The sequence below is a fragment of the Spirillospora sp. NPDC048823 genome (assembly GCF_043198445.1).
GTDB lineage: Bacteria > Actinomycetota > Actinomycetes > Streptosporangiales > Streptosporangiaceae > Spirillospora.
Genome location: NZ_JBICUT010000024.1, coordinates 1 through 56,764, shown reverse-complemented (window position 1 = coordinate 56,764; position 56,764 = coordinate 1). Strand labels below are relative to the sequence as shown.

General features: G+C 71.9%; 55 protein-coding genes and 1 tRNA gene. 43 read left to right on the top strand and 13 right to left on the bottom strand.

Annotation, left to right across the window (positions count from 1 at the left end; genetic code table 11):
* Window positions 1–122: 122 nt before the first annotated feature.
* The 11 genes from ACGFK0_RS35715 (at window position 123) to ACGFK0_RS35665 (ending at window position 11,293) form a co-directional block, all read left to right on the top strand.
* Window positions 123–1,160: a DUF3048 domain-containing protein gene (locus ACGFK0_RS35715; RefSeq protein WP_392912946.1), complete on the top strand. Its 1,038-nt coding sequence runs from the start codon at window positions 123–125 to the stop codon at window positions 1,158–1,160.
* Between the two features lie 134 nt (window positions 1,161–1,294).
* Entirely contained in the window at window positions 1,295–2,218 is a 924-nt protein-coding gene (pdxS, locus tag ACGFK0_RS35710) for a pyridoxal 5'-phosphate synthase lyase subunit PdxS (protein ID WP_392912945.1), read from the top strand.
* A 142-nt stretch (window positions 2,219–2,360) separates the two neighbouring features.
* The gene (locus ACGFK0_RS35705) at window positions 2,361–2,975 is read left to right on the top strand and encodes a DUF6928 family protein (RefSeq protein WP_392912943.1); all 615 of its coding nucleotides are present in this window, start codon (window positions 2,361–2,363) and stop codon (window positions 2,973–2,975) included.
* A 91-nt stretch (window positions 2,976–3,066) separates the two neighbouring features.
* Window positions 3,067–3,684, top strand: a complete 618-nt coding sequence (gene pdxT / locus ACGFK0_RS35700; protein ID WP_392912942.1) for a pyridoxal 5'-phosphate synthase glutaminase subunit PdxT — start codon at window positions 3,067–3,069, stop codon at window positions 3,682–3,684.
* 3 nt (window positions 3,685–3,687) lie between these two features.
* The gene (locus ACGFK0_RS35695) at window positions 3,688–4,440 is read left to right on the top strand and encodes a YebC/PmpR family DNA-binding transcriptional regulator (protein WP_392912941.1); all 753 of its coding nucleotides are present in this window, start codon (window positions 3,688–3,690) and stop codon (window positions 4,438–4,440) included.
* Window positions 4,441–4,609: 169 nt separating this feature from the next.
* Window positions 4,610–5,230, top strand: coding sequence for a crossover junction endodeoxyribonuclease RuvC (ruvC, locus tag ACGFK0_RS35690; RefSeq protein ID WP_392912983.1), 621 nt, complete (start codon window positions 4,610–4,612; stop codon window positions 5,228–5,230).
* Entirely contained in the window at window positions 5,227–5,832 is a 606-nt protein-coding gene (gene ruvA / locus ACGFK0_RS35685; RefSeq protein WP_392912940.1) for a Holliday junction branch migration protein RuvA, read from the top strand. Before ruvC ends, ruvA begins: the two co-directional genes overlap by 4 nt.
* 53 nt (window positions 5,833–5,885) lie before the next feature.
* The gene (gene ruvB / locus ACGFK0_RS35680; protein WP_392912938.1) at window positions 5,886–6,956 is read left to right on the top strand and encodes a Holliday junction branch migration DNA helicase RuvB; all 1,071 of its coding nucleotides are present in this window, start codon (window positions 5,886–5,888) and stop codon (window positions 6,954–6,956) included.
* 178 nt (window positions 6,957–7,134) lie between these two features.
* On the top strand, window positions 7,135–7,659 hold the full coding sequence (gene yajC / locus ACGFK0_RS35675; RefSeq protein ID WP_392912937.1) for a preprotein translocase subunit YajC: 525 nt from the start codon (window positions 7,135–7,137) through the stop codon (window positions 7,657–7,659).
* A gap of 310 nt (window positions 7,660–7,969) precedes the next feature.
* Window positions 7,970–8,494: an adenine phosphoribosyltransferase gene (locus ACGFK0_RS35670; RefSeq protein ID WP_392912936.1), complete on the top strand. Its 525-nt coding sequence runs from the start codon at window positions 7,970–7,972 to the stop codon at window positions 8,492–8,494.
* A gap of 624 nt (window positions 8,495–9,118) precedes the next feature.
* Window positions 9,119–11,293 (top strand): RelA/SpoT family protein, encoded by a 2,175-nt coding sequence (locus ACGFK0_RS35665; protein ID WP_392912935.1) that lies wholly within the window; start codon window positions 9,119–9,121, stop codon window positions 11,291–11,293.
* Between the two features lie 21 nt (window positions 11,294–11,314).
* On the opposite strand, the gene aspS is transcribed toward ACGFK0_RS35665, so the two are convergent.
* The 3 genes from aspS to ACGFK0_RS35650 are packed head-to-tail and all read right to left on the bottom strand — an operon-like array spanning window position 11,315 to window position 15,078.
* The gene (gene aspS, locus ACGFK0_RS35660) at window positions 11,315–13,093 is read right to left on the bottom strand and encodes an aspartate--tRNA ligase (protein ID WP_392912934.1); all 1,779 of its coding nucleotides are present in this window, start codon (window positions 13,091–13,093) and stop codon (window positions 11,315–11,317) included.
* Complete coding sequence (gene hisS / locus ACGFK0_RS35655) at window positions 13,090–14,370, bottom strand: histidine--tRNA ligase (protein ID WP_392912933.1); 1,281 nt, start codon at window positions 14,368–14,370, stop codon at window positions 13,090–13,092. Before hisS ends, aspS begins: the two co-directional genes overlap by 4 nt.
* A gap of 12 nt (window positions 14,371–14,382) precedes the next feature.
* Entirely contained in the window at window positions 14,383–15,078 is a 696-nt protein-coding gene (locus ACGFK0_RS35650) for an MBL fold metallo-hydrolase (RefSeq protein WP_392912932.1), read from the bottom strand.
* 211 nt (window positions 15,079–15,289) lie between these two features.
* Between ACGFK0_RS35650 and ACGFK0_RS35645 the strand changes: the two genes are divergently transcribed.
* The gene (locus ACGFK0_RS35645) at window positions 15,290–16,072 is read left to right on the top strand and encodes a peptidylprolyl isomerase (protein WP_392912931.1); all 783 of its coding nucleotides are present in this window, start codon (window positions 15,290–15,292) and stop codon (window positions 16,070–16,072) included.
* A gap of 73 nt (window positions 16,073–16,145) precedes the next feature.
* A complete protein-coding gene (locus tag ACGFK0_RS35640) occupies window positions 16,146–17,381 on the top strand; it encodes a DUF349 domain-containing protein (protein ID WP_392912930.1) in 1,236 nt (411 codons plus the stop codon).
* A 51-nt stretch (window positions 17,382–17,432) separates the two neighbouring features.
* On the opposite strand, the gene ACGFK0_RS35635 is transcribed toward ACGFK0_RS35640, so the two are convergent.
* The 4 genes from ACGFK0_RS35635 to ACGFK0_RS35620 form a co-directional block, all read right to left on the bottom strand.
* Window positions 17,433–17,993, bottom strand: coding sequence for a TIGR03086 family metal-binding protein (locus ACGFK0_RS35635; RefSeq protein ID WP_392912929.1), 561 nt, complete (start codon window positions 17,991–17,993; stop codon window positions 17,433–17,435).
* Between the two features lie 66 nt (window positions 17,994–18,059).
* Window positions 18,060–18,671, bottom strand: coding sequence for a DUF305 domain-containing protein (locus tag ACGFK0_RS35630; protein ID WP_392912928.1), 612 nt, complete (start codon window positions 18,669–18,671; stop codon window positions 18,060–18,062).
* Window positions 18,668–19,282, bottom strand: a complete 615-nt coding sequence (locus ACGFK0_RS35625; RefSeq protein ID WP_392912927.1) for a DUF3105 domain-containing protein — start codon at window positions 19,280–19,282, stop codon at window positions 18,668–18,670. Before ACGFK0_RS35625 ends, ACGFK0_RS35630 begins: the two co-directional genes overlap by 4 nt.
* Window positions 19,283–19,381: 99 nt before the next feature.
* Window positions 19,382–19,819, bottom strand: coding sequence for a hypothetical protein (locus ACGFK0_RS35620; protein ID WP_392912926.1), 438 nt, complete (start codon window positions 19,817–19,819; stop codon window positions 19,382–19,384).
* 273 nt (window positions 19,820–20,092) lie between these two features.
* Between ACGFK0_RS35620 and ACGFK0_RS35615 the strand changes: the two genes are divergently transcribed.
* From ACGFK0_RS35615 to ACGFK0_RS35585, 7 genes are all read left to right on the top strand, one after another.
* A complete protein-coding gene (locus tag ACGFK0_RS35615; RefSeq protein ID WP_392912982.1) occupies window positions 20,093–21,355 on the top strand; it encodes a replication-associated recombination protein A in 1,263 nt (420 codons plus the stop codon).
* 124 nt (window positions 21,356–21,479) lie between these two features.
* The gene (locus ACGFK0_RS35610; protein WP_392912925.1) at window positions 21,480–21,878 is read left to right on the top strand and encodes a DUF948 domain-containing protein; all 399 of its coding nucleotides are present in this window, start codon (window positions 21,480–21,482) and stop codon (window positions 21,876–21,878) included.
* The gene (locus tag ACGFK0_RS35605) at window positions 21,875–22,255 is read left to right on the top strand and encodes a hypothetical protein (RefSeq protein WP_392912924.1); all 381 of its coding nucleotides are present in this window, start codon (window positions 21,875–21,877) and stop codon (window positions 22,253–22,255) included. The genes ACGFK0_RS35610 and ACGFK0_RS35605 overlap by 4 nt, the downstream gene beginning before the upstream one ends.
* A 1-nt stretch (window position 22,256) precedes the next feature.
* Window positions 22,257–24,926, top strand: coding sequence for an alanine--tRNA ligase (gene alaS, locus ACGFK0_RS35600; RefSeq protein WP_392912923.1), 2,670 nt, complete (start codon window positions 22,257–22,259; stop codon window positions 24,924–24,926).
* A 37-nt stretch (window positions 24,927–24,963) separates the two neighbouring features.
* Window positions 24,964–25,422 (top strand): Holliday junction resolvase RuvX, encoded by a 459-nt coding sequence (gene ruvX / locus ACGFK0_RS35595; protein WP_392912922.1) that lies wholly within the window; start codon window positions 24,964–24,966, stop codon window positions 25,420–25,422.
* Window positions 25,419–26,579, top strand: a complete 1,161-nt coding sequence (mltG, locus tag ACGFK0_RS35590) for an endolytic transglycosylase MltG (protein WP_392912921.1) — start codon at window positions 25,419–25,421, stop codon at window positions 26,577–26,579. Before ruvX ends, mltG begins: the two co-directional genes overlap by 4 nt.
* Window positions 26,580–26,637: 58 nt before the next feature.
* On the top strand, window positions 26,638–27,486 hold the full coding sequence (locus tag ACGFK0_RS35585) for a shikimate dehydrogenase (RefSeq protein WP_392912920.1): 849 nt from the start codon (window positions 26,638–26,640) through the stop codon (window positions 27,484–27,486).
* Window positions 27,487–27,499: 13 nt separating this feature from the next.
* Here ACGFK0_RS35585 and ACGFK0_RS35580 read toward each other — a convergent pair whose 3' ends face one another.
* Complete coding sequence (locus tag ACGFK0_RS35580) at window positions 27,500–28,891, bottom strand: prenyltransferase/squalene oxidase repeat-containing protein (protein ID WP_392912918.1); 1,392 nt, start codon at window positions 28,889–28,891, stop codon at window positions 27,500–27,502.
* Window positions 28,892–29,034: 143 nt separating this feature from the next.
* Between ACGFK0_RS35580 and ACGFK0_RS35575 the strand changes: the two genes are divergently transcribed.
* Window positions 29,035–29,751: an HIT family protein gene (locus tag ACGFK0_RS35575; RefSeq protein WP_392912917.1), complete on the top strand. Its 717-nt coding sequence runs from the start codon at window positions 29,035–29,037 to the stop codon at window positions 29,749–29,751.
* On the opposite strand, the gene ACGFK0_RS35570 is transcribed toward ACGFK0_RS35575, so the two are convergent.
* Entirely contained in the window at window positions 29,727–30,665 is a 939-nt protein-coding gene (locus tag ACGFK0_RS35570) for a PfkB family carbohydrate kinase (protein ID WP_392912916.1), read from the bottom strand. The genes ACGFK0_RS35575 and ACGFK0_RS35570 overlap by 25 nt on opposite strands.
* Window positions 30,666–30,678: 13 nt before the next feature.
* Window positions 30,679–31,176: an NUDIX domain-containing protein gene (locus tag ACGFK0_RS35565; RefSeq protein WP_392912915.1), complete on the bottom strand. Its 498-nt coding sequence runs from the start codon at window positions 31,174–31,176 to the stop codon at window positions 30,679–30,681.
* Window positions 31,177–31,752: 576 nt separating this feature from the next.
* On the opposite strand from ACGFK0_RS35565, the gene infC reads away from it, so the two are divergent.
* The 11 genes from infC to ACGFK0_RS35510 all read left to right on the top strand — a co-directional run bounded on the left by infC (window position 31,753) and on the right by ACGFK0_RS35510 (window position 42,894).
* Window positions 31,753–32,301, top strand: coding sequence for a translation initiation factor IF-3 (gene infC / locus ACGFK0_RS35560; protein ID WP_371954612.1), 549 nt, complete (start codon window positions 31,753–31,755; stop codon window positions 32,299–32,301).
* Between the two features lie 192 nt (window positions 32,302–32,493).
* Window positions 32,494–32,688 carry a 50S ribosomal protein L35 gene (gene rpmI, locus ACGFK0_RS35555; RefSeq protein WP_358462586.1) on the top strand — a complete coding sequence of 65 codons (195 nt, stop codon included), beginning with the start codon at window positions 32,494–32,496 and terminating at the stop codon, window positions 32,686–32,688.
* A 70-nt stretch (window positions 32,689–32,758) separates the two neighbouring features.
* Window positions 32,759–33,136 carry a 50S ribosomal protein L20 gene (gene rplT, locus ACGFK0_RS35550; protein WP_358462584.1) on the top strand — a complete coding sequence of 126 codons (378 nt, stop codon included), beginning with the start codon at window positions 32,759–32,761 and terminating at the stop codon, window positions 33,134–33,136.
* 34 nt (window positions 33,137–33,170) lie between these two features.
* Entirely contained in the window at window positions 33,171–33,986 is an 816-nt protein-coding gene (locus ACGFK0_RS35545; RefSeq protein WP_392912914.1) for a TrmH family RNA methyltransferase, read from the top strand.
* Between the two features lie 278 nt (window positions 33,987–34,264).
* Window positions 34,265–34,777, top strand: a complete 513-nt coding sequence (locus ACGFK0_RS35540) for an STAS domain-containing protein (RefSeq protein ID WP_392912913.1) — start codon at window positions 34,265–34,267, stop codon at window positions 34,775–34,777.
* Window positions 34,778–34,966: 189 nt separating this feature from the next.
* The gene (locus ACGFK0_RS35535) at window positions 34,967–36,055 is read left to right on the top strand and encodes an ATP-binding protein (RefSeq protein ID WP_392912912.1); all 1,089 of its coding nucleotides are present in this window, start codon (window positions 34,967–34,969) and stop codon (window positions 36,053–36,055) included.
* Between the two features lie 155 nt (window positions 36,056–36,210).
* Window positions 36,211–37,320, top strand: coding sequence for a phenylalanine--tRNA ligase subunit alpha (pheS, locus tag ACGFK0_RS35530; protein WP_392912911.1), 1,110 nt, complete (start codon window positions 36,211–36,213; stop codon window positions 37,318–37,320).
* Window positions 37,320–39,803, top strand: coding sequence for a phenylalanine--tRNA ligase subunit beta (gene pheT / locus ACGFK0_RS35525; protein WP_392912910.1), 2,484 nt, complete (start codon window positions 37,320–37,322; stop codon window positions 39,801–39,803). The genes pheS and pheT overlap by 1 nt, the downstream gene beginning before the upstream one ends.
* Window positions 39,804–40,190: 387 nt before the next feature.
* Entirely contained in the window at window positions 40,191–41,807 is a 1,617-nt protein-coding gene (locus ACGFK0_RS35520) for an ABC-F family ATP-binding cassette domain-containing protein (RefSeq protein WP_392912909.1), read from the top strand.
* Between the two features lie 68 nt (window positions 41,808–41,875).
* Entirely contained in the window at window positions 41,876–42,610 is a 735-nt protein-coding gene (locus ACGFK0_RS35515; protein ID WP_392912908.1) for a hypothetical protein, read from the top strand.
* A gap of 145 nt (window positions 42,611–42,755) precedes the next feature.
* A tRNA-OTHER gene (locus ACGFK0_RS35510) sits at window positions 42,756–42,894 on the top strand.
* Between the two features lie 178 nt (window positions 42,895–43,072).
* Here ACGFK0_RS35510 and ACGFK0_RS35505 read toward each other — a convergent pair.
* Genes ACGFK0_RS35505 through ACGFK0_RS35495 form a run of 3 tightly spaced genes read right to left on the bottom strand, consistent with a single transcriptional unit; the run spans window position 43,073 to window position 44,204 of the window.
* Window positions 43,073–43,546, bottom strand: a complete 474-nt coding sequence (locus tag ACGFK0_RS35505) for a hypothetical protein (RefSeq protein ID WP_392912907.1) — start codon at window positions 43,544–43,546, stop codon at window positions 43,073–43,075.
* A 32-nt stretch (window positions 43,547–43,578) separates the two neighbouring features.
* Window positions 43,579–43,710 (bottom strand): hypothetical protein, encoded by a 132-nt coding sequence (locus tag ACGFK0_RS35500; RefSeq protein ID WP_392912906.1) that lies wholly within the window; start codon window positions 43,708–43,710, stop codon window positions 43,579–43,581.
* Window positions 43,707–44,204 (bottom strand): MarR family winged helix-turn-helix transcriptional regulator, encoded by a 498-nt coding sequence (locus ACGFK0_RS35495; protein ID WP_392912905.1) that lies wholly within the window; start codon window positions 44,202–44,204, stop codon window positions 43,707–43,709. Before ACGFK0_RS35495 ends, ACGFK0_RS35500 begins: the two co-directional genes overlap by 4 nt.
* A gap of 180 nt (window positions 44,205–44,384) precedes the next feature.
* On the opposite strand from ACGFK0_RS35495, the gene ACGFK0_RS35490 reads away from it, so the two are divergent.
* From ACGFK0_RS35490 to tyrS, 11 genes are all read left to right on the top strand, one after another.
* Complete coding sequence (locus ACGFK0_RS35490) at window positions 44,385–45,284, top strand: lytic murein transglycosylase (protein ID WP_392912904.1); 900 nt, start codon at window positions 44,385–44,387, stop codon at window positions 45,282–45,284.
* 117 nt (window positions 45,285–45,401) lie between these two features.
* A complete protein-coding gene (gene argC, locus ACGFK0_RS35485; protein ID WP_392912981.1) occupies window positions 45,402–46,430 on the top strand; it encodes an N-acetyl-gamma-glutamyl-phosphate reductase in 1,029 nt (342 codons plus the stop codon).
* Window positions 46,427–47,584 carry a bifunctional glutamate N-acetyltransferase/amino-acid acetyltransferase ArgJ gene (gene argJ / locus ACGFK0_RS35480; protein ID WP_392912903.1) on the top strand — a complete coding sequence of 386 codons (1,158 nt, stop codon included), beginning with the start codon at window positions 46,427–46,429 and terminating at the stop codon, window positions 47,582–47,584. Before argC ends, argJ begins: the two co-directional genes overlap by 4 nt.
* A gap of 23 nt (window positions 47,585–47,607) precedes the next feature.
* Window positions 47,608–48,519, top strand: a complete 912-nt coding sequence (gene argB, locus ACGFK0_RS35475) for an acetylglutamate kinase (RefSeq protein WP_392912980.1) — start codon at window positions 47,608–47,610, stop codon at window positions 48,517–48,519.
* Window positions 48,516–49,721, top strand: a complete 1,206-nt coding sequence (locus tag ACGFK0_RS35470; protein WP_392912901.1) for an acetylornithine transaminase — start codon at window positions 48,516–48,518, stop codon at window positions 49,719–49,721. The genes argB and ACGFK0_RS35470 overlap by 4 nt, the downstream gene beginning before the upstream one ends.
* Before the next feature lie 11 nt (window positions 49,722–49,732).
* The gene (argF, locus tag ACGFK0_RS35465) at window positions 49,733–50,650 is read left to right on the top strand and encodes an ornithine carbamoyltransferase (RefSeq protein WP_392912900.1); all 918 of its coding nucleotides are present in this window, start codon (window positions 49,733–49,735) and stop codon (window positions 50,648–50,650) included.
* 8 nt (window positions 50,651–50,658) lie between these two features.
* Complete coding sequence (locus ACGFK0_RS35460) at window positions 50,659–51,162, top strand: arginine repressor (protein WP_392912979.1); 504 nt, start codon at window positions 50,659–50,661, stop codon at window positions 51,160–51,162.
* Window positions 51,163–51,233: 71 nt separating this feature from the next.
* Complete coding sequence (locus ACGFK0_RS35455) at window positions 51,234–52,430, top strand: argininosuccinate synthase (protein WP_392912899.1); 1,197 nt, start codon at window positions 51,234–51,236, stop codon at window positions 52,428–52,430.
* A 160-nt stretch (window positions 52,431–52,590) separates the two neighbouring features.
* Window positions 52,591–54,009 (top strand): argininosuccinate lyase, encoded by a 1,419-nt coding sequence (argH, locus tag ACGFK0_RS35450; protein WP_392912897.1) that lies wholly within the window; start codon window positions 52,591–52,593, stop codon window positions 54,007–54,009.
* 70 nt (window positions 54,010–54,079) lie between these two features.
* Window positions 54,080–54,715, top strand: a complete 636-nt coding sequence (locus ACGFK0_RS35445) for a DNA-3-methyladenine glycosylase (RefSeq protein WP_392912896.1) — start codon at window positions 54,080–54,082, stop codon at window positions 54,713–54,715.
* A gap of 129 nt (window positions 54,716–54,844) precedes the next feature.
* Complete coding sequence (tyrS, locus tag ACGFK0_RS35440; RefSeq protein ID WP_392912895.1) at window positions 54,845–56,122, top strand: tyrosine--tRNA ligase; 1,278 nt, start codon at window positions 54,845–54,847, stop codon at window positions 56,120–56,122.
* The last annotated feature ends 642 nt before the right edge of the window (window positions 56,123–56,764 follow it).

The following is a 56,764-nucleotide window of genomic DNA, read 5'->3' as shown; positions in this document are numbered from 1 at the left end:
AGCATGCGGATCCGAGCACGCGGGATTGATCACTTTCGGCCCCCGCGGCCGTACCGCCGAGCGGGCGGGCGCACACGGTCGCGTTCGCTACCCTCTGGCAGAAGGTAAAGGGAGGGTTCATCGTGCGATCCGCCTGGGGCACCACCGGCAGGGGCCGAGCGGCCGCGGGTCTCGGGGCCCTCGTCCTCGGCGTCGGCCTTTCGGCCTGCTCGGACTCGGGCGGCCCGGAGACGGCGCCGCCGCCGCGCAGCACGGGCGGGCCCCAGCAGACCGGGCCGCCGCCCCCGCCGCCGACGCATCCGTTCACCGGTGAGCGCAAGGGCCTGGACAACCCCGTCCTCGCCGTCAAGATCGAGAACACCAGGCCCGCGCTCCCGCAGAGCGGGGTGAAGGCGGCCGACATCGTCTACGTCGAGCAGGTCGAGGGCGGCGAGACCCGGCTGATGGCGGTGTACTCGTCCGAGCTGCCGAAGCGGGTCGGGCCCGTCCGCAGCGCCCGCATCTCCGACCTGCACATCCTGCCGCAGTTCGGCCGGCCCGCCTTCGCGTTCTCCGGCGTCCAGAGCAAGATGAAGAAGTACGTCCGCGAAGCGCCGGTGTACGACATCTCACAGGAGAACGCCGGAGGCGCCTACTTCCGGTCCGGGGGCAAGCCCATCCCGTACAACCTCTACGCCGACCCGAAGGTCCTGCTCAAGAAGGCGCCCAAGGCCGCCAAGCCCCGCGACATCGGCTTCCGCTTCGGGGACGCCCCGCCCGGCGGCGAGCCCACCAAGTCCTTCACCGCGCGGTGGCCGTCAGCGAGCATGGGGTTCACCTGGTCGAAGAAGCATGAGCGGTGGCTCGCCAGCTTCGGCGGGCGGCCCGACCGCGCCGCCGAGGGCGGGCGTCTCGGCGGCCAGACGGTCGTCGTCCAGTACGCCAAGACGACCCGGTCGAAGTTCCACGACTTCCTCGGCAGCTACACGCCGCTGATCGACACGACCGGCACCGGGCGGGCCCTCGTCCTGCGCGACGGGAAGTCCTACAAGGCCAAGTGGTCGCGGCCGTCCGAGAAGAAGGGGACGACCTTCACCACGGCCGGCGGCGAGCCGATGAACTTCGCCCCGGGACAGGTCTGGGTGGTCCTCGTCAACGACGGCAAGCCCTTCATTCCCTAGGCGCCGCCCCGTGGGCGCCGCGTCAACCGCCACTGTGTAAGGCTCGCCCGCCGCGCGTTGACACTGTGGCGGGTCCAGAGGTCCCACGAGCAGGCAATACCATGGAAAGGACTTATCGTCCGTCCACGTGAGGAATGCCCGTGTCCACTTCCAGTCCCGCCCCTGAGAACGCCGCGCCCGAGACCGGGACCGCCCGCGTCAAGCGCGGCATGGCGGAGATGCTCAAGGGCGGCGTGATCATGGACGTCGTCACGCCCGACCAGGCGAAGATCGCCGAAGACGCGGGCGCGGTGGCCGTCATGGCCCTGGAGCGGGTGCCCGCCGACATCCGCGTCGAGGGCGGCATTTCCCGGATGAGCGACCCCGACATGATCGACGGGATCATCTCCGCGGTCTCCATCCCGGTGATGGCCAAGGCCCGCATCGGCCACTTCGTCGAGGCCCAGGTGCTGCAGGCCCTCGGCGTCGACTACGTCGACGAGTCGGAGGTGCTCACCCCGGCCGACTACGACAACCACATCGACAAGTGGGCGTTCACCGTCCCGTTCGTCTGCGGCGCCACCAGCCTCGGCGAGGCGCTGCGCCGCATCACCGAGGGCGCGGCCATGATCCGCTCCAAGGGCGAGGCCGGCACCGGCGACGTGTCCAACGCCACCACGCACATGCGCCAGATCCGGCAGCAGATCCGCAGGCTGCAGTCCCTGCCCGAGGACGAGCTGTACGTCGCCGCCAAGGAGCTCCAGGCCCCCTACGAGCTGGTCAAGGAGGTCGCGTCCGCCGGCAAGCTGCCCGTCGTGCTGTTCACCGCCGGCGGCATCGCCACCCCGGCCGACGCCGCCATGATGATGCAGCTCGGCGCCGAGGGCGTCTTCGTCGGCTCCGGGATCTTCAAGGCCGGCAACCCGGCGCAGCGCGCCGAGGCCATCGTCAAGGCCACCACCTTCCACGACGACCCCGGCGTCATCGCCAAGGTGTCCCGCGGCCTCGGCGAGGCCATGGTCGGCATCAACGCCGCCACCCTCGGCGACGACCAGAAGTTCGCGGGCCGCGGCTGGTGAGGCGGGCGTGCCGTGCGGACGGCGCCGCGATGAACGGGCCGTCCCCACTGCACACGGCGCCCTTACAGGGTTTACGCTGGCGGCGCGGCCGGTAAGGGTAACGCGGGCCCCGGGGCGGTGCCCGGCCGCGGGAGGGGAGAGCATGGCTTGGTCGGTCGCGCTGGCGTGCGCGAGCTCGGGTGAACCCACCGAGGTGTTCCGGCCGGGCCTGGTGCCCGATCCGGACGCCGCCGCGGCGATCGCGCGCGGCCTGTATCCGGCGGACACCCTGACCGAGACCGGTGACACGGTCCTGGACTTCGCGCTCTGGCCGTACGAGGACGAGCTGTTCGTCGGGGCGTTCGAGCGGGCGCTGCTCCTGTGCGACCGCCGGCTGTTCTGCCTCGACGACGACGCCCGCCGCATCGCCGACACCGCGGCGGCGGCGCTGCCCGGCGCGCACTGCGGCGTCCTCGTCCTGCACACCGTCATCCGCGGCTGCTGGTTCCGCTGGTACGAGTCCGGGGAACTGCTCCGCGACGTGTTCGTCACCGCCGAGGACGGCGTCGTCGTCGACCAGGGCGAGCGGCTCCCCGCCGAGCGGCCGTTCTGGCGGGCCATCGACGCCGGCGCGCCCGACGTCCCGCTGCCGTTCGACCCGGAGGAGTTCGGGCTCGCGCTCGCCGAGGCGCACATGTTCGGCCGCGGCATCGCCGACCGCGGCAAGGACGGCTTCCTCCCGCTGGAGCTCCCGCTGCGCCGCTTCAAGCACGTGTGACGCGCCCGGACCCGGAAGATCCGCGAGGTCGGGGGGCGTTGTCGTGAACGTCTAGGCTTGCACGACCCCGCGAAACCCCGGAAGGTTGCACGTGACCGCTGTGCCGACGATCGGTGTCCTCGCCCTGCAAGGCGACGTGCGTGAGCACGCGACGGCCTTGGAGGCCGCCGGGGCGCACACCCTGAACGTACGCCGCCCCGAAGAACTGGAGCGGGTCGACGGGCTCGTCCTGCCCGGCGGGGAGTCCACCACCATGTGGCGGCTGGCGCGCTCGTTCGAACTGCTGGAGCCGCTGCGCAAGCGGATCGAGGCCGGACTGCCCGTCTACGGATCCTGCGCCGGGATGATCATGCTGGCGGACCGGATCCGGGACGGCGCCGCGGGCCAGGAGACGCTCGGCGGCATCGACATGACCGTGCGGCGCAACGCCTTCGGCAGGCAGGTCGATTCGTTCGAGTCCGCCGTCCCGCTGACCGGTATGGGAGACACGCCGTACCACGCCGTTTTCATCCGCGCACCCTGGGTGGAGTCCGTCGGTGACGCCGTCGAGATCCTCGGACGCGCCGAGAGCGGCCCGAACGCCGGTAGGATCGTCGCCGTCCGCCAGGGGCGCCTCATGGCGACCGCGTTCCATCCGGAGTTGACAGGCGATTTCCGCGTGCACCACTACTTCGCCGATCTGGTGCGCCGGACGACAGAGGAGGAGTGACAGATGTCCGGCCATTCCAAGTGGGCGACGACCAAGCACAAGAAGGCGGCACTCGACGCCAAGCGGGGCAAGCTCTTCGCCAAGCTGATCAAGAACATCGAGGTCGCGGCCCGCACCGGCGGCGGCGACCCGGACGCCAACCCGACCCTCTACGACGCCATTTACAAGGCGAAGAAGAACTCCGTCCCCAACGACAACATCGAGCGCGCGCGCAAGCGCGGCGCCGGTGAGGAGGCCGGGGGCGCCGACTGGCAGAACATCACCTACGAGGGCTACGCCCCGGGCGGTGTCGCCGTCCTCATCGAGTGCCTGACCGACAACCGCAACCGCGCCGCCTCCGAGGTGCGCGTCGCCCTCACCCGCAACGGCGGCTCCCTCGCCGACCCGGGCTCGGTCTCCTACATGTTCAACCGCAAGGGCGTCGTGATCGTCCCCAAGGACGGCACCAGCGAGGACGACGTGATGATGGCCGTCCTGGACGCCGGCGCCGAAGAGGTCAACGAGCTCGACGAGGAGAACTTCGAGGTCGTCAGCGAGGCGGGCGACCTGGTCGCCGTCCGCAGCGCGCTGGTGGACGCCGGGATCGACTACGAGTCGGCCGAGAGCAAGTTCCTGCCGACCGTCACCGTCCCCCTGGAAGAGGACAACGCCAAGAAGGTCTTCCGGCTCCTGGACGCCCTCGAAGACTCCGACGACGTCCAGGACGTCTACGCGAACTTCGACGTCTCCGACGACATCCTGGCCACCCTGGACTGACGCCGCGGCCCCCACGGCCCCCCGGCCCCGGCCGGGATCGCGACGCGCCCCCGACACCCGCCGCCCCGCCCTTCTCTCCGGATTTTCCGCCGACACGCCGCCGCCCCCTCCACGATGCGGGGCCGGATTGGTAGCGTTGGCGGCCGAACAGGTGATCGAAGGAGCGGCCTTGCGGGTGATGGGGGTGGACCCCGGGCTCACCCGGTGCGGGGTGGGGGTCGTCGAGGGCACCCCGGGCAAACGGCTCCACCTGGTGCACGTGACCGTCGTGCGGACCGCGCCCGAAGACGACATCCACCTGCGCCTGCTGGGCATCGAATCGGGCATCGAGGCGCTGATGGACGAGTTCCGTCCCGACGCCGTCGCGGTCGAGCGCGTGTTCTCCCAGCACAACGTCCGCACCGTGATGGGCACCGCGCAGGCGGCCGGGGTCGCGATGCTGGTGGCGGCCCGCCGCGGCCTGCCCGTCGCGCTGCACACCCCGAGCGAGGCCAAGGCCGCCGTCACCGGGAACGGGCGCGCCGACAAGGCGCAGGTGACCAGGATGGTGACCCGGCTGCTGTCCCTGGAGTCGGCCCCGAAACCGGCGGACGCGGCCGACGCGCTCGCGCTGGCCATCTGCCACGTGTGGCGCGGGGGAGCGCAGCAGCGGCTCGCCACGGCCCAGCGGTCGCGGATCGAGGAGGCTGCCAGGGCCGAGCGCGAGCGCCTCGCCGCCCGGAACAGCACCGCCAGGAACAGCGCCGCCCAGAACAGCACCGCCCAGAACAGGGGAGGAACCGTACAGTGATCGCCTTCGTCAGCGGCCGGGTGGCCGCCGCCGGGCCCGACGGCGCGGTGATCGACGTGCACGGCGTCGGCCTGGCGGTGCAGTGCACCCCCGCCACCCTGGCCGGGCTGCGGGTCGGCGACGAGGCGAAGGTGCCGACCTCCCTCGTCGTCCGCGAGGACTCCCTCACCCTGTTCGGCTTCGCCGACGACGACGAGCGGACGGTGTTCGAGATGCTGCAGACGGCCAGCGGTGTGGGGCCCAAGCTCGCGCTGGCGATGCTCGCGGTCCACCCGCCCAACGCGCTGCGCCAAGCGGTGGCGAGCGAGGACCTCACCGCTCTCACCAAGGTCCCCGGCATCGGCAAGAAGGGCGCCCAGCGCATCGTGCTGGAGCTCAGGGACCGCCTCGGCGGCCCGGTCGGGGACGGCGCCGGCGGCGTGCGCGCGCCCGCCCGCGCCGAGCCGTGGCGCGAGCAGGTCCAGATGGGCCTGATCAACCTGGGCTGGTCCGCCAAGGACGCCGACGCCGCCGTGGACGCCGTCGCCGCCGACCTCGACGGGGGCGAGACGCCGCCGGTCGCGGCCCTCCTGAAGTCGGCGCTGAAGAAACTGAGCAAATAATGAGCGGGAGCGAACCGGGGGGTGTGGGGGGTCGTCCCCCCACAGGGAGCAGGATGAGCGGGAGTGAGCCCGAACGGCTGGTGTCGCCGGATGCGGACGGGGCCGAGGAACAGCGGATCGAGGCCGCGCTGCGGCCCCGGAAGCTGGACGACTTCGTCGGGCAGGAGCGGGTGCGCGAGCAGCTCTCGCTGGTGCTGCAGAGCGCGCTGCGGCGCGGCCGGACGCCCGATCACGTGCTGCTGTCGGGCGGGCCCGGCCTCGGCAAGACCACCCTCGCCATGATCATCGCCGCGGAGCTGGGGCAGCCGCTGCGGATCTCCTCCGGCCCGGCCATCGAACGGGCCGGAGACCTGGCGGCGGTGCTGTCCACGCTCGCCGAGGGCGAGGTGCTGTTCCTGGACGAGATCCACCGGCTGGCGCGGCCCGCCGAGGAGATGCTCTACATGGCGATGGAGGACTTCCGCGTCGACGTCGTCGTCGGCAAGGGCCCGGGCGCGACGGCGATCCCCCTGGACATCGCGCCGTTCACGCTGGTCGGCGCCACCACCCGGGCAGGGATGCTGCCCGGGCCGCTGCGCGACAGGTTCGGGTTCGTCGCGCACATGGACTTCTACGAGCCCGCCGAGCTGGAGATCATCGTCCGGCGTTCGGCGGCGCTGCTGGACGTGGAGATCGGCGACGACGCCGCGGCCGAGATCGCCGGCCGGTCCCGGGGCACCCCCCGCATCGCCAACCGGCTGCTGCGCCGCGTCCGCGACTACGCCGAGGTGCGCACCGACGGGACCGTCACGCTGGAATCAGCGCGGGCCGCTCTGGCGTTGTACGAAGTGGACGAACGGGGGCTGGACCGGCTCGACCGTGCCGTCCTGGAGTCGCTGATGCGCAAGTTCGGCGGCGGCCCCGTGGGGTTGTCGACGCTGGCCGTATCGGTGGGGGAGGAACCCGAGACCGTGGAGGTCGTCGCCGAGCCGTTCCTCGTCCGGCAGGGCCTGCTGGCGAGGACGCCGCGCGGGCGCATCGCCACCGCGGCCGCGTGGGCGCATCTGGGTCTCACGCAGCCGCCGACGGCGCCGATGGCGGGAACGCTGTTCGACGTCGACGGAGACGCCGGCCGTCCCGAATAGTGATCATCCGATAACGGGTTGGGAACTTCCCGGTGTCGCCGGTCGTCACGTCGTTGCCGGGGTCTCGCGTACTCTCTAGACTCCGGGACTTGGTTCACCGTCTCCAGCCGGCGGTCCCGTTGCACATGACCGGTCCGGTCACAGGCTGGGCTAACGACATCGGAAGGATGCCCCAGTAATGGGCGGCGACATGATTATCGCGGCGGATTCGGGCGGCAGCGGGGCCTTCAACCTGCTTCTGCTCCTCGCCATTCCCCTGGTCTTCTACTTCCTGCTCATCCGGCCGCAGAGCAAGCGCCGCAAAGAGCAGATGCAGATGCAGAACGCCATCGAGCCCGGTGTGCGGGTGCTGACGACCAGCGGCATGCGCGCGACCGTCGTGGAAGCCGACGACGACGGCATCGTCCTGGAGATCGCCGACGGCGTCGAGGTCCGCTTCGTCAAGCAGGCCGTCATGCAGGTCCTCAAGGACGACGAGCCCGAGGACCTCGACGACGAGCACGATGACGACGACGAGGACGGCGAGGACGGCGACCGCGTCGACCTGTCCAAGGACGGCGACTCCGGCGACGAGGCCGACGAGGACTCGGCCGGCGACGACTCGGACGAGGACGGCCCGGACGAGACCGCCGAGGCGGAGGAGCCCGACTCCAAGTCCGGCAAAGGGCTGAAGGTGAAGACGGCGAACAAGTCCGCCGGCTGACCCCTTCTCCCGCCACGATCCGGAATCAGGGCCATGCCGGCCGGGCACCGGGCCAGGGCGGCGGCGACATCGCCGGACCGGGCTGCAAGTACGGACTGGGCTGCAAGTACGGATTGAACGAGAACGGCGTCGGCGTGAAGCCGTCGCCGTTCTCGTCTGCCGTCCCGTCCGGTGCCGGCGGCGGGCCCGCCGCCGGCACCGGAGGTCCCGGCGGTACAGTCGCCGTCCGTAGGTCGTGCGGACCGGGACGCGGCGGCGGCCCGGACGCGGGACCCGGCAGCGACGGCGCGGCGGCAAGTAGGAGCGAACTGTGGACCTCGGCAAGCTGATCCAGGAGCGGATCCGCGACGTGGACGACTACCCCAAGCCCGGGGTGGTCTTCAAGGACATCACGCCCCTGCTGTCCGACCATGTCGCGTTCGCCGGTGTGGTGGACGCGATCGTCAACCACCACGGCCGCGGCACCATCGACAAGATCGTCGGGATCGAGGCGCGCGGTTTCATCCTCGCCGCGCCCGTGGCCTACCACTTCGGCGCGGGGTTCGTCCCGGTGCGCAAAAAGGGGAAGCTGCCGTCGCGGACGCGCGAGGAGACCTATGATCTCGAGTACGGGACCGAGACGATCGAGATCCACGTCGACGCGCTCGAACCCGGTGACCGTGTGCTGATCGTCGACGATGTCCTGGCGACCGGAGGGACGGCCAGGGCCGCCGCCGAACTCGTCCGCCGGAGCGGAGCCGAGGTCGCCGGCCTGACCGTCCTCCTTGAGCTGTCGTTCCTGGACGGACGCGACAAGCTGGGGAATCTGGACGTCCATTCGCTGGTTACGGTCTAGTAGGAAATGGGCGCCGGATAGACTGGCGCCATCAGGGTCCGGTGGGGAACGGGCGCATCTCGCGGAAGCGGGCGGTGCGCCCGGATGGACTAAGGAGGCTGGGTGCCCGGTGAGGTGGTATCGACCGACGCGGTGAACGACGCCGCCCCCGAGGCTCACCCGGTGCCGGAGACCACGGGGGAGAACGGTGTGCGACCCGCGTCCGCCGCGCCGCCGCGCCGCACGGCACGGAGTGCGCCACCGCCCGGCCGGCCCGCCGCCGAACCCCCGGAGCCGCCCCCCGAACGGTCCGCGCCGTCCGCGGAGAAACCGGGGACGCCCCTGGGCCCACCGGCGAAGGACTCTGCCGGACCGGCCCACACCGCCCAGGCTCCCGAAGGGCAGGCCCCCAAAGGGCAGGCCCCCAAAGAGCAGGTACTCGAAGAGCAAGGCCTCCACGATCAGGAACCTCAGGGGCATGGCCGTCAAGAGCAGGCCCCGCCCCCCGAGGACCCCGGCCCGGCCGGGGACGCCGACACCCCCGAGCCCGCCGTTCCGTCCAGGCCCACGCCGGCCACGATTCCACCGTCTGCCGCCCGGGTGCGCCGAAGGCTCGCCAGGTTGGGCGCCCAGCGCGGCCCCGCTATGAACCCGGTACTAGAACCACTGATCAAGACGGTCCGCAACACTCATCCGAAGGCGGACCTCCGGCTCATCGAGCGCGCCTACGACGTCGCCGCTCACCACCACCGCCACCAGAAGCGCAAGAGCGGCGACCCGTACATCACGCATCCCCTCGCCGTCGCCACGATCCTCGCCGAGCTCGGCATGAACACCGAGACGCTCTGCGCGGCGCTGCTGCACGACACCGTCGAGAACACCCCCTACACCCTTGAGCGGCTCGGCGCCGACTTCGGCGACGAGATCGCCGCCCTGGTCGACGGCGTCACCAAGCTCGACAAGGTCAAATACGGGGAGGGCGCCGAGGCCGAGACCGTCCGCAAGATGGTCGTGGCGATGTCCCGCGACATCCGCGTCCTGGTGATCAAGCTGGGCGACCGGCTGCACAACATGCGCACGCTGCGCTACATGCCGCGGCCCAGGCAGGAGAGGAAGGCCCGCGAGACCCTGGAGGTGTTCGCGCCGCTCGCGCACCGCCTCGGGATGAACACGCTGAAGTGGGAGCTGGAGGACCTCTCGTTCGCCACGCTGTACCCCAAGCGGTTCGACGAGATCGCCCGGCTGGTGTCCGAGCGCGCCCCGCGCCGTGACGTCTACCTGCAGGAAGTGATCGAGTACGTCTCCACCGACCTGCGTGAGGCCCGGATCAAGGCCTCCGTGACCGGACGGCCGAAGCACTACTACTCGGTCTACCAGAAGATGATCGCGCGGGACGTCAGCTTCGACGACATCTACGACCTGGTCGGCATCCGGGTCCTCGTCGACAGCGTCCGCGACTGCTACGCCGCCCTCGGTTCGATCCACGCGCGATGGAGCCCGGTCCCCGGCCGGTTCAAGGACTACATCGCGATGCCGAAGTTCAACATGTACCAGTCGCTGCACACCACGGTGATCGGCCCCGAGGGCAAGCCCGTCGAGCTGCAGATCCGCACCTGGGGCATGCACCGCCGCGCCGAGTACGGCGTCGCCGCGCACTGGAAGTACAAGGAGGAGACGGTCGGCGGCCGCAAGGCCGGTGACATGCAGTGGCTCCGCCAGCTTCTCGACTGGCAGAAGGAGACCGCCGACCCGGCGGAGTTCCTGGAGTCGCTGCGCTTCGACCTGTCGGTCTCCGAGGTGTTCGTGTTCACCCCGAAGGGCGACGTGATCGCGCTGCCGCAGGGCGCGACCCCCGTCGACTTCGCGTACGCCATCCACACCGAGGTCGGGCATCGATGTATCGGCGCCCGTGTCAACGGGCGTCTGGTCCCCCTCGAATCGACCCTCGACAACGGCGACACCCTCGAGGTCTTCACCTCCAAGTCGCAGGACGCCGGCCCGAGCCGCGACTGGCTCGGCTTCGTCAAGAGCGCCCGCGCCCGCAACAAGATCAAGCACTGGTTCTCCAAGGAGCGCCGCGACACCGCGATCGAGTCCGGCAAGGACGCCATCGCCCGCGCGATGCGCAAGCAGAACATGCCGCTACAGCGGATGATGTCCGGGGAGGCGCTGCTCGCCCTCGCCCGCGACATGCGCTACCCGGACGTGTCGTCGCTGTACGCGGCGGTCGGCGAGAGCCAGGTCTCCGCGCAGCACGTCGTCCAGCGGCTCGTGGACGCCCTGGGCGGCGTGGAGAGCGCCGAGGAGGACCTTGCCGAGATCGCGCTGCCGACCCGCCGCAAGCGGAGCCGCCCGGCGGGCGACCCGGGCGTCGTCGTCGCGGACGACCCCGACGTGTGGGTGCGGCTGTCGCGCTGCTGCACCCCGGTGCCGGGCGACGACATCGTCGGGTTCGTGACGCGCGGCCACGGCGTGTCCGTCCACCGGGCCGACTGCGCCAACGTCGAGAGCCTGAAGTCGCAGCCCGACCGGCTGATCGACGTGAAGTGGTCCCCGGGCGAGGACTCGGTCTTCCTGGTCGCCATCCAGGTGGAGGCGCTCGACCGTCCCCGGCTGCTGTCGGACGTGACCCGCGTGCTGTCCGACCAGCACGTCAACATTCTGTCGGCGTCGGTCACCACGACCCGCGACCGCGTCGCCGTCAGCCGCTTCACGTTCGAGATGGGCGACCCGAAGCACCTCGGCCACGTCCTGAAGGCCGTCCGCTCCATCGACGGCGTGTACGACGTCTACCGGGTGACCAGCGGCGCCACCCGGTAGGGGCGGCGCCGCTTTCGCCGGTCAGCTTTCGCCGGGCCCGTCCCCGTCCTCGGCCTGGTCCTCGGGGTCGACGTCGATTCCGGCCTCCGCGCGCTGCTGCGGCGTGATCGGCGTCGGCGCCGCGGTCAGCGGGTCGTACCCGGACGCGGCCTTCGGGAAGGCGATCACGTCGCGGATCGAGTCCTGCCGGGCCAGCAGCATCACCATCCGGTCCCAGCCGAACGCGATGCCGCCGTGCGGCGGCGGGCCGAACTTGAACGCCTCCAGCAGGAACCCGAACTTCGACTCGGCCTCCTCCTTCGACAGGCCCAGCACGTCGAAGACCCGCTGCTGCATCTCCGCGCGGTGGACGCGGATGGACCCGCCGCCGATCTCCGTGCCGTTCAGGACGAGGTCGTAGGCGTTCGCGAGCGCACCGCCGGGGTCGTCCTGGAAGGTGCCCGCGAACTCCGGCTTCGGCGCGGTGAACGGGTGGTGGACGGCCGTCCAGCCGATCTGCTCGCCCTTGTCGTCTTCGACGGGCTCGAAGACCGGTGCGTCGACGACCCACACGAACTTCCACGCCGACGCGTCGATCAGTTCTCGGCGGCGGCCGATCTCCAGGCGGGCGGCGCCGAGCAGCTCCTGCGTGGCATGCCGCTTCCCGGCGCCGAAGAAGATCGCGTCGCCGGCGCCGGCGCCGGCCGCGGCGGCCAGCCCCTCCTTCTCGGTGTTGGACAGGTTCTTGGCGACCGGGCCGCCGAGCGTCCCGTCGTCCTGGACGAGCACGTACGCGAGGCCGCGGGCGCCGCGCGCCTTCGCCCAGTCCTGCCAGCCGTCCAGTTCCCTGCGGGTCTGGGACGCGCCGCCCGGCATGACGACCGCGCCGACGTAGGGGGCCTGGAAGACGCGGAACGGCGTGCCGGCGAAGTACTCGGTCATGTCGGTCAGCTCAAGACCGAACCGCAGGTCGGGCTTGTCGGATCCGTACCGGGCCATCGCGTCGGCGTAGGTGATGTGGGGGATCGGCCGCGGGATCTCGTATCCGGCGATGTCCTTCCACAGCCGGGCGACGAGGTCCTCGCCGACCCGCAGGACGTCCTCCTGGTCGGCGAACGACATCTCGATGTCGATCTGGGTGAACTCCGGCTGCCGGTCGGCGCGGAAGTCCTCGTCGCGGTAGCAGCGGGCGATCTGGTAGTAGCGCTCCAGCCCGCCGACCATGAGCAGCTGCTTGAACAGCTGCGGCGACTGCGGCAGCGCGTACCAGTGGCCCGGCTGGAGCCGGACGGGGACCAGGAAGTCGCGGGCGCCCTCGGGCGTCGACCGGGTCAGCGTCGGCGTCTCGACGTTGACGAAGCCGTGCTCGCGCATCACCTCGTGCGTCAGGAACGACGCCTCGGAGCGGATCCTCATGGCCCGCGCGACGGCGTCGCGGCGCAGGTCGAGGTACCGGTACCGGAGCCGGATCTCCTCGTTGACGTTGACGTCGCCCTCGATGGGGAACGGCAGCGGTGCCGCGTCCGACAGCACCTCGATGTCGGTGGCGGCGACCTCGATGTCCCCGGTGGGCAGCTCCGGGTTCTCGTTGCCCTCCGGCCGGACGCGGACCTCCCCGACGATCTTGACGCAGAACTCCGAGCGCAGGTCGTGCGCGGTGTCCTCTTCTCTGAACACGACCTGCGCCGTGCCGGACGCGTCGCGCAGGTCGATGAACGTGACGCCGCCGTGGTCGCGGCGGCGGCCGACCCAGCCGGCCAGCGTGACCTGCTGACCGGCGTGCTCCTTCCGGAGCGTCCCCGCCTCGTGCGTGCGGATCATTTCGAAAGCCTTTCCTTCAACGTCGTGACGATGCCGGTGAGCGGGACGGCTGTCTGCTCGCCCTCGGCCAGATCCTTGACCTGGGCGACGCCGTCCGCGATATCTCGCTCCCCGAGGATCACGGCGTAGCGGGCACCCGAGCGGTCCGCGTCCTTCATCGCGCCCTTCAGCCGCTTGCCGCCGAACGCCATGTCGGCGGCGATCCCGGCCCGGCGCAGGTCGTCGACCAGCGCGAACATCCGGCGCTCGGCGGCGTCGCCGAGCGCGACGCCGAACGCCTCGCAGCGCGGCCCGGTGGTGAACGCGGCGGCGCCGTCCTCCTGCGACTCGGCCTCCAGCGCGAGGACGGTGCGGTCCAGCCCGAGCCCGAACCCGATGCCGGGCAGCGGCGGGCCGCCGATGTCCTCCGACAGCCCGTCGTAGCGGCCGCCGCCGCCGATGCCGGACTGGGCGCCGAGCAGCGGGTGGTCGAACTCGTAGGTCGTCCGGGTGTAGTAGTCCAGGCCGCGGACGAGGGCCGGGGTGTCCTCCCACGGGATGCCGAGGTCGCCCAGCAGCTCGCGGACCCGGTCGTGGTGGGCCTTGCAGGCCGGGCACAGGTGGTCGGCCATCAGCGGGGCGTCGGCGATCTGGGCCTTCACCTGCGGGCGCTTGTCGTCCAGGACCCGCAGCGGGTTGATCTCGACGCGGGCGCGGGTGTCGTCGTCCAGGTCCAGGCCGCGCAGGAAGTCCTGCAGCAGGGCGCGGTAGGCCGGGCGGCACTCCTTGCAGCCGAGCGAGTTCAGCAGCAGCCGCACCCGGGTCAGCCCGAGCGAGCGGTACCAGTTCCACGCGATCGCGATCGTCTCCGCGTCGACCTGCGGGTCCTCGCTGCCGATCGCCTCCAGGTCGAGCTGGTAGAACTGCCGGTAGCGGCCCTGCTGGGGGCGTTCGGCGCGGAACGCGGGCCCGGTCGTCCACACCTTCACCGGCAGCGGGCCCTTGTGGAGGTTGTTCTCCAGTACCGACCGCAGCACCGACGCGGTGAACTCGGGACGCAGCGTCAGCGACCGGCCGCCCCGGTCCTCGAACGTGTACATCTCCTTGGACACCACGTCGGTGGACTCGCCGACGCCCCGCCTGAACAGGTTGGTGTCCTCGAAGACGGCCAGCTCCAGGTAGCCGTAGCCGGCCAGCCTCGCCTGCTCGGCGAACGCCTCCCGGATGGCGTAGAAGAGGTCCGCGCGCGGCGGTACGTATTCACTGACCCCTTTGGGGGCCCGGAAGCTCGAACTCATGATTTTTTTGGCTCAGAATCCCTTGCTGGGGCCGTCCGCCGGCGTCAACTCCGAAAGGAACGGGTTGGTGGCGCGCTCGCGGCCGATTGTGGTCTGCGTCCCGTGGCCGGGCAGGACGGCCGTCTCGTCGGGCATGGCGAGGCACACCCTGGACAGGCTCGCGAGGATCTCCTCGTACGATCCGCCCGGCAGGTCGGTGCGTCCGATGGACCCGGCGAACAGCAGGTCACCGGTGAACATCACGTCCGGGAGCTGCTGCGTCTTCGGCGTCCGGAACGTCACCGACCCCGGTGTATGGCCCGGCGCGTGGTCGACGGTGAAGCTCAGCCCGGCCAGCTCCAGTGCCGCCCCGTCGGCCAGTTCCCGCACGTCGTCCGGCTCCGACAGCTCCAGCCCCCCGAACAGCTGCTGACCGGCGCCCAGCGACAGTCCCTTGGCCGGATCGGTGAGCAGATCGCGATCGTCCGGATGGATGTAGGCGGGCACGTCCCTGGCGCCGCAGACGGGGGCCACCGACCAGACATGATCGATATGGCCGTGCGTCAGAAGCACCGCGACCGGCTTCAGCCGGTGCTCGCGCAGGATCTCCTCGATCCCGGCCTCGGCGTCCTGGCCGGGGTCGATGATGACGCATTCCTCACCCGCGGAGGGCGCCACGACATAGCAGTTCGCGGCGAAGGATCCAGCGGGGAACCCGGCGACGAGCACGGTCGTCCTTCCTTAGAACCAACTCGGGTGGGCTTACCCGAGGGTACCGGCGCGGCCGCGGCCACCGCGAACGAGATGGCGCGGTCGCCGTGTCGTCGCGCAGGGCATGCGGCGCACCGGTAAGCGCACCCTGAAAGCGGAGACGCGTTCACTCTCCTGGACCGCTACTATGCGCTGCACGTTCACCTGATCACACCGGAGGAGCAGCCACGTGGCGGGGAAGGACCGCAAGAAGCAGCTCGCGCGGCAACGCTACGAGCGCCAGCAGCAGCGGCGGGCCCAGGAGGCGGCGAAGACGCGCCGCCTCAAGATCATGGGCTCGGCCGCCGCGGTGGCCGCCATCGTCGTGGGCGGCGCCGCGATCGTCGCGTTCACCGGCAAGGACGACGAGCCCGAGGCGGGCGCGAAGGCGTCCGCGACGCCCCAGGCCAAGCCGGGGGAGTGCGCCTACAAGCCGGCGTCGGTGCCGGGGGCCCCCAAGGACCTCGGGACACCGCCCGTCAAGCCGGTCCGCACGGGCACGGTGAAGGCGACCGTCGAGACCGACCACGGCGACGTCGTGTTCGAGCTGGACGGGCAGAAGGCGCCCTGCACCGTCAACTCCTTCGCGTTCCTGGCCGAGAAGAACTACTACGACAAGACCGAGTGCCACCGGCTGACCAGCGGCGGGCTCAACGTCCTGCAGTGCGGCGACCCCACGGGCAAGGGGACCGGCGGTCCCGGCTACCAGTTCGCCAACGAGAACACGGAGGGCGCCAAGTACACCGCGGGCACGCTCGCCATGGCGCACAGCAGTCAGCCCGACTCCAACGGCAGCCAGTTCTTCATCGTGTACGAGGACTCGGAGCTCCGGCCCGACTACACCGTGTTCGGAAAGATCACCAAGGGGCTGGACGTCGTGCAGAAGATCGCCAAGGGGGGGTCGGACCCCAAGGGTGACGGCGCACCCAAGAAGAAGGTCACGATCCAGGACGTCTCGATCGCCGGGAAATAGGCGAACGGGATACTAAGGTGTGGAGGGTCCGGTGGCTTTGAGCACATTCGGACCCGCGATTCAGGAGGCAAGGGTGTCCAGCGCGACCGATCCCTGGGGCCGGGTGGACGAGGACGGCACCGTGTATGTCACGACGTCCGAGGGCGAGCGGGTCGTCGGATCCTGGCAGGCCGGCGCACCCGAAGAGGCCCTGGCCTACTTCAAGCGCAAGTACGACGCGCTCGTCACCGAGATCGGCCTGCTCGAACAGCGGGTCCGCACCACCGACCTGCAGCCCGCACAGGCCCAGCAGAGCATCGACAGGCTCCGCGAAGCCGTCGCCGAGGCGCACGCCGTCGGCGACCTCGACGCCCTCGGGCGGCGCCTGGACTCGCTCACCGAACGGGTCGGGCAGCGCCGCGAGGAGGTCAAGGCGCAGCGCGAGCAGCACCGCCACGAGGCCCGCGAGATCAAGGAGCGGATCGTCGCCGAGGCCGAGCGGATCGCCGTCGAGGAGACCCACTGGAAGAACGGCGGCGAACGCCTGCGCCAGCTCGTCGAGGAGTGGAAGGCCGCCGACCGCATCGACCGGCCCACCGAGACCGCCCTGTGGAAGCGGCTGTCGTCCGCCCGCAACGCCTTCACCAAGCGCCGCAAGGTCTACTTCGCCACCCTGGACGACCAGCGCGAGGAGTCCCGCAGGGAGAAGGAGCGCCTCGTCGCCGAGGCCGAGGCGATGTCCGGCTCCACCGACTGGGGTGAGACGGCCGCCGCCTACCGCGACCTGATGCGCCGCTGGAAGACGGCCGGCCGCGCCTCCCGGGACGCCGAGGAAGACCTCTGGTCCCGCTTCAAAGGAGCCCAGGACAACTTCTTCCAGGCCCGCAGCGCCGCGTTCGCCGAACGCGACGCCGAGTTCCGCGGCAACGCCGAGGAGAAGGAGAAGATCCTCGGCGAGGCCGAGCGGCTCCTGCCCGTCAGGGACATCCGGCAGGCCAGGCAGGCGCTGCGCGGCATCCAGGAACGCTGGGAGGCCGCCGGCATGGTCCCCCGCGACCAGCGCGACCGCCTCGAAGGCCGGCTCCGCAAGATCGAGGAGACCGTCCGCGCCGCCGAGGAGAACGAGTGGCGCCGCACCAACCCCGAGGCCCGCGCCCGCGCCGAAGCCACCGTCACCCAGCTGCGCACCTCCATCGAGCAGCTGGAGAAACGCCTCGCCAAGGCCCGCGACAACGGCCGCGAAAAAGAGATCAAGGAAACCGAGGAAGCCCTCACCGCCCGCCGCGCCTGGCTCGAAGAAGCCGAACGCACCCTCGCCGAATTCTCTTAGTTTCCCAGGGGGCGTCCCCCTGGAACCCCCGTTGAGCACGGCGGGCCGGGGCTAACAACGGCCTAGGAAGGCGAGCATCCGGGTCTGCTCGTCGGCGCCTTTGGGGGCCGGGAGGGGCGGGGCCAGGTGTCCCGCGGCGCGCAGTGGGGCCGCGACGACCTGGGCGGTCGCGAACGCGTGGTGGACGAGGTCAGGGTCCAGGCGGGACGGCTGGCCCGTCGACCTGGCCAGATCCCAGGCGTGCACCAGCGGCTCCAGGATGTAGCCCTCCAGATAGTCGGCCAGCGGCAGTTCGCCCAGGCCGCCGAACGGGATGGGGCGGCCCAGCGCGTCCGGGGTCAGGGAGGCGGCGCACTCCTTGCGGGCCGTCCGCCAGCTCATGAGGACGTCGCCCGGGACGAACCGGGCGGGGGTGCGGCCGATGTCGGGCTCGGGCTCACCGCCGGCCAGCGCCTGGATCAGGTACTGGCCGCCGGTCACGTGGCCGGCGACGTCCCGTGCGGTCCACCCCTCGCAGGGCGACGGCATGTCCCAGCCGTCCCCGGGGACACCGGCCACCAGGCCCTCGAACAGATCGAGGGCCCGGTGGTAGCCGCTGAGGTTCTGAGCCATGGTGGCCAGTGACGCGCGATCCGACCGCCCTGTCAAGCGCTATCGCGAAGGTCGCCTCCCGACCCGTCAGGCGTTCCGGCTCCGCAGCATCGAGGTCATCTGGGCGACCTCCGCCCGCTGGCCGTCCACCATCGTCCGGGCCAGCCGGCGGACGCGGTCGTGGCCGGTGAGGGTGAGCACCGCCTCCGCCATGTCGACGCCGCCGCGATGGTGGGCGATCATCAGGCGCAGGTACAGGACCTCGGCGGCGCGGCCCGACGCGTCCTCCAGGTCGGCGAGCTGCTCGCGCGTCGCCATTCCCCGCATCGTGGACGCGGCGCCACCGTGGTCCGCGTGCCCCGACATCCAGCGCATGGGACCGCCCGGGTCGGCCTTGGGCAGTCCCCATTCGTCCAGCCAGGCGGTCATCATTCCGATCTGCGCCGACTGGGTGTTGATGATGTCGTACGCCAGGAGGCGGACATCGCGGTCGCCGGTCCGGTCCCGGACGATGAACGACATCCGCACCGCCTGGGCATGGTGGGTGCTCATGTCGCGGGCGAACCCGGCCTCGGGGCCGTCCGTGGCCGGTTCGCCCGAGCGGTACACGGCCAGCGCCACCAGAGCCACGCCGGTCAGGAGGACGAGGACGGCGAGGACGACGGCCGGCCGGCGTCCCCGGGGCGTCTCACCGCTCACGGTGCGTCCTTCGCGCCGGCGCAGGCCGCGCCGGGTTCCGGCGTCTGCGGGCCCTTCACGAAGGCGCGCAGGAACGCGTCCACGCGCGGGTCGGACGCGTCCTGGACCTTGACCTGCCTGCCCCAGGCGGTGAGCACGATCGGGGCGTCCAGGGACGGGTACGGGCTCATGAGCGTGTAGTCGGTGCCGGTTACCTTGGCCTTGAGCGCGTCGAGCTGGCCGGCGGCGAGCCCGGGACGGTAGGTGATCCAGACGGCGCCGTGCTCCAGGGAGTGCACGGCGTTCTCGTTGCGGAGCGGTGAGTCGTAGACGCGGCCGTCGCAGTTCTGCCAGGCGCCGTCATGCTCGCCGCCCATCGGCGGGTCGGTCTCGTAGTCGACCGCGCCGGTGACGTGGTCGCGGCTGAGGTCGTCCTTCGTCACCAGGCCGGCGATGGACGAGGAGTCGGCGGACGACCTGGACTGCATGAACGCGTACCCGACGGCGATGAACGCCACGAGGCCGATCACGCTGAAGAAGGCGATGGTGCCCCAGGGCACCTCCGGCCGGGTGAGTGCGTTCTTGCGGGCGTTGCCGTTACGTGCGGCCTTGTTGCGGGCGCTCTTGGACACGTGCGGGTCCTCTCGGGGCGGTGCGGCATGGCTGTGCGGACATGAGGGCGCGCCGCGTCGTGTCGACATGGCGGCGCCCCTGGCCTTGCGGCCCGCCTTCTACAGCCGGAGCACCTGGAGAGAGCGCCTGAACGTGGGGGTGGACGCGCCTCGGGAGGGCGGGGCGAGCGCCCAGCCGACGCGGGCGGGAAGGCGGAAGACCGGACGTCCGAGACCGGTGGCCAGGGCGAGAAGGACGAGGGTGAACAGCACCGCCAGGCACAGGCCCGCGTTCATCGGCGTCAGCGGGGGCTTCTGCTTCAGGGGGGCGGCCGACGCAGGTTCGGCGGAGCCGTGAACGTCCTGGAGAGGCGAAGAGCCCTGGAGAGACGCGACCCCGGTGATGGAGGACGCGACGCCGGCGGGCACGCTGACGGCGTGCTCGGTGCACACGCGCGGCACGGGCGCATGTCCGAGCCCGTAGCTGAAGATGAGCCCGCCCACGACGAAGAGGATCGCGAGCAGCCCTGCCTGCCCGTGCCGCCGACGCGGGGTCATACCGGACACCGTCACGCTCCTGAATGTTCCTTCCGGGCTGTTCCAACGCCACAGCCGTGTCCCGGGTTCCCGTGCCGCGGGAGGGCCGGGGATGTCCGCCCCGGCGGATAGTGTCGGAGCGTGACCAGCAGGGCGGAATCGGGCGAGCCGGAGGGCCTTTTCGACGCGCCGGTGGAGGCGGGCGCCGGCTCGCCTCGGGGCGGGGTGCTCCCGGACCGGGCGCCCCCGGCCGTGTCCGGCACCGGAGGGGCGGGGCAGCCCCTCGCCGTGCGGATGCGTCCCCGGGCGCTGGCCGAGGTCGTCGGGCAGGGCCATCTGCTCGGACCGGGCACCCCGATCCGGCAGCTCGTCGAACGGGACGTGTCGATGTCACTGGTCCTGTGGGGGCCGCCGGGCACCGGCAAGACCACCCTCGCCACGGTCGTCAGCCAGGTCACGTCCAGGCGGTTCGTGGAGATCTCCGCGGTGAGCGACGGCGTCAAGCGCGTCCGCGCGGAGATCGACCTGGCCAGGCGCGAGCTCGGCATGACGGGACGGCAGACCGTCATGTTCGTCGACGAGGTCCACCGGTTCAACAAGGCACAGCAGGACGCGCTCCTGCCGGCGGTGGAGAACCGCTGGGTCTCCTTCATCGGCGCCACCACCGAGAATCCGTTCTTCTCCGTCATCAGCCCGCTGCTGTCGCGCTCGCTGCTGCTCACCCTGGAGCCGCTCGGCGAGGGCGACCTGCGCGAGGTGATCCACCGGGCGCTCACCGAGGAGCGCGGCCTGAACGGCGCGGCCGGTCTCGACCCCGCCGCCGAGGATCATCTCATCCGGCTGGCCGGCGGCGACGCCCGGCGTGCCCTCACCTACCTGGAGGCCGCCGCCCTGGTGGTCGAGGACGGCGCCGTGATCGACACCGGCGTCCTGGAGAAGGCCGTCGACCGGGCCGCCGTCCGCTACGACCGCGAGGGCGACCAGCACTACGACGTCATCAGCGCGTTCATCAAGAGCATCCGCGGCAGCGACGTCGACGCGGCGCTGCACTACCTCGCCCGCATGATCGAGGCCGGGGAGGACCCGCGGTTCATCGCCCGGCGGCTGATCGTCCACGCCAGCGAGGACGTCGGCATGGCGGACCCGACCGCGCTGCAGACGGCGGTCGCCGCCGCGCAGGCGGTGGAGTTCGTCGGCCTGCCCGAGGCCCGCATCAACCTCGCCCAGGCGGTGATCCACCTGTCCCTCGCCCCCAAGTCCAACGCGGTGATCACGGCGGTGGACGGGGCGCTCGGCGACGTGCGCAAGGGCCTCGTCGGTCCCGTCCCCGGCCATCTGCGCGACGCGCACTACAAGGGCGCGGCGAAGATCGGGCACGGCGAGGGCTACAAGTACGCGCACGACCATCCCGGCGGGGTGGTCAGGCAGCAGTACGCCCCTGACACGGTGCACGGACGGGAGTACTATCGCCCGACCAGGCACGGCGCCGAATCCCGGTTCACCGAGGTCCTCGCGCGGATCCGCTCGGTCCTGCGCGGCTCGGGGGACCGGCACTGACCGGTCCTCCCCGGCCGGTGCTCCCGGCATGCGGGCCGGTTGACCGGTAAGGTCTTTCACGCCATGCCCGGCCCCCGAGCCGAACTCACGCGAACGGAAAGCCCTGATGCTCACTGGTGGACAGTTGGCAGGTCTCATCGTGGCGGTGTTCTGGGCGGTGCTCGTCTCGTTCATCGCGCTCACCCTGCTGAAGCTCTCCCGACTCCTCGGCGAGGCAAGCAAGGTCGTCCACGACATCGGCGACCAGGCGGGCCCGCTGATGGACGACATGACCCGGACGGTGAAGCACGCCAACGAGCAGCTCGGCCGCACCGACGTCATCACCAAGCAGGTCGCCGGAGTCACCCAGAACGTCTCGGCCGTCACCACCGTCATGACCTCGGTGGTGGGCGGCCCGCTGGTGAAGGCCGCCGCGTTCTCCTACGGGGTCCGCAAGGCCCTCGGAAGCCGGGACGGCGACGGGCGGCCCGAGTCCGGCCGGCCGCAGCTGCAGGCCCGATCCCCGGGTAAGGGACGCAGATGAGGCGGCTGTTCTGGGTCTCGGTCGGCGCCGGCGCCGGCGTGTACGTCTCGCACCGCGTCAAGCGCCGCGTCGAGCGGATCGCGCGCGCCTGGTCCCCCGAGGGGGTCGCGGCGCGGGCCGTGTCGACCGGGCAGGGCGCGGGCGAGCGATTGAGGCATTTCGCCTCGGACGTACGTACCGAGATGCGTGCCCGTGAAGTCGAGTTGCGCGAGGCCGTCCGCATGGACCAGGCTCCGCCGGACGCCGAGGTCCCCCGGCCCCGCCGGGTGCTCAAGGCGCGCTACACGATCATCGAGAACGACAGCACCGACAACGACAGCACCGACAACGACAGCACCGACAACGACAGCACCGATCACGACAAGGATGGCCACTGATATGGAGTCGGCAGAGGTCGCACGCCGCTTCCTCAGATTCTTCGAGGAGCGCGGGCACCTGGTGGTGCCCTCGGCCAGCCTGATCGCCGAGGACCCGACCCTGCTGCTGGTCAACGCCGGCATGGTCCCGTTCAAGCCGTACTTCCTCGGCCAGCGCACCCCGCCGTCCCAGCGCATGACCAGCGCGCAGAAGTGCGTGCGGACGCCGGACATCGAAGAGGTCGGCAAGACCACCCGGCACGCCACGTTCTTCCAGATGCTGGGCAACTTCTCCATCGGGGACTACTTCAAGGAGCAGGCGATCCCGTTCGCCTGGGAGCTCCTGACCCGGTCGCGGGACGAGGGCGGCTTCGGGTTCCCGGAGGAGAAGCTGTGGGTCACCGTCTACCACGACGACGATGAGGCCCGCGACCTCTGGCACGACAAGGTCGGCGTCCCCGAGGAGCGCATCCAGCGCCGCGGGCTGGCCGACAACTACTGGCACATGGGCGTGCCCGGCCCCGGCGGGCCCTGCTCGGAGATCTACTACGACCGCGGCCCCGAGTACGGCCGTGAGGGCGGCCCGGTCGTCGACGAGGACCGGTACCTGGAGGTCTGGAACCTCGTCTTCATGCAGTCGCAGCTGAGCGAGGTCCGCTCCAAGGTCGACTTCGACATCCAGGGCGATCTGCCGGCCAAGAACATCGACACCGGCATGGGCCTGGAGCGCATGGCGGCGGTCCTGCAGGGCGTCGACAACATTTACGAGACCGACACCCTGCGGCGGGTCCTGGACCGCGCCGCCGGGCTGACCGGCGCCGAGTACGGCCGCGACCACCGCTCCGACGTGTCGCTGCGCGTCATCGCCGACCACGTCCGCAGCGGGACGATGATGGTCGCGGACGGCATCCGCCCCGGCAACGAGGGCCGCGGCTACGTGCTGCGCCGCATCCTGCGCCGCTCCATCCGCAACCTGCGGCTGCTCGGCGGCCAGGACGCGGGCCTCATGCACGAGCTGACCGCCGTCGCGATCGAGGCGATGGGCGAGCAGTACCCCGAGCTGGTGCGCACCGCCGCGAACATCCACACGGTCATCGACGCCGAGGAGGACTCCTTCCTCCAGACGCTGCGCACCGGCACCGCCATCTTCGACACCGCCGTCGAGGACGCCAGGCGGTCCGGCGGTGCGACGCTCGCCGGCGAGCAGGCGTTCAAGCTGCACGACACCTACGGCTTCCCGATCGACCTCACCCTGGAGATGGCGTCCGAGCAGGGCCTCCAGGTGGACGAGGAGGGCTTCCGGCGGCTCATGCGCGAGCAGCGCGACCGCGCCAAGAAGGACGCCCGCGACAAGCGGACCGGCAACCTGGACGTCTCCGTCCTGGACGAGCTGCTCACCGGCGCCGGCGGGCAGGTCGACTTCATCGGCTACGGTCACCTGCTCGGCGACGCCCGCCTGGTGGGCCTGCTGGTCGGCGGCGCGAGCGCGCCGGCGGCCGGGGAGGGCACCGAGGTCGAGGTCGTCCTCGACCGCACCCCCTTCTACGCCGAGGGCGGCGGGCAGCTCGCCGACCACGGCCTGATCCGGCTCGGCAACGGCGCCGTCATCGAGGTGACCGACGTGCAGGCGCCCCTGCCGGGCCTCATCGTGCACCGCGGGCGGGTCCGCAGCGGCGAGGCGCAGGCCGGCGACTCCGCGCACGCCGAGGTCGATGTGGAGCGGCGCAGGGCGATCTCCCGCTCGCACACCGCGACCCACATGGTCCACGCCGGGTTCCGCCGCGCGCTCGGCGAGTCCGCCGCGCAGGCCGGGTCGGAGAACTCGCCCGGCCGGTTCCGGTTCGACTTCACCGCGTCCGGCGCCGTCCCCGTGAGCGTGCTGCGCGACGTCGAGGACGAGGTCAACGAGGTGCTGGTCGGCGATCTGGACGTCCGCGCCTTCCACACCTCGATCGACGAGGCCCGCGCGATGGGCGCGCTCGCCCTGTTCGGCGAGAAGTACGGCGACGAGGTCCGGGTCGTGGAGGTCGGCGACTACTCCCGCGAGCTGTGCGGCGGCACCCACGTCGCCCGGTCCGGGCAGCTCGGGCTGATCAAGGTGCTGGGCGAGTCGTCGATCGGCGCCGGCGTCCGGCGCGTCGAGGCCCTCGTCGGCATCGACGCGTTCCGTTTTCTGGCCCGCGAGAGCGTCCTGGTGGCGCAGCTCGCCGAGCAGATGAAGGCGCGCAAGGAGGAACTGCCCGAGCGCGTCTCCGGCGTCGTCACCCGGCTCCGCGACGCCGAGAAGGAGCTCGACAAGCTCCGTTCCCAGCAGGTCCTCGCCATCGCGGGGTCGCTCGCCGACGGCGCCAGGGACCTCGGCGGCATCGCGTTCGCCGGCTACCGCGCCCCCGACGGCACAGGCGCCGACGACCTGCGCAAACTCGCCGTCGACATCCGCGGACGGCTCATCGCCCGGCCCGCCGTCGTCATGGTCACCGGCGTGCCGAAGGACCGTCCGGTGGTGGTCGTCGCCGTCACCGAGGGCGCCCGCGAGCGCGGCCTCAAGGCGGGCGGGCTCGTCGGCCTCGCCGCCAAGGCCCTCGGCGGGGGAGGCGGCGGCAAGGACGACCTCGCCCAGGGCGGCGGTGCGGACCCGGCCGCCATCGGCGACGCGCTGGACGCGGTCGAACGAGCCGTAGGGGCCGCGTGAGCCCGGCGTTTCGGGGTAAGCGACCGGAGCCGATGCGATGAGGCAGGGCGTCCGGTTGGGAGTCGACGTGGGGAGCGTGCGGGTCGGGGTCGCGCGGTGCGATCCGGGTGGTGTGCTCGCTTCTCCCCTGGAGACCGTGAAGAGCGGCAAGGGGGACATCGACCGGCTTGTGGAGCTCGTCGCCGAACATGAGGCGATCGAGGTGGTCGTGGGGCTGCCGACGTCGCTGTCGGGCCGCGAGGGTCCGGCGGCGGCGTCCGCGCGCAGGTTCGCGGACCGGCTCGCGGGCCGTCTCCCCCCGGGAACGGTCCGGCTGCACGACGAGAGGCTCACCACGGTCACCGCCGAGAGCGGCCTGCGGGCCGGCGGCGTGCACGGTCGGGCCCGGCGCAAAGTCGTCGATCAGGCAGCCGCGGCGGTCCTGCTCCAGGCGGTCCTTGACGCGGAACGGTTGACTGGCGGCCCCCCGGGAGAGATCGTCCGGGGGAACTCATGAACGATGTCGACCTTTTCTCAGATCCGTACGGCGACGGGCGTCCGCCGCCGTACGAGCGGTCCGGAAGGGACCGGCGGCGCGCCCGCAAGCGGCAGAAGCAGCGCAGGCGCAACGGCCGGGCCGCGGCGCTGTTCGCGATGGCGTTCCTGGTGGCGGTGTTCGGCACCGGCGGGGTGCTGGGGTACGCGTGGCTGGACAACCGGCAGAACCCGCCGGACTACGACGGCGCCGGCTCCGGGAATGTCACGGTCCAGATCAAGGACGGCGCCACCGGGTTGAAGATCGGGGCGACGCTGGAGGAGCACGAGGTCGTCAAGAGCTCCCGCGCGTTCGTCAAGGTGTACACCAAGGAGACCCGCGCCTCCAGCATCCAGCCGGGCTTCTACCAGATGCGGCTGAAAATGTCGTCCGCGGCGGCGATGGCGCTGCTGCTGGACCCGAAGTCGCGGGCCGGAAACCAGATCACGGTTCCGGAGGGGCGGCGCGCCACCGAGGTCTTCGAGCAGCTGTCGAAGAAGACCGGGATATCGGTGAAGGAGTTCCAGGCGGCCGCGAAGAAGCCGGAGGGGCTCGGGCTGCCGCCGTACGCGAAGGGCAAGGTGGAGGGCTACCTGTACCCGGGCCGCTACGACCTCGACCCGAACGGCTCGGCGGCGCAGATCCTCAAGCAGATGGTGACCCGCTTCAACGAGGAGGCGGAGAGCAGCGGCCTGGTCGGCCAGGCGAAGGACGCCGGGCTGAACCCGGGGACCGTCATCACGCTGGCCAGCCTGATCCAGGCGGAGGGCGCCAGGCCCAGCGACCTGCCGAAGGTGTCCCGGGTGATCTACAACCGGATCGACAAGGACATGAGGCTGCAGTTCGACAGCACGGTCGTGTACGCGCTCGGCAAGCGGACGCTCACGGTGACCAACAAGGACCTCGAGTACGACTCCCCTTACAACACCTACAAGTACAAAGGCCTGCCGCCGGGCCCGATCGGAAACCCGGGGGGCGCGGCGATCGAGGCGGCGCTGAAGCCGAAGGAGGGGACGTGGCTGTTCTTCGTCACGACCGACCCCACCCGCAAGATCACCGAGTTCGCCACGACCTATGAGCAGCAGCTGGAACTTGAGAAGAAGTTCCGGGCCTGGCAGCGGGCGAATCCGGGCAACTGACCCCGGGGGGATCGACCCGGACGTGACGGGGAGTTCTGATCGTGCAGAGGGAGTGTCAGTGGAGGAGACGGCCCGGCGTGCCGCGGTTCTGGGGTCGCCGATCGCCCATTCACTGTCGCCGGTGCTGCACCGGGCGGCGTACTCCGAGATGGGGCTGTACGGGTGGTCCTACGAGGCGGTCGAGTGCGGCGAGGGCGACCTGGCGGCGCTGCTGGACGGCCTCGGTCCCGGCTGGGCGGGCCTGTCGCTGACCATGCCGCTCAAGCGCGTCGCGCTCGACCTGGTGGACACGGTGTCGGACCTGGCCGTGAAGGTCGGCGGAGTCAACACGATCGTCCTGCGGGACGGGCGGCGCCACGGCGACAACACCGACGTGCACGGCATCGTCACGGCGTTGACCGAGGCGGGTGTGAAGACGTCCGGGCCGGGCGGCGGGACGTCCGCGCTGGTGCTGGGCGGCGGCGCGACCGCCGCGTCCGCGCTGGCCGCGCTCGCCGGGCTCGGCATGGACGAGGCGGTGCTCGCGGTGCGGAACCCCGGACGCGCCGCCGGTGCCGCCGAAGTGGGTGAGCGGTTCGGGCTCGCGGTCCGGGTCGTGACGCTCGACTCGGCGGCCGCGCACCTGCCGGCCGCCGAACTGGTGGTGTCGACGCTGCCGGGGCGGGCCGCGGACGCGTTCGCCGGGCCGGTCGCCGCCTCGGGCGCCGCCCTGTTCGACGTGGTGTACGCGCCGTGGCCCACGGCACTCGCGGCGGCGGTCGGGCGGGCCGGCGGGACGGTCGTCGGCGGGTTCGGGATGCTGCTGCACCAGGCCGTCCGGCAGGTGACGCTGATGACCGGCCGTGACGACGTGCCGGTGGAGGCGATGCGGGCGGCGGGGGAGGCGGAGCTGGCCCGCCGCGCCTGACCGACCCGCCGGTTCACGATGCGGCCGGGGGCGGTCCCCGCGGTGTGCGACGCCGCTTCACCGACTCGTCGATGCTGGTGAGGATGACGGGCAGGATCACGCTCAGCCAGAAGTCCTTCCAGCCCCACGCGCCGAGGGCGACGCCGAAGGCGCTGCCGGCGCACACCAGGCCGAGCAGCAGCGCCGCCCAGTGCCGCCGCGCGAGCGCCACCGGGTCGATGAGCCGGCGGTGCGGCAGCAGCGCCGTGAGCGGACGCTCCCGCGCGTGGGCGCGTTGCACGACGGTCGCGTCCGGCAGCCAGTGCAGCACGTCGGCGTTCCCGGCGAGGGGGATCCGGGTGAGCGCGATCAGCGTCTCCAGCCGCCACCACAGCGTCCACAGCGACGTGCGCCCGCTGCCCGGGTAGCCGTTCCAGCGGGGGCCGGCCACCTCGCCGCGGACCAGCGTCCGGAACGTGCGGGCGATGGCCGGGCCGTGCGGGCCGCGCGGGTCCCGCAGCAGGGCGGTGAGCGCGATCGGCAGGCCGTAGTGCCAGAGAGCCAGCCGCCACACCGGCTTGGACCCGGCCCCGTGCGGCGAGACGTCGTAGGTCTCGATCCACGTGTGGTCGTCGTCGGGGTCGAGGTTCTCCAGCAGCCAGTCGTAGGCGTCCAGCAGCCGCTCGGTCGCCAGGTCCGGCCGCGCCTCGGCCAGCGTCACCAGCGCGAACGCGGTGTGGGTGACGGTGGGCCGGGACGCCTGCGTCGGTCCCCAGCCGGGGCGGCGCGCCGTCCGGTCCGCGGTCAGCCACTCCACGCCCCGGTCGACCGCCGGGTCGTAGGGGTTGAGCTGGCTGAGGGCGCGCAGCGCCAGGCACGTCAGCCACACCCGCGACCGGCAGCCGTGCAGCGACCCCCAGCCGCCGTCGGGGTTCTGGTTCTGTACCAGCCACCGGTAGGCGCGTTTGAGGTCGGGCGCGTCGTCGCGCAGGTCGCAGCGGGCGCGGGCGAGAAACCGCGCGATCCAGCCGGTCGCCTCCACCACCGGCATGCCGAGGCTCGTCTTGGTGGCCCAGCCGCCGTCCCGCAGGGCGTCGCCGGACGTGGTCTGCCGGGCGGCGAGGAAGGCGAGGCCGTCGTCGAAGTACTCGAACGGGTGGCCCGCCTCCACGAACGCCAGCAGCCCGAGGGCCGTCGCGGTCGTGCCCGGCTCGGGACGCGTCAGCTCGTGGTACCAGCCGCCGCCGGCGCCGAGCGCGGGCGCGTAGGTGTCGCGCAGGACGTCCAGTGACTCGTTCAGCCGGGTCTGCAGCACCGCCATGTCGATGACGGGGACGTCGGCGGGCGGGAACGGGCCCAGGAATCTTGCACCGCGTGGGCGGTCGGCGCGGGGGGCGGGTGCGGGGAGTGGAGGTGTCTGATTCACGATGTCGCCTTCTGCTCCCTTTGTTCCCGTCAGGCCATGCTTTGTACCCCGTGGGTTCCATGTCTGTGTCCGTGGCCGTACAGATCACCGGTACCGGGCACCGGGCATTGTGGAGGGAAGGCGTCCAGGATGCTGGAGGAGGCTTGGCCGAGCCGACGGTGGGGGACGAGCCCGGTCATGAGTGCGTGCTGTGCCCGCCTCTGCGGTTCCGGTTCAACGGCATGGCCGGACTCCCCGGGGAGTCGGGAGTCGTCGCGCGCGACGGCGACTTCCTCCTGATGCCGGACGTGGCGCCGCTCACCGAGGGGCACGTCCTGCTGGTGACGCTCGAACACCACCGGTGCGCCGGGGCGTTCGGCCGGGACATGTGGGAACGCGCCTTGTCGTGGCGTGATCGCGTCGCCCGCCTCTACGGCGCGGTGTACGGAAGCGACGAGCTGCTGCTGTTCGAGCACGGCCCGGCCAGACCCCAGAGCGGGGGTGCGTGCATCGACCACGCGCACTGGCATCTGCTGCCCGGAACGCACGGCGTCCGGACGGTGGTGGAAGCGCAGGGCCATCCCGGAGCGCCCGCCGACCACGCCGCCCTGCGGGCGTACCTCCGCACCGGGCGCTCCTACCTCCTGATAGAGGAGGACGGCATCGCGACCGTCCACCCTGGTGACGGCGTCCCGAGCCAGTTCCTGCGCTGGGCCGTCACCGCCGCCGGGCGCGACGAGACGTGGCGCTGGCAGGAGACGTTCGGGCTGCCGGGCAGCAGACGCCGGTTCCTCCGCACCCTTCAGGCCCTGCGCGCGGCCATGGCGGCCTTGGGGGAAGGAGTCCCGGAGGACGGTCACGGGCCCGACAGCCACCAGTAGAGCTCGGCCGCGGCCAGCCGGTCACCGAACCCCGCCCGCTCCACACCGTCCCCGTAGCCGGTCGCGTACTCCAGGAGCAGCCCTTCCCGCTGGTACGCCAGCACCCGCTCAAGCGACGTGGCGCCGAAACGCAGCAGCCACAGCGGGCGGCCCGGCACTGCGCGGTCCAGAACCGGCAGCAGGTCCCGCACCGCGCGGCCGCCGGCCGGCGCCGGACGGCCGAGCAGCCGCGCCAGCGTGGGGGCCTCGGAGATGACGAGATCCGACAGCGCCAGCATCGGCAGCACGGCCTCCGCCGGGAGCCGCGCGTCGATGTCGTGCGGGACGAGGTCGAACGCGACCCGCGTCCCCGCGGCGCGGGCCGTCCGGGCCGCCGCGCGCAGCGCCGCCCGCGACACCGGCGACAGCAGCGAGTACCCGTCGGTGACCAGCACGTCCGCGGCCTCGATCCCGGCCGCCGCGGCGCGGACCTCCCGCTCGGCGAGGCGGCGGCCCGGCGGATCGTCCCGGACGACCAGGAGCCGGGCGCCCGGCCCGCCGCCGCACGGCCGGTCACGCAGCATCACCGCGACGCCGTTCGCCGTGCCGGGTTCGACGCGCAGGTGGTCGTCCACGCCGATCCGCCGCAGCTCCCCGCGGATCACCGGCGTGAAGTCGTCGTCGCCGACCTTGCCCAGCACACCGACCCGGCGGAAGTAGCGCGCCGCGCACCGGGCCAGGTTGACGGCCGTCCCCGCGACCATGGCCCTCGCCGGGGCGTAGGAGAGACGGTCCGCGTCCAGGTCCGTGAAGCGGACGTCCGGGAGCGATGCGCGGACCTCGATGCCCACGTCCCCGATGACGAGGAGTTCGAAGCGGCGCTCGCCGGCACCCTCCAGCCCCGGCCACTGCGCCGGCGATCGGGACGGCGTCATGTCGCGGCGGCGCTCAGCGGGGCGGAAGCAGGAAGGCCCGCATCACCGGACGCAGGCTCGGGATGAGGTCGTAGCGCCGGATCTCATCGAGTGGCACCCAGGCGCAACCGTCCAGGTGGTCGCTCGTGTCCTGGTTCTCCAGGCTGGTGTCCACGGTCACCGGCCGGCAGCGGCGCGCCGCCGCCACGACGCGTATCTGCCCGCCGTGGCCAGGGGCCGCACGGTCGGGCATGAACCACTGCCACAGATGGAACGGCGGCCCTGGATCGATCTTGAGGCCGACCTCCTCCCAGACCTCCCGGCGGATGTGGTCGTCCAGGTCGAGGTCGTCGGCCACCTCGAGGCGCCCGCCGGGCACCTCCCAGCGGCCCGGGTGGAACGGGTCGGAGGCGGACTTGCGGACCAGCAGCAGGCGTCCGCCGGAGACGATGAACGCCTTCTGGGCGAACTCCAGCCTGATCGGTGACAAGGCGGTGAGGGGGCCGGCCGTGCCGGCTTCGACCGAGGGCATCGCGGGAACTACCTCCCTGTGCCGGCCCCACCGGGCCGTCTCAGCTCCACCGTAACAAGCCGGGACCGCCGCGCCGAGAGGCCCGCCGGGTCAGAAGACCCTCACCTTCCCTGCCGGGCCGCACCCGCCACTGCAGCCTCCCGCGGCCTCACGGCACGACTCTCCCCGGGCCGGGGAATGGGTGGACGCCCCGGACCGTTGACACAGTCGTAGTGACACAGTGGCGTACCTCACGCAGGTTCACTCGATCTCCCGGCGTGCGGGTTCTGCGCATGGCGCACCGGGCCCTCGCAGGTGGTAGTCTGGGTGGCCGACCGGCCCTGTGCGCGCGATCACGACGGTGGTGCGCACCGGGCGCTCAAGCGGAGGCCACCTCCCACCTGACCGGCCGATGAGGCCGGTGGGTTCTCGGTCCGGCGAACGGGCGCGCGGCGCTCGTCTCGCCGTCGTCCCCGGCGGCCCGGCCGTCAGGGAGACCGAAGGTGGCCCCGTACGTGAGTCGTGCGGGGCTTTTCTTGTGGAAGCCTCGGGGTACGACCGGTCCAACGAACTTGAGAACGGCCCCAAGGAGGTCCCATCAGCGCCGAACCGCGTATCAACGACCGCATTCGCGTGCCCGAGGTCCGGCTCGTCGGCCCGAACGGCGAACAGGTGGGCATAGTGCCCATCGCCAAGGCCCTTGAACTCGCGCGTGAGTCGGATCTCGACCTCGTCGAGGTGGCGCCCACCGCGCGTCCGCCCGTCGCCAAGCTCATGGACTACGGCAAGTTCAAGTACGAGTCCGCGATGAAGGCGCGTGAAGCGCGGAAGAACCAGGCGCACACGGTCATCAAGGAGATCAAGCTCCGCCCGAAGATCGACCCGCACGACTACGAGACCAAGAAGGGTCACGTGGTGCGGTTCCTGAAGGCCGGGGACAAGGTGAAGGTCACGATCATGTTCCGTGGCCGTGAGCAGTCCCGTCCCGAGCTCGGTTACCGGCTGCTGCAGCGGCTCGCAGACGACGTCGAGGAGCTCGGCTTCGTCGAGTCCCGGCCCAAGCAGGACGGCCGGAACATGATCATGGTGATCGGTCCGCACAAGAAGAAGACGGCCCGCGGGCAGGAGGCGGAGACCACCGCCTGACGGCCGTTCCGGGACGGCCGCGCGGCGGTCCCGACTCCGCGGCCTCGCGGCTGAGCGAGGTCGCGGTGCACGTACATTTAGCCTGGCCTGGCGCGTCCATGGACACGTCCGCGGAACTCCGTGTGATGCGCCGATCAGGCGCGCCCCCGTGCGGTCCGCGCGGGGGCCGGAAAAAAGGAGACGACGGCGACCATGCCGAAGACCAAGACACACAGTGGTGCCAAGAAGCGCTTCAAGCTGACCGGCTCCGGCAAGGTGATGCGCCGCCGCGCCAACAAGAACCACCTGCTCGAGCACAAGGCGTCCAAGCGGACCCGGCGGCTCTCCGGCCCGGCCGTGGTGGCCGACGCCGACGCCAAGAACATCAAGAAGCTGCTGCGCAAGTAGCGCTCGACCTGCAATATCAGCGACCGGCCGAGGTCGGCATGGCCTCGGCCCCCACGAAGGAGTTCATCACGTGGCACGCGTGAAGCGGGCGGTCAACGCCGCCAAGAAGCGTCGGGTCGTCCTGGAGCGGTCGAGCGGCTACCGCGGTCAGCGTTCGCGCCTGTACCGCAAGGCCAAGGAGCAGCAGCTCCACTCGATGACCTACGCGTTCCGGGACCGCAAGGACCGCAAGGGGCAGTTCCGCCGGCTGTGGATCCAGCGGATCAACGCCGCCGCCCGCGCCAACGGCATCACCTACAACCGGTTCATCCAGGGCCTGAAGGCCGCGGAGATCGAGGTCGACCGGCGCATGCTCGCCGAGCTGGCCGTCAACGACGCCCCCGCGTTCGCCGCCCTGGTCCAGGTCGCCAAGGACGCGCTCCCGGCCGAGGGCTCGGAGGCCGCCTGAGCCGGGTCCCCGGCGAACAGGCGATCACAGCGATATGGCGGGCCGCGAGCTGACCTCCCTCCGATCACCACGGGTGAAGGCCGCTCGCCGGCTCGCCAAACGCGCGTTCCGCCGCCGTGAGAACCGGTTCCTCGCGGAGGGGCCGCAGGCGGTGCGGGAGGCGCTGGAGATCCCCGGCGGACTCGCCGAGCTGTTCACCACGGCCGAGGCCGAGGCCCGCCATCCCGAACTGGTGCTGGCCGCCGAGCGCGCCGGCGCGCCGGTGCTGCGCGTCAGCGGCGAGATCATGGCCGAACTCGCCCAGACCGTCACCCCCCAGGGGCTGCTGGCGGTCTGCGAGTTCGTCGACGTCCCGCTGGGAAAGGCGCTGGAGGCAGGCCCGCGGCTGGTGACCGTCCTCGCGCACGTCCGCGACCCCGGCAACGCGGGGACCGTTCTGCGCACCGCCGACGCCGCCGGCTCGGAGGCGGTCGTGTTCACCGACGCGTCCGTCGACCCCTACAACGGCAAGTGCGTGCGCGCCTCGGCGGGCAGCCTGTTCCACCTGCCGGTCGTCGTCGGCCCGCGGTTCGGCCCGCTGATCGCCGAGCTGAAGGAGGCGGGGCTCACCGTCCTCGCCGCCGACGGCACGGGCGGCCGCACCCTCGACGAGGCCATCGACGAGGGTCTGCTCGCGCGGCCCACCGCCTGGGTGTTCGGCAACGAGGCGTGGGGGCTTCCGGACGAGATCCTCGAGCACGTCGACGAGGTCGTGCGGGTGCCCATCTACGGGCGCGCCGAGAGCCTGAACCTGGCGACGGCCGCGGCCGTATGCCTGTACGCCTCGGCCCGCGCCCAGCGCAGGACATGACCGACCGCACGTGAGGACGGTCGTGGCGGTTCAATGCGATCCGTGATCGGATGGCCGCAATCGGTCGCCCCGGGCGACGTTGTCCGGCCGGTGAACTGGGAGGATGGTACGCGCGCGGACGGGAGGCAGGGGGCCTGCCGCCGCGCCGGGGGCTCGTCCGCAGGTAGGACGCGATACAGGTCCGGCGAGGGATTCGCCCCGTCCGGCCCCGCGCCTACGGTGTTGATCAGTGCGTTGACCAGGGGCGGCGACGATGCCGTGCAGAGGGGGCGAACGTGATGACCGAGGAGATCGGGCCTGCCAGGAGGGCGGGCCGCCGCGTGCCGGAGGTGCGGTGCCGGACGGCCGCTCCGGCGGCCGGATCCCGCGCGCCCGCCGCGGCCCCCCGGTTCGCCGGGGTCCCGGTCCCCGGAGCCGGCGGACCGGTCGACGGACTGGAGGTCGCGGTCGCCCGGGTGCGCGGCGACACGGCGGTCGTCGCCCTGACCGGCGAGATCGACCTGCGCACGGCCGACGGCCTGAGGGCGCGGCTCGTCGAGCTGCACGCCGCGGGGCCGCGCCGGCTGCTGGTCGACTTCACCGCCGTCCCGTTCTGCGACGCGGCCGGGCTCGGCGCGCTGGTCGCCGCGCACAACCAGATCTCGGCGTCGGGCGGTGAGATCGTGCTCGCCGGCGTCCGCCCCGCCCAGTCGCGGCTGCTGCGCATCACCGGGCTGCACCGCCTGTTCCAGACCCACGCGGACGTGCGCCGTGCGCTCGCCGCGCTCGATGAGCCCACCACGTCCAGATGAGGCCGCCGAGTCGCTGGTGAGACCTCGTTCCGGGCGCCCCGGAACGCCGCCCGGAGGCCACACATGCCTTGCCGCCGGGGGGTTCGCGGGTCCCCTTGGGTGCCCGACTGCGGCTAGAGTCTCTTCTCGACAGGCCGCGTTCTCTTCGGTGTTGTGGAGGCCGCTGTGGGCGGAGAGGAACCCCCTCGCGTGGCCGCATGCGCGCCCTCGGGGGGGCCCGGGCCGGGCCCCGGGGAGATTTCGGCGGACGACCTGCCCGACGGGATGCTGGTCGCCGACCACGCCGCCCGGGTGGTGGTGTTCAACACCGCCGCGACGCGGATGACGGGGATCGCCGCCGCGTCCGCCCTGGGCCGCGACTTCCGCGACGTCCTCCCGCTGCACGACGCGGAGGGCCGTGACTGGTGGAAGTGCCTGGCCCCCTACGACGGCCTGCGCACCCGCACCCGCCACCCCGAGCGGGTGCTGTTCCTGCCCGGAGGCTCGGAGGTGCTGGTGACGGCCTCGTACCGGCGGGACGCCGAGGGCCGGGTGGAGCGGTTCACGGTCTGCCTGCGCGACGCCCTGCACCGTGCCCGCCAGGAACGCGACCGCGCCGACCTCGTGTCCACCGTCGCCCACGAACTGCGCTCCCCGCTGACGAGCGTCAAGGGCTTCACGGCGACGCTCCTGGCCAAATGGCACCGCTTCAACGACGACCAGAAGCGCGTCATGCTGGAGACCGTCAACGCCGACGCCGACCGCGTCACCCGTCTGATCACCGAACTGCTGGACGTGTCCCGCATCGAGGCGGGCCGGCTGGAGATGCACCGCCAGGTCGTCGACCTGCCCGAGGAGGTCCGCAAGGTCATCGCGGGCCGGGTCGCGGCCGGCGAGGCGGAGGACCGGTTCCATTTCGAGGCCCGGGGCGAGCTGCCGGAGATGTGGCTCGACCCCGATAAGATGGACCAGATCCTGGGTAACCTCGTGGAGAACGCGGTGCGCCATGGGGCCGGAACCGTCACCATCGTGGTGGAGCCGGACGCGCACAAGGAGGGAGCGGCCGTGTCGGTGCGCGACGAGGGCGAGGGCATCCCGCCCGAGGCCGTCCAGCGCGTCTTCCGGCAGTTCTGGCGCGGCCCCGGCGGCAACCGCCGCGGCGGCACCGGCCTGGGGCTCTACATCGTCAAGGGCCTCGTCGAGGCGCACGGCGGCGTGATCACCGTGCGGAGGGCGCCCGGCGGCGGCGCCGAGTTCCGATTTACCGTGCCCGCAGGGGCCCCCGACTACGCCACCTGAGCGCGGCGCACGCCGCGCGGCACGGCCCACGACGCCGGGCGAGGCGTCGCGGGGTCCCGCAAGGGCCAGCGCGTCTTGCGCACGCTTTCCGGATCCTCACCGCCCGCGCACTAGACTGCGGGCGTCCCACGCCGACCGGAGTCGATCACACCACCATGTCTGCACCCAACAAGTCCTATGACCCTGTCGAGGTGTCCGCGTTGCAGCCCGAAGAGCTGGACCGCGTCCGCGACGAGGCCCTCGACGCCATCGCCGCCGCCGCCGACCTCGACGCGCTGAAGCAGGTCCGCCTGTCGCACGCCGGGGACCGTTCCCCGCTGGCCCTCGCCAACCGCGAGATCGGCGCGCTGCCGCCCGCCGCCCGCGCCGACGCCGGCAAGCGCATCGGCGCCGCCCGCGGCGCGGTGTCCACGGCGCTGAAGGAGCGCCAGGCCGAACTGGAGGAGGAGCGCGACCAGCGCGTCCTCGTCGAGGAGACCGTCGACGTCACGCTGCCGTGGGACCGTGCCCCCCGCGGCGCCCGGCATCCGCTGACCACCATGCAGGAGCGGATGGCCGACGTCTTCGTCTCGATGGGCTTCGAGATCGCCGAGGGCCCCGAGGTCGAGGCGGAGTGGTTCAACTTCGACGCGCTCAACTTCAAGCCCGACCACCCCGCCCGCACGATGCAGGACACGTTCTTCGTCGGGTCGGAGGAGACCGGGCTGGTGCTGCGGACGCACACCTCGCCGGTGCAGATCAGGGCGCTGCTGTCCCGTGACCTCCCGGTGTACGTGGTGGTGCCCGGGCGCACGTTCCGCACCGACGAGCTGGACGCCACCCACAGCCCCGTCTTCCACCAGCTCGAAGGTCTCGCCGTCGACGAGGGCCTGACCATGGCCGACCTGCGCGGCGGCATCGACGCCTTCGTCACCGGGATGTTCGGCGCGGGGCTGAAGACGCGGTTCCGGCCGTCGTACTTCCCGTTCACCGAGCCGTCGGCCGAGGTCGACATGCAGTGCTTCGTGTGCCGGGGCGCGTCCGCCGAGCCGGGCGCCGACGCGTGCCGCACCTGCAGCTCGGAAGGCTGGATCGAGCTGGGCGGGTGCGGCATGGTCAACCCGCGGGTGCTGGTGGCCTGCGACATCGACCCGGACCGCTACAGCGGCTGGGCGTTCGGGCTGGGCGTCGAGAGGACGCTGATGTTCCGGCACGGCGTGGAGGACATGTACGACATGGTGGAGGGCGACGTCCGGTTCACCCTCCCGTTCGGGACGGAGATCTGATGCGGGCCCCGCTTTCCTGGCTGCGCGAGTACGTCGAACTGCCGGCCGGCGTCGACGGCCGCGCGCTGGCCGCCGAGCTGATCGCGGCGGGCCTGGAGGTCGAGACCGTCGAGCGCGCCGGTGCCGACATCACCGGCCCGCTCGTCGTCGGCGAGGTCCTGGCGGTCGAGGAGCTGACCGGCTTCAAGAAGCCGATCCGCTACTGTCAGGTCGACGTCGGCGACGCCAACGGCACCGGCGACCCGCAGAACATCGTGTGCGGCGCCACCAACTTCGCGGCCGGCGACCGGGTCGCGGTCATCCTCCCGGGCGGCGTGCTGCCCGGCGGGTTCGAGATCGGCGCCCGCAAGACCTACGGCAAGGTCTCCGAGGGCATGATCTGCTCGGTCAGCGAACTCGGCATCGGCGACGACCACAGCGGCATCCTCGTCCTGCCGCCGGACGCGCCCGTCGGCGCCGACGCGATCGAGCTGCTCGGGCTGCGCGACGACGTCCTCGACATCGCCGTCACCCCCGACCGCGGGTACGCGCTGTCGATCCGCGGCATCGCCCGGGAGGCCGCCACCGCCTACGGTGTCCCGTTCAAGGACCCGGCCGGCGTGGAGCCGCCTCCCGAAACCGGTTCGGGCGGTGCGTACCCGGCGAGCATCGCCGACCCCACCGCCTGCGACCGGTTCGTGCTGCGGGAGGTGCGCGGCCTCGACCCGGACGCGCAGACCCCGATGTGGATGCGGGTCCGCCTGCACCGCGCCGGGATGCGCCCGGTGTCGCTGGCCGTGGACGTCACCAACTACCTGATGCTGGAGCTCGGTCAGCCGCTGCACGCCTTCGACCGGGGCGCGCTCACCGGCCCGATCGTGGTGCGGCGCGCCGCGCCCGGCGAGCAGCTGGAGACGCTCGACCACGTCAAGCGGACCCTGGACCCCGAGGACATCCTCATCACCGACGAGTCGGGGCCGATCTCGATGGCCGGCACGATGGGCGGGCTCGCCACCGAGATCGGCGAGCGGTCGTCCGACATGGTCATCGAGGCCGCGCACTTCGACGACATCGGCACCGCCCGGATGAGCCGCCGGCACCGGCTGCACAGCGAGGCGTCCTACCGGTTCGAGCGCGGCGTCGACCGCGAGCTGCCGCTGCATGCCTCCTACCGGGCGGCGCGGATGCTCGCCGAGCTCGGCGGCGCGGAGATGGTGCCCGGCGTCACCCACGCGGAGGCGCCGGTCGAGCCGGTCACCGTCACGATGGCCGCGGGCCACCCCGACCGGGTCGCGGGCGTGACCTACGGGCGGGACGCGGTGGTCCGGCGGCTGGAGCAGGTCGGCTGCACCGTCGAGGGGGACGAGACCCTGACGGTGACGCCGCCGTCCTGGCGCCCGGACCTCACCGACCCGAACGACCTCGCCGAAGAGGTCATCCGGCTGGAGGGGTACGAGGACATCCCGGCCCGGGCGCCGCGTCCGGTCGCGGGCAAGGGCCTGACCGCCCAGCAGCGGCTGCGCCGCCGGGTGGGACGCGCGCTCGCCGGCGCCGGCCACGTCGAGGCGCTGACGTTCCCGTTCGTCGCGGAGAAGGATTTGGACGGCCTCCAGCTCCCCGCCGGCGACGCCCGCCGCCGCATGCTGCGTCTCGCGAACCCGATGTCGGAGCAGGAGCCGCTGCTGCGCACCACGCTTCTGCCGGGCCTGCTGAAGGCGCTGGCGCTCAACGTGGGACGCGGCTTCGGCGACACCGCCCTGTACGAGCTGGGCGTGGTGTTCCGGCCGAACCCGGACGCGCCGGAGCGGGCGCCGCGCCTCCCCGTGGACCGCGGCCCGACGGCCGGTGAGCTGGCGGAGCTGGAGGCGGCGCTGCCCGACCAGCCGTACCGGGTGGGCGTCGTCATGTCCGGCGACCGCGAGCCCTCCGGCTGGTGGGGCGAGGGCCGTCCGGCGCTGTGGGCGGACGCGATCGAGGCGGCCCGCACCGTGGCCCGCGAGGTCGGCGTCGAGCTGACGGTCAAGGCGGACCGGCACGCGCCCTGGCACCCGGGCCGCTGCGCCGCGCTCTACGCCGGCGACATCCTCGTCGGGCACGCCGGTGAGCTGCACCCGCGGGTCACCAAGGCGTACGGGCTTCCCGCGCGGTCGTGCGCGATGGAGCTGGAGCTGCGCCGCCTGGGCGATCCCGCGGCCGTCCGCGCGCCGCACGTGTCGAGCTACCCGGTCGCCACCCAGGACGTCGCGCTGACCGTCGACTCCTCGGTCGCCGCCGCCGAGGTGGAGTCGGCGCTGCGCGACGGCGCCGGCGACCTGCTGGAGGCGATCCGGCTGTTCGACGTCTACACCGGTGAGCAGGTCGGCGAGGGCCGCAAGTCCCTGGCCTACTCCCTGCGGTTCCGCGCGTCGGACCGCACCCTCACCGCCGAGGAGGCGTCGCAGGCCCGCGCCGCCGCCGTGGCGGCCGCGTCCGACCGCACCGGCGCCGTCCTCCGAGGCGCCTGACATCCGCGGACGTGCCCCGGACCCGCCGCGGGTCCGGGGCACGTCCGTGTCTCAGCCCGCGTGGTCGAGGCGTCCGCCGCGGCGGACGGCGGACACGAGCCGGATGCCGGGCGGCCCGGGGGTGAGTCCACCGGGAAATCTCTTAACGCTACTTGTGTTGCGATAGTGGATCGGGTAGTCTCGACCGCGTCACATCGCCGCCCGGCAGGGGAGTCCATTGAGGATCTGAGGTCCGACACCGCGCAGTGGCCGTCCACCGGCCCGCGTACGTGACCTCAGTGTGGGCTCTCATCCCGCCGGGCTTTCTCGTGCCCGTCGGCGCGTTGCGCGTTCCCGCGGTGTCTCCATGTGTTCCGCACCTGCTCATCACCCATGGAGGCCACCTTTATGTCTTCTGCCATCGTGTGTTCGGACCTGTCGTTCGCATGGGCCGACGGCACCGTCGTCCTGGACGGCTTGGACGCCGCGTTCGGTACCCGCCGGACCGGGCTGATCGGCGTCAACGGCTCCGGCAAGTCCACCCTCCTGAAGATCATCGCCGGGGAGCTGCGTCCCGGATCGGGGACCGTGAGCGTCGAGGGGGAGATCGGCCACCTGCCGCAGAACCTCGTCCTCGACGGCGCGGCCACGGTCTCGGACCTGCTCGGCATCAGCGGGACCCGCGCCGCTCTGCACGCCATCGAGCGCGGCGAGGCCACCGAGGAGAACTTCACCGCCGTCGGTGACGGCTGGGACGTCGAGGAACGCGCCCGCGCCGAGCTCGACCGCCTCGGCCTCGACCACCTCGGCCTGGACCGCGCCGTCCCGGCGCTGTCGGGCGGCGAGGCGGTGATGGTCGGGCTCGCGGCGCGGTTCCTCGCCCGCCCGGACGTCCTGCTGCTGGACGAGCCGACCAACAACCTCGACCTGGACGCGCGGCACCGCCTGTACGACGCGGTGGAGTCCTGGACGGGCGTGCTGGTCGTCGTCAGCCACGACCGGGAGTTGCTCGACCGCGTCGATGAGATCGCCGACCTGCGCGACGGCGCGATCCGGTCGTTCGGCGGCGGCCTGTCCGCCTACGAGGAGCTGCTCGCGGTGGAGAGGGAGGCCGCGCAGCGGACGGTCCGGGCCGCCGAGACCGACCTGCGGCGGCAGAAACGCGAACTGGAGGAGGCGCACGTCAAGCTCGCCCGCCGCAAGCGCTACGGCAACAAGATGTACGAGCAGAAGCGCGAGCCGAAGATCATCATGGGGGCGCGCAAGCGGCAGGCGCAGGAGTCCGCGGGCAAGCACCGCATCATGCACGAAGAGCGCCTCGCCGACGCACGCACCCGCCTCACCGACGCGGAGGAGGCGGTCCGCGAGGACGCCGGGATCCGGATCGAACTGCCCGCCACGCGGGTGCCGGCCGGGCGGACGGTCGCGGCCGTGACCGGCCTCGCCGCACCGGAACCGGAGCCCGCCACCCTGACGGAGCTCATCGTCCGGGGACCGGAGCGGATCGCGCTGACCGGCCCGAACGGGTCGGGCAAGACCACCCTGCTCCGGGCGCTCACCGGCGACCGCGTCCCGGACGGAGCGGTCGTCAGGATCGGTGTGGACGGGGTCCGGTACCTGCCGCAGCGGCTCGACGTCCTCGACGAGGACCTGAGCGTGCTCGGCAACGTCCGGGCCGCCGCGCCATCCGCCCCGGTGAACGACGTCCGGGCCGGGCTGGCGCGGTTCCTGTTCCGCGGCGCGCGCGCCGAGCAGCGGGCCGGGACGCTGTCGGGCGGCGAGCGGTTCCGCGCCGTGCTGGCGTCGCTGCTGCTCGCCGAGCCGGCCCCGCAGCTTCTGATGCTGGACGAGCCGACGAACAACCTCGACATCGCGAGCGCCGCGCAGCTCGCCCAGGCTCTCGCGGCCTACGAGGGCGCGCTCATCGTGGTCAGCCACGACGTGCCGTTCCTGCGCACGCTCGACATGACCCGGTGGCTGCGCATGGACCGCACCACGGGCCTGACCGAGGTCGACCCGATGTAAGGAAAATGCGGTGATATCGCGATCAGTTGCCTGTTACCGTCATGCTCGCATCGAGGGGAGTGAACGGGGTGCCGACGAAGCTCAATCAGATCATCGCGGTCGAGAAGGGCGTGAAGAGCAAGTCCTTCCAGGACCTGACCGCCGCGCATCATTCGGTCCAGAAGGCTCCGCTTCTGTCGGGGATCTCGCGGACCTACCAGCCGAAGGACGAGGAGGGAGAGCAGCTGCCGGCCGAGTCCACCCGGGTCCAGGTCCAGGTCGACGACGTCCTGCGGGACGTGACGGGCTCGCTGACGCGGCTGTTCGACGTCACCGCCACCAAGGACTGGGCCAACTGCACCGCCCGCGCCGACGTGACGGTGGACGGCACGACGCTCCTGCGCGACGTGCCGGTCTCCTACCTGCTCTTCCTGGAGAAGCAGCTCAAGGACCTGCACACCTTCGTCAAGAAGCTGCCGGTGCTGGACGCCGCCGAGACGTGGACGTTCGACCCGTCCACCGACGTGTGGCGGACCGAGGCCGTCCGCACCGTGAAGACCAAGAAGGTCCCGCGCAACCATGTGAAGGCGGAGGCGACCGAGAACCACCCCGCCCAGGTGGAGGTGTACTACGAGGACATCGCCGTCGGCACGTGGACGACGGTGAAGTTCTCCGGCGCGCTCCCGGCCAGGCGGGTCAACGAGCTGCTCGGCCGCGTGGAGAGGCTGCAGGACGCGGTCAAGTTCGCCCGCGAGGAGGCCAACGGGACCGAGGTCACCGACCAGCGTGTCGGCGAGGCGGTCTTCGGCTACCTGTTCGCCTGACCGGACGGGACCGTCCGGCACAACTCAATAGGATCCCCCCGCCGTGGCGCGGGGGGTGCGCGAGGAGCGCAAGCTGAAGCTGAAGCCGAAGCTGATCAGGGTGAGCGTCAGTGCGGGTTCGAATCCCGCCCCCGGCACGCGTGCCGGGGTGGCCCAACCGGTAGAGGCAGCCGCCCGCTCAAACTCAGATTCTCGCTCCAGACTCAGCATTCACCGCCGATCGCCGGATCACACGGACGTGGACGGAAACCGTCGAGATGCCGGTTCGAGTCCGGCTCGCCCCGCTCATGGGGCGATGGCGTAATGGAAACGCGCGACGGTCTGAGACTGATCCGCGTCCATCCATGTGCCGGCGTGCGAATTGGGCGGTAACCCAGGGGCCCGGGGGATGGCAAAACCCCCGGGCTCCGCTCCTTCTCAGGTCGGGAAGCGCTAGGTCGGGAAGGACCGGGTCGGGAAGCGCTAGGGCAGGACGCGCTTGGTGAAGGTGCGGGTCGCGGCCCACGTCAGCAGGACCGTCCCGCCGACGATGGCCAGCAGGAACGCCCACACCGGCATGTGCGCGAACGTCGGCCCGCCGGTACCGCCGGCCATCGCGCCGCCGCCGAGCTTCGGCAGGACGTAGGCGAACACGAAGACGAACATGACCGGCTGCACCAGCACCCGGACGAACGTCGACAGGAAGTTCTTGCGCATGACCCGTGCTTCGCGCGCCATCATCGCGGCGAACGTTCGGGGGAGTGTCGCGCGCGCCGGGGGCGGCGGGGCGAGCACGGCGGGGGCGGCCCTGGAGCCGATCGTGACCAGCTCGCCGAGCAGCCCGTCGGGTTCGGCGGCGAACACGCGCACCTGGCCGTCGTTGATCTCGACCTTGCTGATGCCGGCCCGGTCGGCGAGGGCCCGGATCCGCTCCGGGACCGCGGCGTCGTAGGCCACGGTGATGACCGTGTCGGCGCCCGCGCCGGCCTTCAGCTGGTCCCGCCGCGCGGGACGTCCAGGTCGATGCCCTGGACGGCGGGCACCTCGGGGCGCGGCCCGGAGGCGGGATAGGTCTTCTCCAGCCCGACCGTGCGAACGGCGGCTTCCGGGGGTTCGGTCATGCGCCGTCTCCCTCCGCTTCCTCTTCGTGGGGGTGGGTCTCGAACTGCTTGATCAGGTTGAGCAGGAACCTGCGGACGGCCGCCTCGTCGCCCTCGTCCACGACGTCGTAGAGCCGGGCCAGGTCCTTGCCGATGGGCTGGGACTTCTCGGCGAGCAGCCGCCGGCCGGAGTCGGTGATGCGCAGCATCACGCCGCGCCGGTCCCGGTAGGAGCGCTCACGCCTGACGTGTCCGTTGCGCTCCAGCGTGTCGGCCACCGAGGTGACGGTCGCCGGGGTGACGAGGAGCCGCTTGGCGACCTCTCCGGGACGCATCCCGTCCTCGACGATGAGCAGCCGCAGCAGGAAGAACCCGGTCGGGCTGATGCCGTGCCTCTCGATGATCCGCCACACGGCGGGGCCGGACAGCCGTGAGGCCAGGCCGAACAGCCGGCCGATCGGCCACTCCTCCATGGACGGGAAGGCCTTCAGGTCATGGAAGCCGAGGTTCTCCATGGCGAGGATGTTAGATGGCCGATGGTTAGAGAGCAAATCTTTAGGCATCTAAATACCTGTGATCCATGATGTCAATGTAAGTTGACAGAGGGAATGTCAACCTTGGTTGACGGTCCCTCGTCCTCGAGCCGGGTGTTGACCGCCGTCCCCGGGATGGGCATCGTCGCCTGAATGATCTGGATGTCGAAACGGCGATCCGGCGCCCTGGCCGCCGCCCTGGTCCTGGCCGCCGCCGGATGCGGCGGAGGAGGAGACGGCGGGCGCGAGCGGACGCCCGCGCCGCGAGGCGCGTCCCCGTCGGCATCGCCCCTTCCCGAGCCCAACGGCACGCTCGCGAAGGACCCGCGGGGGCTGGCCGAGGACCTGAACCGGACGCACCGGGCCCTCGGCCCCGCCGTGGACGAGTGGCTGCGCGGCGACCCGCGCCGGACCGGGCCGCCCGCCGCGGTCGTCCACCTGGCCCTGCGGCAGCAGCGGCTCTACCGGGTGCTGGCCAAGGACCGCGGCCTCGAACGGCGTACGGTGGCGCGGCTGCCGGAGGCGGTCGCCGGTCAAACGCGCGACGACGTGACGGCCGTCCGCAAACTGCTCGAGCTGGCGAAGCCGGCGGACGACCTCGGCAAGTTCCGCACCGAGGAGCCGCCGCCGGCCGGTGTGCTGCTGAAGCACTTCGAGGACGCCGGGAAGCGGTTCGGCGTCGACTGGCAGGTCCTGGCCGCGATCATGCTGGTGGAGACGAAGTACGGGCGGGTGAGGTCGCCGAGCTGGGCGGGTGCGCAGGGGCCCATGCAGTTCATGCCCGCCACCTGGCGGCAGTACGGGATGGACGGCGACATCCGCGACCCGCGCGACGCGGTGATGGGCGCCGCCAACTACCTGAAGTCCTCCGGTGCACCGGACGATTACCGGCAGGCGCTCCACGCCTACAACCCGACCCCGCTCTACGTCGAGGCGGTGCAGCGGCACGCGCGCCGGATGAGGGAGGACCCGCGCGCCTACTACGCCTACTACAACTGGCAGGTCTTCGTGGTGACCACCCGCGGCGACGTCCGCATCACGGGCCCCGGCGCCCGCCGCTGACCCGGTCGTCCCGGTACGGCACTCGTCTCAGCAGGTGGGAAGAGGGGGTGCCAGTGTTGAATAGAAATCCGACCTCATGCATACTCTTGCCTATTGCTTCCGAAGGGCAGAGTGGACATGGGAATCCGGACGGCGGTCGCCGGCGCCAGCGGTTACGCGGGCGGCGAGCTGCTGCGCATCCTCGCGGGACATCCAGAGTTCGAGATCGGCGCGCTGACGGCGGGCTCCAACGCGGGCACCGAACTGGGCGCGCACCAGCCCCACCTGCGATCTCTGGCCGGGCGCGTCCTGGCCGAGACCACCCCCGCCGCGCTCGCCGGCCACGACGTCGTGTTCCTGGCGCTGCCGCACGGCAGATCCGCGGAGATCGCCGAGCAGATCGGCGAGGACGTGCTGGTCATCGACTGCGGCGCCGACCACCGGCTCACCGACCCGGCCCACTGGGAGAAGTTCTACGGGACGCCCCACGCGGGCACCTGGCCCTACGGGCTCCCCGAACTGCCCGGGCAGCGGGACGTGCTGCGCTCCGCCAAGCGCGTCGCCGTCCCCGGCTGCTACCCGACGGCGGTCACCCTCGCGCTGTTCCCGGCGTTCGCCGCCGGGCTCGCCGAACCCGACGCCGTCGTGGTCGCCGCGTCCGGCACCTCCGGCGCCGGCCGGGCACTCAAACCGCACCTGCTGGGCAGCGAGGTCATGGGCTCGGTCTCCGCGTACGCCGCCGGCGGCGCGCATAGGCATACACCCGAGATGATCCAGAACCTGAGCGCGGTCGCGGGAGAGCCGGTCACGGTGTCGTTCACCCCGACGCTCGCGCCGATGAGCCGCGGCATCCTCGCCACCTGCACGGCCAAGGCCCGCCCCGGCGTGACCGCCGCGGCCGTGCGCGCCGCCTATGACGAGGCGTACGCGGGCGAGCCGTTCCTCGGGCTGCTGCCCGAGGGCCGGTGGCCCGCCACGTCCATGACCCTCGGCGCGAACACCGTCCTCGTCCAGGCCGTCCTCGACGAGGACGCCGGGCGCATCGTCGTGGTCGCGGCCGTCGACAACCTCGCCAAGGGAACCGCGGGCGGAGCGGTGCAGAGCGCCAACATCGCCCTCGGCCTCCCGGAAGAACTCGGGCTCACCACGATCGGAGTGTCCCCTTGAGCGTCACCGCCCCCCGGGGCTTCCGCGCCGCCGGCGTCGTCGCCGGACTCAAGGACAGCGGGAACCGCGACCTGGCCCTCGTCGTCAACGACGGGCCGTCGCGCGCCGCGGCCGGCGTCTTCACCCGCAACCGCGTGAAGGCCGCGCCCGTCCTGTGGTCGGAGCAGGTGCTCAAAGGCGGCCGCGTCCACGCCGTCGTGCTGAACGCCGGCGGCGCCAACGCCTGCACCGGCGCCCCCGGATTCCAGGACGCCCACGCCACCGCCGAGAAGGTCGCCGGGCTCCTGGACGACTCGGCCGGCGAGGTGGCGGTCTGCTCCACCGGCCTCATCGGCGAGCGGCTTCCGATGGACCTGCTGCTGCCCGGCGTCGACAAGGCCGCCGCCGAACTGTCGCGCGGGGACGGCGGCCTCGCCGCCGCCGACGCGATCCGCACCACCGACACCGTCGCCAAGATCTCCTTCCGGCAGGGCGCCGGCGGCTACATGATCGGCGCGATGGCGAAGGGCGCCGGCATGCTCGCCCCGTCCCTGGCCACCATGCTCTGCGTCATCACCACCGACGCCGACCTGCCCGCGGAGACGCTGGACCGGGCGCTGCGGGCGGCCACCTCGGTCACCCTCGACCGGCTCGACTCCGACGGCTGCATGTCCACCAACGACACCGTCCTGCTGCTGGCCTCCGGCGCCGCCGGGACCACCCCGGACGAGGAGGAGTTCACCGCTCTGCTCACCGACGTGTGCGGCGACCTCACCCGGCAGCTCCTCGTGGACGCCGAGGGCGCGTCCAAGGCCATCGCGATCGAGGTCGTCGGCGCCGCGTCCGGCGGCGACGCGGTCACCGTCGGACGCTCCATCGCCCGCAACAACCTGCTCAAGTGCGCCATCCACGGCGAGGACCCGAACTGGGGCCGGGTGCTGGCGGCGGCCGGCACCACCGACGCGGTGTTCGAGCCGGACCACCTCAACGTCGCGATCAACGGCGTGTGGGTGTGCCGGAACGGCTCGGTCGGCGACGACCGCGACAAGGTCGACCTGCGCCCCCGCGACGTGACGATCACCGTCGACCTCGCGGCGGGCCCGCACAGCGCGACCGTCTGGACGACCGACCTCACGGCCGACTACGTCCACGAGAACTCGGCGTACTCGACATGAGCGCCATCACCTCCGGCGCGGAGATGCGCCAGAACAGGGCCGGCGTCCTGTCCAAGGCCGAGACGCTGATCAAGGCGCTGCCGTGGCTGGAGCGGTTCCACGGCAAGACCGTCGTGATCAAGTACGGCGGGCACGCGATGACGGACGAAGCGCTGCGGCACTCGTTCGCCGAGGACATCGTGTTCCTGCGCTACGCCGGGCTGAAGCCGGTGATCGTGCACGGCGGCGGCCCGCAGATCAACGCGGCGCTGGCCCGCAACGGCATCGACTCGACGTTCACCGCCGGGCTGCGGGTGACCACGCCGGAGGCCATGGAGGTCGTCCGGATGGTGCTGACCGGCCAGGTTCAGCGGGACGTCGTCGGGCTGATCAACCGGCACGGGCCGTTCGCGGTCGGCATGTCCGGCGAGGACGCGAACCTGTTCACCGCCGAGCGCAAGCACGCGGTGGTGGACGGCGCGCCCGTCGACATCGGCCAGGTCGGCGAGATCGTCGAGGTGCAGGTCGGCGCCGTCCGCGCGCTGCTGGACGACGGCCGGGTCCCGGTGATCTCCAGCATCGCGCGCGGCGACGGGGGCGAGGTCTACAACGTCAACGCCGACACGGCCGCCGCCGCGCTGGCCGTCGCGCTGGACGCGGCGAAACTGGTCGTGCTGACCGACGTCGAGGGCCTGTACGCCGACTGGCCCGGCAGCGACGACGTGATCGACAGCCTCACCACCGATGAGCTGGCCGTACTTTTGCCGGAGCTGTCGGCGGGGATGGTCCCCAAGATGGAGGCGTGCCTGACGGCCGTGCGCGGCGGCGTCCCGCAGGCCCACGTCCTGGACGGCCGCGTCCTGCACTCGCTGCTGCTGGAGATCTTCACCGACGAAGGGATCGGAACGATGGTGCTGCCGAGCCTCCCGGGCGCCCCCGCGGAGGAGGCGTCATGACCGGTGCCGAGCTCAGGGAGCGGTTCGAGGCCGCGTTCATGCCGAACTACGGCGTCCCGCCGGTGGCGCTGGCGCGCGGTGAGGGCTGCCGGGTGTGGGACGCCGACGGCCGCGAGTACCTCGACCTGATCGCCGGGATCGCGGTCACCTCGCTCGGGCACGGCCACCCCGCCCTCGTCGAGGCGGTGTCGGCGCAGGTCGCGACGCTGGCGCATTCGTCCAACCTGTTCCTGCACGAACCGGAGGTGCTGCTCGCCGAGCGGCTGCTGGAGCTGCTGGGCGGCGACGGCAGGGTGTTCCTCGCCAACAGCGGCACCGAGGCCAACGAGTGCGCGCTCAAACTCGCCATCAAGTACGGCAAGGCGAACGGGCGGCCGTACGTCGTCGCGGCGGAGAACGGCTTCCACGGCCGGACCCTGGGGGCGCTGTCCCTGACGGGCAAGGCGTCGATCCGGGAGCCGTTCGGCCCGTTCGGGATCGACGTCCGGTTCGTCCCCTACGGTGACGCCGCTGCTCTGAAGGACGCGGTGGACGAGGACTGCGCGGCGGTCTTCCTGGAGCCCACGCAGGGCGAGGCCGGGGTCGTCCCGCCGCCGGACGGGTACTTCGCCGCCGTCCGCGAGATCTGCGACGCCACGGGCGCGCTGTTCGTCGCCGACGAGATCCAGTCCGCGATCGGCAGGACCGGCACGTGGTTCGCGTTCGAGCACGAGAACGCCAGACCGGACGTGATCACGCTCGCCAAGGGCCTCGGCGGGGGCCTGCCGATCGGCGCGTGCGTCGCGTTCGGCCCGCACGGCGCCCTGTTCGCGAAGGGCGACCACGGCAGCACGTTCGGAGGGAACCCCGTCGGCGCCGCCGCCGCCCTCGCCGTCCTCACCACGATCGAGAAGAACGGCCTGCTCGCCAACGCGATCGCGGTGGGGGAGACCCTCACCGCCGGCCTCGACGCCATCGACCATCCGCTGCTCGCCGGGGTGCGGGGCCGCGGGCTCTGGCGGGGCGTCGTCCTCACCGGGCCGCACGCCCCCGCCGCGGAGGCCGCCGCCCGCGACGCCGGCTTCCTCGTCAACGCGCTCCAGCCGGACGCGCTGCGGATCGCGCCGCCGCTCATCCTCACCGCCGGGCAGGCGCGGTCGTTCACCGCCGCGTTCCCCGCGATCCTCGACGCCGCCTCCCCGGGACAGGGGGACCGACCATGACGGAGCCGGCCATGACAAGGCACTTCCTGCGCGACGACGACCTCACTCCCGCCGAGCAGGCCGAGGTCCTCGACCTGGCCGCCCGGGTCAAGAAGGACCGGTTCGGGTTCCGGCCCCTGGAGGGTCCGCGGTCCGTCGCGGTCCTGTTCGACAAGCCGTCCACCCGGACCCGGATCTCGTTCACCGTCGGCATCGCCGAACTGGGCGGCAACCCCCTCGTCATGGACGCGGGAACGAGCCAGCTCGGCCGCGGCGAGCCCATCGCCGACACCGCCCGCGTCCTGGAACGCCAGGTCGGCGCCATCGTGTGGCGGACGGCCGGGCAGCGGCGCATCGACGAGATGGCGGACGGCACCACCGTCCCCGTCGTCAACGCCCTCACCGACGAGTTCCACCCCTGCCAGGTCCTCGCCGACCTGCAGACCGTCCGGGAGGCCAAGGGCGGCCTCGCGGGCGCCGCCCTCGCCTACTTCGGCGACGGCGCCAACAACATGGCCCACTCCTACCTCCTCGGCGGCGCGACCGCCGGGATGCACGTCCGGATCGGCGCCCCGGCGTCCCTGCCTCCCGACCCGGCCGTCGTCGCCCGCGCCACCGAGATCGCCGCCTCGACCGGCGGGTCCGTGACCGTCACCGACGACGCCGGCGAGGCCGCCGCCGGGGCCGACGTCCTCGCCACCGACACCTGGGTGTCGATGGGGCAGGACGGCAAGGACACCTCGCTCTACGAGCCGTACGCCGTGACCGAGGACCTGCTCGCCCTCGCCGCCGCCGACGCGATCGTCCTGCACTGCCTGCCCGCCTACCGCGGCAAGGAGATCGCCGCGTCCGTCCTCGACGGGCCGCGGAGCCGGGTGTGGGACGAGGCGGAGAACCGGCTGCACGCCCAGAAGGCGCTGCTCGTCTGGCTGCTGGAGCGGTCCCGGTGACGACCCCCATGACCAAGGCCGCCCGGCACGCCCGGGTGATCGAGCTGCTGACGCGGCACCCCGTCCACTCGCAGGGCGAGCTCGCCAAGCTCCTCGCGGACGAGGGCGTCGACGTCACCCAGGCCACGCTGTCGCGCGACCTGGTCGACATCGGCGCGGTGAAACTGCGCGCCGACGACGGCAGCCTGATCTACGCCGTCCCCGGAGAGGGCGGCGAGCGGATCCGGCGGGCCCGCACGGGCACCGCCGAGACCTTCACCGGACGGCTCTCCCGGCTCGCCGCGGAGCTGCTCGTCTCGGCCGAGGCGTCGGCCAACCTGGTCATGGTGCGGACCCCGCCGGGGGCCGCGCAGTACCTGGCCTCGGCGATCGACCACGCCGAATGGCCGACGATCCTCGGGACCGTCGCGGGCGACGACTCCATCCTCGTCATCGCCCGCGACCCGCACGGCGGGGACGGCGTCGCGGAGGCGCTCCTGCGGCTGACCAACGGACGCGAACGACGAAGCTAGGGCCGCCCGGCCCGGTCCCAGCCAGAACACCGAAACTTCACACACTCACACTTCGCACAGGAGACAAGACCATGAGCGAGCGCGTCGTACTCGCGTACTCCGGGGGCCTGGACACCTCCGTCGCCATCCCGTTCCTCGCCGAGCAGACCGGCGGGGAGGTCATCGCGGTGGCCGTCGACGTCGGCCAGGGCGGCGAGGACCTCGACACCATCCGCAAGCGGGCACTCGCCTGCGGCGCGGCCGAGGCCGTCGTCGTGGACGCCAAGGAGGAGTTCGCCGCGGACTTCTGCGTCCCCGCCATGCAGGCCAACGCCCTCTACATGGACCGCTACCCGCTGGTGTCCGCGCTGTCCCGGCCGCTGATCGTCAAGCACCTGGTGTCGGCCGCCCGCGAGTTCGGCGGCACCACCGTCTCGCACGGCTGCACCGGCAAGGGCAACGACCAGGTCCGCTTCGAGGCGGGCCTGTCCGCCCTCAACCCCGACCTGAAGGTCATCGCGCCCGCCCGCGACTTCGCCTGGACGCGGGACAAGGCGATCGCGTTCGCCGAGGACAAGGGCCTGCCCATCGACGTGTCCGCCAAGTCCCCGTACTCCATCGACCAGAACCTGTGGGGCCGGGCCGTCGAGACCGGGTTCCTGGAGGACATCTGGAACGGGCCCATCGAGGACGTCTACGACTACACCGCCGACCCCGCGGAGCCGCGCGAGGCCGACGAGGTCGTCATCACCTTCGCCGCCGGCGTGCCCGTCGCGCTCGACGGCCGCCCGCTCACCCCGTACCAGGTCATCGCCGAGCTGAACCGGCGCGCCGGCGCCCAGGGCGTCGGACGCATCGACATGGTCGAGGACCGGCTCGTCGGCATCAAGAGCCGCGAGGTCTACGAGGCGCCCGCCGGGATCGCGCTCATCGCCGCGCACATGGAACTGGAGAACGTCACCGTCGAACGCGACCTCGCCCGCTTCAAGCGGTCCGTCGACCAGCGGTGGGGCGAGCTCGTCTACGACGGCCTGTGGTTCTCGCCGCTGAAGGACTCCCTGGACGCGTTCATCGCCGACGCGCAGAAGCACGTGTCCGGCGACGTCCGGCTGACCCTGCACGGCGGCCGCGCCGTCGTCACCGGCCGGCGCAGCGACGCGTCCCTCTACAGCCACGACCTCGCCACCTACGACACCGGCGACACCTTCGACCAGAGTCTCGCCAAGGGCTTCGTCGAACTGTGGAGCCTCCCCAGCAAGATCGCCGCGAAGCGGGACCGGGACGTCTGAGGCGGCCCCGGCGACGGGACGCGGCAGTACCGTGGGGACGCCGCGTGTGTGGGGCCGTGTGTGTGGGACGCCGCGCACGCGGCGTCCCATGCCGTGCGCACACGTTCCGGCGTGGTGAGATGGAAGACGACGTTCAGCGGTGGGAAGAAAAGGAATCTCTGTGACCAAGGCACCGACACGGCTGTGGGGCGGCCGGTTCGAGGGCGGCCCGTCGGACGCGCTCGCGCGGCTCTCGGTGAGCGTCCAGTTCGACTGGCGGCTCGCCCCCTACGACCTGATGGGCTCGCGCGCGCACGCCCGCGTCCTCAACCGGGCGGGGCTGCTCACCGACGACGAGCTGACCCGCATGCTCGGTGCCCTGGACGACCTCGAGGAGGCGTGCCGGACCGGTGAGTTCCGTCCCGCCGTCGCCGACGAGGACGTCCATACCGCCCTCGAACGCGGCCTGCTGGAGCGGCTCGGCGCCCTCGGCGGCAAGCTGCGCGCCGGCCGCAGCCGCAACGACCAGGTCGCCACGGACCTGCGCCTCTACCTGCGCGACCACGCCCGCCAGATCGTCTCCCGCCTGGTGGAGCTGGAGACCGCGCTGATCGCGCAGGCCGAGCACAACCTCGGCGTCGCCGCGCCCGGCATGACCCACCTCCAGCACGCGCAGCCCGTGCTGTTCTCCCACCAGCTCCTCGCGCACGTCCAGCCCCTCACCCGCGACGTCGAGCGCCTCCGCGACTGGGACAAGCGCGCCGCGATCTCCCCGCTCGGCTCCGGCGCCCTCGCCGGCTCGTCCCTGCCGCTGGACCCGCAGGCCACCGCCGCCGAACTCGGCTTCGACGCCGCCGCGCCCAACTCCATGGACGCCGTCGCCGACCGCGACTTCGTCGCCGAGTTCCTCTTCGCCGCCGCGCTGATCGGCGTCCACCTGTCGCGCCTCGGCGAGGAGATCTGCCTCTGGGCGTCGCAGGAGTTCCGCTGGATCGAGATGGACGACACCTACGCCACCGGGTCGTCGATCATGCCGCAGAAGAAGAACCCCGACGTCGCCGAGCTGGCGCGCGGCAAGGCCGGCCGCCTCATCGGCCACCTCGTCGGTCTCCTCACCACCCTCAAGGGCCTGCCCCTCACCTACAACCGCGACCTGCAGGAGGACAAGGAGGGCGCGTTCGACGCCGTCGAGACGCTGCTGCTCGTCCTGCCCGCCATGTCCGGGCTGATCGCGACCATGCGGGTCAACACCGAGCGCCTGGAGGCCCTCGCACCGGACGGCTTCGCGCTCGCCACCGACCTCGCCGAACTCCTCGTCCGCCGCGGCGTGGCGTTCCGCGACGCCCACGAGGTCGTCGGGCACCTCGTCGTCTGGTGCCAGGTCAACGACAAGGACTTCGACGACCTGACCGACGAGGAACTCGGCAAGGTGTCGCCGCACCTGACGCCGGACGTCCGTGAAGTCCTCAACGTCAAGGGCGCCCTGGCGTCGCGGAAGGCGTACGGCGGCACCGCCCCCGAACGCGTCCGCGAGCAGATCGGCGCGCTGCGCACCCAGGTCGACGAGCACGCCGCCTGGGCCAGCGGCGCCGACTCCTGACCCGCCTACCGCTCCAGGGTGATCCACGGGTTCGGTCAAGGGCGGCCATGGGCCGCCATAAGGTGAGGCGATGAGCGGAGCGTTGCTGCCACGGGACTTCTTCGACCGCCCGGTCGACGAGGTGGCGCCCTCGCTTCTCGGGCAGGTGCTCAGGCACCGCACGCCCGAGGGCGAGGTCGCGGTCAGGCTCACCGAGGTCGAGGCGTACGCGGGCCCCTTGGACCCCGCGTCCCACGCCTACCGGGGGAAGACGGCGCGCAACGCCGTGATGTTCGGGCCGCCCGGCCACGTCTACGTCTACTTCACCTACGGCATGCATTTCTGCATGAACCTCGTGTGCGGGCCGGACGGGACGTCCATGGCGGTGCTGCTCCGCGCGGGCGAGATCATCGCGGGGGAGGAGACGGCGCGGGCCCGCCGCGCGCGCTCCACCGTCCGCGACCTGGCCCGGGGCCCCGCCCGCCTCTGCCAGGCGCTCGGCATCGCCCGCGAGCAGAACGGCCTCGACGTCTGCGCGCCCGGGGGGCCGCTGACCGTCCATCCGGGTGAACCCGCCGGCCGCGACCTCATCAGAACGGGTCCGCGCACCGGGGTGAGCGGCGCCAAGGAGGTCCCGTGGCGCTTCTGGCTCGACGGCGACCCCACCGTCTCCCCCTACCGGCCGCACGTCCCGCGGCAGCGGAAGAAGATCACCGCGGACGACTGAGCCGGCCGCGCGGCCCGGTCGTTCCCGCTCGCCGCCACCCGGGGCGGGCGTTGAATATCGTTGGCGTGACATATGCCCGCCGGGCAATCCGGTGGGCGAACGGACAGCAAGCCGGAGACGAGGGAGACCGTGACCGACATCCTGGACGATCTCGCGTGGCGCGGCCTGATCGCGCAGTCCACCGATCTGGACGAACTGCGGGCGCTGCTCGCCGCGGGACCGGTCACGCTCTATTGCGGTTTCGACCCGACGGCCCCTTCGCTGCACCTCGGCAACCTGATCCAGATCCTCGTGCTGCGGCGCTTCCAGCAGGCGGGGCACCGGCCCCTGGGACTCGTCGGCGGCGCCACCGGCCTCATCGGCGACCCGAGCGGCAAGAGCGCCGAACGCGTCCTGAACTCCGAGGAGACCGTCGCCGGCTGGGTCGAGCGGATCCGCGGCCAGGTGTCGAAGTTCCTCGACTTCGATGAGGGCCCGACGGGCGCGACGATGGTCAGCAACCTGGACTGGACCGGCCCCATGACGGCCATCGAGTTCCTGCGCGACGTCGGCAAGCACTTCCCCGTCAACCGGATGCTGGCCCGCGAGACGGTCAAGGCCCGTCTCGACAGCACCGGCATGAGCTACACCGAGTTCAGCTACGTCCTGCTCCAGTCGATGGACTTCCTGGAGCTGTACCGGCGGTACGGGTGCCGGCTGCAGACGGGCGGCAGCGACCAGTGGGGCAACCTGACCGCGGGCGCCGACCTGATCCGCCGCGTCGAGGGCGGCAGCGCGCACGCGCTGACCACACCGCTGCTCACCAAGGCGGACGGCTCCAAGTTCGGCAAGACCGCGGGCGGCGAGACCTACTGGCTCGACCCCGAGCTGACCTCGCCGTACGCGTTCTACCAGTTCTGGGTCAACGCCGACGACCGGGACGTGGAGAACTACCTCAAGGTCTTCAGCTTCCGTCCCCGGGAGGAGATCGAGGACCTGATCAAGCAGGGCGCCGACCGTCCCGCCGCCCGCGCCCCGCAGCGAGCGCTCGCCGAGGAGATGACCACGCTCCTCCACGGCGCGGACGAGACCGTCCGGGTCATGGCCGCCTCCCGCGCCCTGTTCGGTCAGGGCGCCCTTGAGGAGCTGGACGAACGGACCCTGCAGGCCGCGCTCGCCGAGGTGCCCCGCACGGAACTCCCTCCCGGGGAGCTGCCGACCGTGGTGGATCTTCTGGCGGCGTCCGGCCTGTGCAAGAGCAAGTCCGAGGCGCGCCGCGCGATCGCCCAGGGCGGCGCCTACCTCAACAACGCCAAGGTCGAGTCGGAGGACGCCGCACCGGCGGCCGCCGACCTCCTCCACGGCCGCTTCCTCGTCCTGCGACGCGGCAAGCGCAACGTGGGCGGCGTCGAAGTGACCGCGTCCTGAACCGCCGGCGACCGTCCGCCCGGGTCGTCCGGGTGGACGGTCGCCATGGCGAGGGCAAACTTCGGCAAATACACGTCACAGTGCGGTTACGAGGACGCATCCCCGGGCATGATTTGAGTCTTGAAAACCATGGCTGAACTGGGGTTTCGGGCTCGCCGAGGCCGATTTGACGCCCCGGGCGGCCGGATCTAATGTTCTACACGCCCCACAGGGGAGCGGGACGCCGGCAGGCGGCCTTGCCCCGAGGGGAACCCTCTACGAACCCATCGGGTGGACACCTGTCTCGCCTGAAATGGACGTATAGGGGCGAACCGCCCAAAGTTGGATGAACGGGACGGATCGGGTAGGCTGGAGTGGTTGCCCCGAGGCGGGACACGCGGAAGCGGGTCCGGCGCGGTGGGTGTCCGTTTCTTGAGAACTCAACAGCGTGTTAAAAGCCAGTGCCTTTATCGGTTCGGTCATTTTTGGCTGGGCCGCCCCGTGGCCGCCCCTTTTTTTGGGGTGGTGGGGATTTCTTTGAGGCAAAGAACCCTTTGGGTTCATTGCCGGGATTGTTTTCCAAGGTTTGGTCGGCCGGGTTGTGGGGGTTCGCCTCTGTTTTCTGGTTGGTCGTGTGGCCTTAATGGAGAGTTTGATCCTGGC

Bases quoted from the DNA above. Each gene is read 5' to 3' on its own strand.
- pdxS (WP_392912945.1), top strand. From the start codon at position 1,295: ATGCCCGTGTCCACTTCCAGTCCCGCCCCTGAGAACGCCGCGCCCGAG.
- ACGFK0_RS35705 (WP_392912943.1), top strand. From the start codon at position 2,361: ATGGCTTGGTCGGTCGCGCTGGCGTGCGCGAGCTCGGGTGAACCCACC.
- ACGFK0_RS35695 (WP_392912941.1), top strand. From the start codon at position 3,688: ATGTCCGGCCATTCCAAGTGGGCGACGACCAAGCACAAGAAGGCGGCA.
- ruvB (WP_392912938.1), top strand. From the start codon at position 5,886: ATGAGCGGGAGTGAGCCCGAACGGCTGGTGTCGCCGGATGCGGACGGG.
- yajC (WP_392912937.1), top strand. From the start codon at position 7,135: ATGGGCGGCGACATGATTATCGCGGCGGATTCGGGCGGCAGCGGGGCC.
- ACGFK0_RS35665 (WP_392912935.1), top strand. From the start codon at position 9,119: ATGAACCCGGTACTAGAACCACTGATCAAGACGGTCCGCAACACTCAT.
- aspS (WP_392912934.1), bottom strand. From the start codon at position 13,093: ATGATCCGCACGCACGAGGCGGGGACGCTCCGGAAGGAGCACGCCGGT.
- hisS (WP_392912933.1), bottom strand. From the start codon at position 14,370: ATGAGTTCGAGCTTCCGGGCCCCCAAAGGGGTCAGTGAATACGTACCG.
- ACGFK0_RS35635 (WP_392912929.1), bottom strand. From the start codon at position 17,993: ATGGCTCAGAACCTCAGCGGCTACCACCGGGCCCTCGATCTGTTCGAG.
- ACGFK0_RS35620 (WP_392912926.1), bottom strand. From the start codon at position 19,819: ATGACCCCGCGTCGGCGGCACGGGCAGGCAGGGCTGCTCGCGATCCTC.
- ACGFK0_RS35615 (WP_392912982.1), top strand. From the start codon at position 20,093: ATGCGTCCCCGGGCGCTGGCCGAGGTCGTCGGGCAGGGCCATCTGCTC.
- ACGFK0_RS35605 (WP_392912924.1), top strand. From the start codon at position 21,875: ATGAGGCGGCTGTTCTGGGTCTCGGTCGGCGCCGGCGCCGGCGTGTAC.
- alaS (WP_392912923.1), top strand. From the start codon at position 22,257: ATGGAGTCGGCAGAGGTCGCACGCCGCTTCCTCAGATTCTTCGAGGAG.
- ruvX (WP_392912922.1), top strand. From the start codon at position 24,964: ATGAGGCAGGGCGTCCGGTTGGGAGTCGACGTGGGGAGCGTGCGGGTC.
- mltG (WP_392912921.1), top strand. From the start codon at position 25,419: ATGAACGATGTCGACCTTTTCTCAGATCCGTACGGCGACGGGCGTCCG.
- ACGFK0_RS35570 (WP_392912916.1), bottom strand. From the start codon at position 30,665: ATGACGCCGTCCCGATCGCCGGCGCAGTGGCCGGGGCTGGAGGGTGCC.
- ACGFK0_RS35565 (WP_392912915.1), bottom strand. From the start codon at position 31,176: ATGCCCTCGGTCGAAGCCGGCACGGCCGGCCCCCTCACCGCCTTGTCA.
- rpmI (WP_358462586.1), top strand. From the start codon at position 32,494: ATGCCGAAGACCAAGACACACAGTGGTGCCAAGAAGCGCTTCAAGCTG.
- ACGFK0_RS35545 (WP_392912914.1), top strand. From the start codon at position 33,171: ATGGCGGGCCGCGAGCTGACCTCCCTCCGATCACCACGGGTGAAGGCC.
- ACGFK0_RS35540 (WP_392912913.1), top strand. From the start codon at position 34,265: ATGACCGAGGAGATCGGGCCTGCCAGGAGGGCGGGCCGCCGCGTGCCG.
- pheS (WP_392912911.1), top strand. From the start codon at position 36,211: ATGTCTGCACCCAACAAGTCCTATGACCCTGTCGAGGTGTCCGCGTTG.
- pheT (WP_392912910.1), top strand. From the start codon at position 37,320: ATGCGGGCCCCGCTTTCCTGGCTGCGCGAGTACGTCGAACTGCCGGCC.
- ACGFK0_RS35520 (WP_392912909.1), top strand. From the start codon at position 40,191: ATGTCTTCTGCCATCGTGTGTTCGGACCTGTCGTTCGCATGGGCCGAC.
- ACGFK0_RS35500 (WP_392912906.1), bottom strand. From the start codon at position 43,710: ATGACCGAACCCCCGGAAGCCGCCGTTCGCACGGTCGGGCTGGAGAAG.
- ACGFK0_RS35495 (WP_392912905.1), bottom strand. From the start codon at position 44,204: ATGGAGAACCTCGGCTTCCATGACCTGAAGGCCTTCCCGTCCATGGAG.
- ACGFK0_RS35490 (WP_392912904.1), top strand. From the start codon at position 44,385: ATGTCGAAACGGCGATCCGGCGCCCTGGCCGCCGCCCTGGTCCTGGCC.
- argC (WP_392912981.1), top strand. From the start codon at position 45,402: ATGGGAATCCGGACGGCGGTCGCCGGCGCCAGCGGTTACGCGGGCGGC.
- argB (WP_392912980.1), top strand. From the start codon at position 47,608: ATGCGCCAGAACAGGGCCGGCGTCCTGTCCAAGGCCGAGACGCTGATC.
- ACGFK0_RS35470 (WP_392912901.1), top strand. From the start codon at position 48,516: ATGACCGGTGCCGAGCTCAGGGAGCGGTTCGAGGCCGCGTTCATGCCG.
- argF (WP_392912900.1), top strand. From the start codon at position 49,733: ATGACAAGGCACTTCCTGCGCGACGACGACCTCACTCCCGCCGAGCAG.
- ACGFK0_RS35460 (WP_392912979.1), top strand. From the start codon at position 50,659: ATGACCAAGGCCGCCCGGCACGCCCGGGTGATCGAGCTGCTGACGCGG.
- ACGFK0_RS35455 (WP_392912899.1), top strand. From the start codon at position 51,234: ATGAGCGAGCGCGTCGTACTCGCGTACTCCGGGGGCCTGGACACCTCC.
- ACGFK0_RS35445 (WP_392912896.1), top strand. From the start codon at position 54,080: ATGAGCGGAGCGTTGCTGCCACGGGACTTCTTCGACCGCCCGGTCGAC.